Below are 55,763 nucleotides of genomic sequence, written 5' to 3' on the forward strand. Positions count from 1 at the left end.
ATTTTGTCGGCCAAGCCGAATTTCTCAACCGCCGCCGCCGAATCCCCGCCGCCGATGACCGAATAGGTGTCGGGCGCTTCCGCCAATGCTTCAGCGATCGCTCTCGTCCCGTGCGCGAACGCGTCCATTTCAAAGACGCCCATCGGGCCGTTCCAGACAACGAGCTTCGACTCGCGAATGACATCGCGGTACAATTCGCGCGTTTTCGGGCCGATGTCAAGCGCCTCCCAATCGGCTGGAATCGCGTCAATCGGCACGACTTTCGTGTTGGCGTCGTTCGCAAACCGGTCGGCGACGACCACGTCCACCGGCATATAAAAACGGACGCCTTTTTCTTTTGCTTTTTCCATAAACGATTTCGCCAGTTCGATTTTATCTTCTTCAAGCAGCGACTTGCCGACATCATGCCCAAGCGCTTTGACGAACGTGTACGCCAGTCCGCCGCCGATGATCAAGTTGTCGACTTTTTCAAGCAAATTGTCGATGACGCCGATTTTGTCTTTCACTTTCGCCCCGCCGATGATCGCTGTAAACGGGCGGTCCGGATTCGAAAGCGCCTTGCCAAGCACTTCGAGTTCTTTTTCCATCAAAAATCCGGCCACCGCCGGCAAGTAATGGGCGATGCCTTCCGTCGACGCATGGGCGCGATGGGCGGCGCCGAACGCATCGTTGACATATAGATCCGCAAGCTCCGCAAACGCTTTGGCGAGCTCGAGATCATTTTTCTCTTCGCCCGGATAGAAGCGGACGTTCTCAAGCAAGAGCACATCGCCTTCGTTCAAACGGTCGACCGCCGCTTTCACCTCATCGCCGACCGCTTCATTCGTTTTGGCGACCGGCCGTTCAAGCAGCTCGCCGAGCCGCTTCGCAACGGCATCCAAACGCAATTCTTCGACCACTTTTCCTTTCGGGCGGCCGAGGTGGCTCGCCAAAATGACTTTCGCCCCGTGCTCGATCAAATAGCGGATCGTCGGGAGTGCGGCGCGAATGCGTGTGTCATCAGTGATCGCGCCTTCTTCCATCGGCACGTTGAAATCAACGCGGCAGAAGACGCGCTTCCCTTTGACATCAACGTCGCGAACCGTCTTCTTGTTCATCGTTCCAGCCCCCTTCAACGATGGTGTTGGAAAAGGAAAAGGAGTGGGGATCATTTCCCCGCTCCCCTCCATTTTCCTATTATAGACTTGAACAGGCGGAAAACTCAACGCCAAGCTGGTTTTACAGCCCTTTCGAGGCGATGTAGGCGGCCAAGTCGACGACGCGGTGCGAATAGCCCGTTTCGTTGTCATACCACGAAACGACTTTCACCATTTTGCCTTCAATGACCATTGTCGACAACGCGTCGATCGTCGACGAAGCGGTGCTGCCGTTGTAGTCGCGCGACACGAGCGGTTCTTCGCTGTAGGCCAAAATGCCTTTCAGCTCGCCTTCCGCTGCTGCTTTCAACGCGGCATTCACTTCTTCGACCGTCACTTCTTTTTCCAATTCCGCCACCAAGTCGACAACGGATACGTTCGGCGTCGGCACGCGCATCGCCATGCCGTTCAACTTTCCTTTCAATTCCGGCAAAACGAGCGCGACCGCTTTCGCCGCCCCGGTCGTCGTCGGAATGATCGATTCCGCCGCGGCGCGGGCCCGGCGCAAATCTTTGTGCGGCAAGTCCAAAATTTGTTGGTCGTTCGTGTACGAATGAACGGTCGTCATCATGCCGCGGACGATGCCGAATTGTTCATGCAGCACTTTCGCAAACGGCGCCAAGCAGTTCGTCGTGCACGACGCGTTCGAGATAACATGGTGGCTTTTCGGGTCGTATTTGTCTTGGTTGACGCCCATGACGATCGTAATGTCTTCGTTTTTCGCCGGGGCGGAAATGATCACTTTTTTCGCGCCGGCTTCCAAATGCTTCGCCGCATCTTCGCGTTTCGTGAAGCGGCCGGTCGATTCGACGACGATGTCAACGCCGATTTCGCCCCATGCCAAGTTGGCCGGGTCGCGTTCCGCTTTGACGATGATTTCTTTGCCGTTGACGACCAAGTTGTTGCCGTTGACGGACACTTCTGCATCCAGCTGGCCGTGAACGGAGTCATACTTCAACAAATGCGCAAGCGTGTTGGCATCCGTTAAATCGTTCACCGCCACCACTTCAATGTTCGGATTTTTCAATGCCGCGCGGAACACATTGCGCCCAATGCGGCCAAATCCGTTGATCCCAACTTTTACTGCCATCGTGTTTTCCTCCTTAACTTTGCTGCTGAATAGTATCGGCAAGGGAAGTTATTCCCCTACTAACGCTTTGGCGGCACCTTCGTCGGTGACGAGCAGTGAATGCGGCGCCCGCTTCATATAGGCGCGAATGGCTTTCGCCTTCGATGCCCCTCCGGCGACGGCGATGACATGTTCGACATGCGGGAGATGCTCAAGTTGAATGCCGACTGTTTTCACTTTATGGACGACGTCGCCGTACTCGTTGAAATAGTAGCCGAACGCCTCGGCGACCGCATGGCGGGCGATGATGTTCTCCATCTCTACAGGCGGCGTCTTCCGCCGCTTGGCCATCGTCACCGCTTCACCGATGCCATGGACGACCATGCGGCATGATTGGATGAGCTCCAGCACTTCCTTCACGGCTGGCTCTTCGACGAGCGACGCATACGCTTCGTCGCTCAGCTGGTCAGGCACGTGCAGCAACCGATAGCGGCCCATCGCTTTTTCCGCCATTTTCGCACAAATCGTGTTCGCCTGATTCTCGACATCTTCGCCAAGGCCTCCACGCGCCGGCACGAACAACACATCGCGAAGCTTCGAATCCGGCGTCATCATCTCCGCGACCGCCGCCATCGTCGTTCCGCCGGCCACGGCGACGATGTCCCCGGGCTCAAGCAGCTCCTTCATGCAGGCGACGCACGCTCTTCCCATTTCTTTTTTTACCCAAGGAAACCGGTCGCTATCCCCGGCAACGACAATTACGCGCGGAATGCCAAGCTGCTCCTGCAACGCGGCTTCCAGCTCTTTGAGCCCAAGCGCTTCCCGCATCAAATCGTGGAGCGTATACAGCAGCGCTTGGCCTTCTTCCGTCAGCCTCATGCCCGATACATCGGCGGAAAGCAAGTTTTGCCCTTTCAAAAACTCTGTTTCCGACCGCAGCACCCGCTCGCTCATGCCAAGGCTGGCAGCCAGCACCCGCCGCCCGACCGGCGCCATAAGCGAAATGGAGTGCAAAATCTCGTACCGTTTTTGCATAACGTCAAGCAAGTCGGGCGATAATTTTTTTAATGCCTCTACTAACGGTTGCATCGATCCTTCCCCTTAGCAGAACATAGGGACGTTTTTTGTCCCGGTATGACATATTATGTCCCGCCAATCGATAAAAAATTCCTCCCGCGCTATTTTCATTATAGCAGGAGGACGATAGCCGTTCAACTGTTTCGCACTTGCCGCAACCGCTTTCTCACCATTTCTTTTTCAATCATCCCATACCCGATTTCTTCCCCGTCAAGCTCGACGACCGGAATCATCAACTGATATTTCTCGAGAAGCGCGTCGTCTTCATAAATATCGATCTCTTCCATCGTAAACCGATAGTCTACCTGCAGCTCCGTCAAAACCGCTTTCGCTTTGTCGCAAAGCGGACAGTTCGTCTTCGTGTACAACCGGATGTGCATCGCGTTCTTCCTTTCTTTCACCGGTCGCATCAAGCTCCGGTGTATTGCTTTCGTTTCGCCGAAGAAGGAATGCGCAGCTGCTCGCGGTATTTGGCGACCGTGCGGCGCGAAATGGCGATGCCGTATCGGCCATGAAGCAAATCGGCCAGCTGTTGGTCAGAAAGCGGCGCCTGTCGGTCTTCCGCCGCGATCAGCTCTTGGATGATCGATTTCACTTGAGCGGAGGAGGCCACCTCGATCGTTTCCTTGACCGTCGCGGCGTTCGAAAAGAAGCGGCGCAGCTCGATCGTGCCAAACGGCGTTTGCACATATTTATGACGCGCCGCACGGCTTACCGTCGATTCATGGACGCCGAGCTCCTCGGCCACCTCGCGCATCGTCATCGGTTTAAGCGCCGCAAATCCGAACTCCAAACACGGACGCTGGCGATCGACAATGACCGCCATGAGCCGAAGAAGCGTCTGTTTTCGCTGCTCTAGGCTTTTTGCAAGCCATGTAAACTGCCGATATTTTTCTTTGATAAACTGTTCGGCATGCCGATCGCTCGATGCGGCGATGCGCCGCTCGTACTCCCGATTCCATCCGAGCTCCGGATGGATGTCATCGTTGTAGGCGACAATCCAGTCTCCATCCCCTTTGCGGGTGACGATGACATCCGGCACGACCAAAGGCGGGGTTTCGCTCGAATAGTGAATGCCCGGCCGTGGCTCGAGTGTGCGAATGAGCTCGAAGACGCGTTGCAGTTCGCCAAGGCTGACGCCAAGCTGCTTGGCCAGCGTTTTCCACGACTTTTCCGCAAAAGGAACAAAATGATAACGGACGATCGTTTCCGCCAGCTCGTCGCGCTCAGGAAGACGTTCAAGCTGCAGCAAGAGGCATTCCGCCAAATCGCGGGCGCCGACTCCCGGCGGGTCGAGCGACTGCACAAGGCGCAGCCCCCGTTCCATCTCTTGTTCCGATGCGGAAAACCGCGCCGCCAGCTCGGCAAGCGGCACGCGCAAATAGCCATCCTCATCGAGCGAGGCAATGAGATAACGGACGATGCGCTCTTCCCGATCGGCCAGCTTCAACGCAGGCAGCTGAGAAAGCAAATGGCCAACAAGTGTCTCTGCGCGGGCGCCAATGTTCTCGAGCCATTGCTTTTGGTCTCTTTCGGTCCGGCTTGGCCGTTGCCGCACCCGGGTGCGGCGAATTTCCAAAAACGGGTTTTCCAGCGACCGTTCATATAAAAACGCTTCCAAATCCAATGCGGAATATTGCAGCAGTTCAATCGCCTGCACCAGTTCCTTTGTCAGCGACAGCTGCAGCCGCTGCTCTTGCCATAACTCCGCCCTCATCGTCACGCCTCCCTTTCTTTTATTGTACACGACGGCAAGGATGAGGGGTAGGAGAAATTTTTGACGGCGGAAAGCGGCCTTGTCGACCGCCCGAACCGGCGCCTGTTCAGACGAAAAAACCCAATGCCCCGCCCGAGCCCTTGATTTGGGAACCCTCTCGAGGAAAGCGGCGCGTCCGCTGCTGATCTAAAAGAAAAACAGCCTCCTAGGCGGCTGTTTTGCCTCGGCAGGATTATAACCATATACCAAGTATATGTTTTTTAACCTAAGGGTCTTTATTCCTTCCCATTTCCTCCTCACCGCCCCGCGCACTCGTTTATACGTATCGCGCCGGACCCCATGATCTCCATCCAGTCGCCCCAGGTCATTCTGTCCTTTTTCTTCATGTGGTTTAGCTTTTGTTATCGTTCAATACCTCGTGCAACTTCTACACGTGTATCACCTCACCTAAATAAAAAACGCCGCCCAATCGGGTGACGCAACGGAAGGAGGATTCGGTTTGCACCTTTCACTTATTAGTGGCATTTACACGACAAAAAACAAAAAATTGATTAAAAACTGTTTATACGTGTTAAAATACGTGTTATAATGTAATTAAGGAGGGAGGGAAATGAAGAGTTACTCTTCAAAGGAATTAATAAAAATCATACAACAAGATGGGTGGTACATAGTAAGAACAAGTGGCAGTCATCATCAGTTTAAACATCCCAGTAAACCTGGACTAGTAACCATCCCCCATCCAAAGAAAAACTTACCGATCAAAACAGTAAAAAGCATACTCAAACAGGCGGGACTATTATAAGCCCCCTAAAGGAGGTTAACATATATGCACAAAAAAGACCGCTATATTTATCCAGCTATTTTCGATTACAGCAGCGATGGAATATTCTGTTGAGTTTCCTGATCTTCCTGGCTGCTTTACTTGCGGAGATACAGAAGAAGACGCTTTTAAAATGGCTAAAGAGGCGATGGCATTACACTTATACGGCTTGGAACAGGAAAATGAAGAGATTCCTGAGCCTTCAAAAGTATCGGAAATTCAAACAGAAAACAATCAAGTAATCGTGTTCATCGAGGTATGGATGCCACCTTTTAGACATGAAATGGAAAACAGAGCCGTTAAAAAGACGTTGACTATCCCGAAATGGCTTGATGATCTAGCGAAAGAACATAACGTGAACTACTCCCAAATTCTTCAAGAAGCATTAAAGAAGCATCTTGGCGCTACCGACCGATAAATACATTATAAAAAGCCTCTTCACTCGCAAAGGCAGCAGAAGAGGCTTTCGTTTATACGTTTTTTTTATTTTTTCTCCGACCATTCAATCATTGTCTGAACACCACTTGAAGAGGTACACAAATCATTTGCAACTGTAGTCTGGATGAAGAAAGAGCGCTTCCAGATACTCCGTGGCGCCATACGCTTTGTCTGCGGACAAGGTCCGAATCGTGATCGACGGTTGGCGAAACCGAATCGAAGCCAGCTGCTCCAAACTCGTTTCCCGTTCCGCCATATTGTCACTACTCTGCAAACGTACTCGCATATTTTAGATGAGATGGAACAAAAAGAATCCTGGCAGGTCGTCACGCGATGGCGGAACTGGATCGTACCAAATAGCCGTGCAAAATTCGTGCAAAATTTTTTCGGATTCTATCGTTTTTTTCGGGATTCCCCAAAAATGAAAAACGACCGCAAACGCGGTCGTATCAAGGAGTTTAGGAATTCCGATCCGAACGGGTCGGATACAAGTAGCGCCCTCGGCAGGATTCGAACCCACGCTAAGAGAACCGGAATCTCTCGTGCTATCCACTACACTACGAGGGCATATCGATTGATTGTTTTGCTGTTCCGTTCTGTTGCATGTTCTATTATAGCAGGATCGAAAAAAAATGCAAGGGGAAAATGCAATAAAAAAAGAGGAAAAATTAGGATCCCATTCCACACCTTATCGCCTGCACCGACGGCCGCGGTTCTTCGCCCCGGTTGCAGAGGCGGAAAACAGTGGTTTAAAAAATGAAAAAGCGGTTATGATGAAAAGAGGGATGTTCGCCGTCGTTCGCGAATATATATAACTGGCGGGAAGAGGGCATTTTGTTTGACCTTCATTGACCAATCGTGTATGATGAAGGCGTACATACTTTATGAAAGGGAAAAGGAGGCGTTTTGGATGTATTTGATTCCGACGGTCATTGAACAGACGAACCGCGGGGAGCGGGCGTATGACATTTATTCGCGGTTGTTGAAAGACCGGATCATTTTCCTCGGCAGCCCGATCGACGACCAAGTGGCCAACTCGATCGTGTCGCAGCTGCTGTTTTTGGCGGCGGAAGACCCGGACAAAGACATTTCCTTGTACATCAACAGCCCGGGCGGTTCGATCACGGCCGGCTTGGCGATTTACGACACGATGCAGTTCATTAAGCCAGACGTATCGACGATTTGCATCGGCATGGCGGCATCGATGGGGGCGTTTCTGCTGGCGGCTGGCGCCAAAGGAAAACGGTTTGCCCTTCCGAACAGCGAGGTAATGATCCACCAACCGCTCGGCGGCGCCCAAGGGCAGGCGACGGAAATCGAAATCGCCGCGAAGCGCATTTTGTTCTTGCGCGACAAACTGAACCGCATTTTGGCGGAAAACACCGGCCAGCCGATCGAAGTGATCGAACGCGATACGGACCGCGACAACTTCATGACGGCGCAAAAAGCGATGGAATATGGCATTATCGACCGGGTGCTGACGCGTTCGGACGAAAAATAAGCCGAAACAATAAAGGCTGCTTCGGAAACGGAGCAGCCTTGTCTCATATTCGCCCGCGAACGCACCGACGGTCGTTCCGGCGCACCACTCACTTTTCTTTTTGCACATAGGCGGCGAGCTTTTCAATCGCTTCTTGTTCATCCGGACCGTCGGCGATGAGCGTGACCACCGCTCCGTGGCCGACAGCGAGGCTCATCAAGCCCATAATGCTTTTCGCGTTCACCCGTTTCCCGTCTTTTTCTAAAAACACATCAGCGGAAAAACGGTTTGCCTCTTGGACAAACAACGCCGCCGGGCGCGCCTGCAGCCCGGTTTTCAATTTCACTTCGACTTGTCTTTCCACCATTCTCCATCCCCCCTTTACAGCGATTTATGGAAGTCGACCGGCTTTCCCGCCCGCAGCCGCTCCGCGATCTCATCGATTTTGCGCAGTCGATGGTTGATGCCGGATTTGCTGATTTTGCCGCCGGCGACCATCTCGCCAAGCTCTTTCAGCGTCACGTCTTGATGCTCGATGCGAAGCTTCGCGATTTCCCGCAGCTTCGCTGGCAAGGCGTCGAGGCCGATCGTCTCGTCGATGTAGCGGATGTTTTCGACTTGACGGAGTGCAGCGCCGATCGTCTTGTTCAAATTGGCCGTCTCGCAGTTGACAAGCCGGTTGACCGAGTTGCGCATATCGCGGACGATGCGGATGTCTTCAAAGCGGAGCAGCGCCTGGTGAGCGCCGATGATGTTCAAAAACTCGGCAATTTTCTCCGCCTCTTTTAAATACGTAATAAACCCCTTTTTCCGTTCCAACGTTTTCGCATTTAAAAAAAAGTGGCTGTTCATCAGTTCACATAAAGAGCGGTTATGATCCTCGTACAAAGAAAAAATCTCCAAGTGATACGAGGACGTCTCCGGATTGTTGACCGAGCCGCCGGCCAAAAACGCACCGCGCAAATACGAGCGCTTGCAGCACTTTTTCTTGACAAGTTCCGGATCGATGTCATGAATGAACGAAAAATCGCCGTTCCAAATGCAAAGATCACGGAGCAGCGGGGCGGCGCCGTCGGTAATGCGGACGATATACACGTTATTTTTCTTTAAACGCATTTTTTTGCGGACAAACAGCTCAACCGCGACGTCATACCCTTTTTTCAACAGCGTATAAATGCGCCGGGCGATCGCCGCATTTTCCGTTTGGACATCGACCGCCATCCGCCCGCCGGAAAACGCCAGTGAGCCGTTCATGCGCAACAGCGCCGACAGCTCGGCCCGCAAGCAGCAGCGCTTGACCTCTAAATTCGTCAGCTCCTTCTTCGTTTCGGACGCAAAAGACATGATCGTTCCACCTCCATTCGCTCCCGTACCGGCCGGTTGGAGGTGCCCAACTCTCGGCGCGGCCATGCGGCCGCCGCCCCTCGCGCCCCGTCTCCTTGGCCTATGCGTATGCGGACCAAGCACACAGCGTCCGCCGTCTAGCAGCGGGGAAGCAGCCCGAGAAGGAGGGCGGCGACTTTCCCTGTATTATGGCGAATGACCCCTTCATCGTACGTAACAATATCGTCACGGATCACCTGCACGCCGAGCGTGCCGCTGTCATCATGCACCGGCTCGGCCCGCTCCTCTTCATACCGGCGGCGGATGGATTCCGGAATCGCCCCGCTGTTGACGATGACGGCATCCAAAAACGGGACGCCAAGATGGTCATGAAGCGCCTTCACATGGTCGCTCACCGTATAGTGCGGCGTCTCGCCGGCCTGGGTCATAATGTTGCATATATAGACTTTTTTCGCCTTCGCCTTGCACACTTCCTGCCCGATTTTCGGCACGAGCAAGTTCGGCAAAATGCTTGTGTACAGACTCCCCGGGCCGATGACAATCAAGTCGGCGCCGCGGATGGCGGCGGTCGTCTCCGGCAACGGTTCAATATCTTCCGGGGTTAAAAACACCCTCTTAATTTTTTTCCCTGCGCTAGGAATTTTCGACTCGCCCGAAACAATGGTACCATCTTCCATTTCCGCGTGCAACACGACGCTTTTGTTCGCCGCCGGCAACACTTGGCCGCGCACGTTCAACACTTTGCTCATTTCGCGGATCGCCTTCACAAAATCTCCGGTGATCGATGTGAGCGCCGCCAAAATCAAATTGCCGAGCGAGTGTCCCGATAAGCCGTTGCCGTTTTGAAAACGGTGTTGAAACAGCTCAACAATAAGCGGTTCGACATCAGACAGCGCAGCGAGCACGTTGCGCACATCCCCAGGCGGCGGGATGTGCAGTTCATCCCGGAGCCGCCCGGAACTCCCCCCGTCATCGGCGACGGTGACGATAGCCGTCAAGTCAAGATCGTGCTGTTTCAGACCCCGAAGCAGGACGGGAAGCCCAGTGCCGCCGCCGATGACGACGATCTTCACTGCTCGTTTGTCTCTCATCGATGCGCTTCCTTTCTCCTCTCCATGTCCCGGTGCGAGACAACCGTTTTATAATCGGCGGAAAAATGGCGGGCGATATGCTCAGCGAGCGCCACGGAACGATGCTGACCGCCCGTGCAGCCGATGGCGATCACCAGCTGGCTTTTTCCTTCGCGCTGGTAATACGGCAGCATAAACGCCAGCAAATCAATCAGCTTTTCCAAAAACTTTTGCGTTTCTCCCCATTTGAGCACATACGACGCCACTTCCTCATCGAGCCCGGTTTTCGGCCGCATATGCTCAATGTAGTGCGGGTTCGGCAAAAAGCGGACATCAAACACCAAGTCAGCGTCAATCGGGATGCCGTATTTAAATCCAAACGACATAACGTTGACCGTAAAGCCGGACTGGGCGTGCGATGAAAACTGGCGGACGATTTTCTCCCGCAGTTCGCGCGGCTTGAGCCCAGTCGTGTCATAAACGATTTGCGCCCGCCCTTTGAGCTCCTCAAGCAGTTTCCGCTCCAGGCGGATGCCTTCAAGCGGCGGCTCATTCGGCGCGAGCGGATGCGTCCGCCGCGTTTCTTTATAGCGGGCCACAAGCGTCGAGTCTTGCGCATCCAAAAACAAAATTTGCGGCATAATCCACGCCTGCCCGGCCAACTCATCGAGCGCGGCAAACAAGTGGTCGAAAAAGTCGCGGCTGCGCAAATCCATGACGAGCGCGACTTTATTCATTTTATTCCCGGACTCTTTCACAAGCTCCAAAAACTTCGGCAACAGCGTCGGCGGCAAGTTGTCGACGCAAAAAAAGCCGAGGTCTTCAAAGCTTTGGATCGCCACCGTTTTGCCCGCCCCGGACATGCCGGTGATGATGACGAGTTGAATCGGTTGCTGCGCCCCGTGTTTCCCCATTTTTCTGCTCCCCTTCCGCTAACTTGGATCAAGACGATATGAAAGCAGCTCAAACTCCTCCGTATATACAAACGTTCCGTACATGACCCCTTCGCCTTTGACAGCGTATTCTAAAATATGGTAGTCTCCTGGGGCCATCGGCAACGTGGACAGCGCTTCAACCTCATGCCAAGCGAGCGTCCCTTCTTCGGAAGACGGCACGTTTTCGCCGATGAAGTCGTCGGCGAAAAACGTAAACATCATCCACTCCGACACCGTTTCATTCCCGTTTTTCATCACGATCGTAAAAACGCCCTTGAGCCTCGGATTTTTCAAATAAATGCCCGTCTCTTCCCGGTATTCACGAATGCAAGCTTCACGCACCGTTTCACCGGGCTCCATTTTGCCGCCTGGGGCGACCCACCACCCGCGCTTTGGTTTTTGCAAAAGCAACACGCGGCCGTCTTTATATAGTACGCAATTCGTTACCCGTTGCAAGTCGTTCCCCCCAACTGTTGCGCGCATCTCATTATTTTTATTTTACCATAAATGGCTAGGCCGCTCCACCTTCAAACCGTTGGAAAACGCCCGTCTGTCAAAACGCCGGCGGCCTTCCCGCACTCCGCCCGGCCAACGCCTTTCGCGCCCAGCGAGCGCCAGACAAAAAAAGACGCGGACAAACGCCCGCGCCAAAAAGGATCTATATAAAAGGGGGTCAATTACTTACTTATAGCATACGACAAATGTGTTGCGCCCGTGTTACATCTGGGTTAAATAACCATTACGATTTGATTGCGATTTGGTTACCGGATCAGCTGACTCCTTGCTTATGGAGCTTTTCTTTCAGTTCCTCAACGTAATGCTGGGCGCTTTGCGCGGCGATGCTGCCGTCGCCGGTGGCCGTCACGATTTGCCGGAGCGTTTTTTCCCGCACATCGCCGGCAGCGAAAATGCCCGGCACTTTCGTTTCCATTTTCTCGTTCGTCACAATATAGCCGTTTTCATTCGTGATGCCAAGGCTCGCAAACGGCTTCGAGAGCGGCACCATCCCGATGTAAATGAACACGCCGTCGCACGGAAATTCACGTTCTTCGCCCGTTTGCGTATGCACAAGCGTCACGCTGCCGACTTTTCCGTCCTTTTCGTTGATTTGTTTCACCGTATGGTTCCAGATGAAGTCAATTTTTTCATTGGCAAACGCCCGGTCTTGCAAAATTTTTTGCGCCCGCAGCTTGTCGCGGCGGTGAACGATCGTCACTTTGCTGGCAAAGCGCGTCAAATACACCCCTTCTTCGACCGCTGAATCGCCGCCGCCGACGACCACCAGTTCTTTTCCTTTAAAAAACGCCCCGTCGCACACCGCACAGTACGACACGCCGCGGCCGCCTAGCTCCGCTTCACCCGGTACGCCGAGCTTTTTGTATTCCGCCCCGGTGGCGATGATGACGGCGCGCGCCTTGTACTCTTTGTCGCCGACGATGACCGTTTTGTACGCCTCGCCGTCGATGATGTCTTTCACATCGCCGTAAGCGTATTCCGCGCCGAATTTTTTCGCATGCTCAAACATTTTCGTCGCCAATTCCGGGCCTAAAATCGTCTCAAAGCCCGGGTAGTTTTCCACTTCTTCGGTATTCACCATCTGCCCGCCCGGGACGCCGCGCTCGATCATCAAGGTCGACAAATTGGCGCGCGATGTATAGACAGCCGCCGTCAGCCCAGCCGGCCCGGCTCCGGCTATAATGACATCGTAAATTTTTTCCTCTGCCACACCGTCCACTCCTTCGCTCGAGAATCCTTCCATTTTCATCGTATAGAAGTCGGTTCGCCCTGTCTATTGATTTGCTCATGACCATAGTTGGCGCGCTTTTTGCACATATTTTCCCACCGTTGCCGCCGAGACGCCGTATTTGGCCGCCATCTCTTTTTGCGTCACTTTCTCTCCTTGCTGGCGGCGCCACATGTATTCAATCGCCGCCGCCCACGCCGCTCCGTTCGCAAACCGTTCGCCATCGGCCAGCGGATGGACGGCAATCGCAAACGCAAAGCGGCAGAGTGCTTCCTTTTCTTCATTATTTGCCGAAAGCGCATCGACCATGCGGCCGACGTTCCCCGCCCGGGCGGACGGGCCGTCGGTCAAGCCAAATAAAAACGAGTCGATGAATGGACGCAAGCGTGGGTCGGCCGGCAACAAGCGGCAGACCGCCAGCGACATGGCCGTTTCCTCCGCTTGCTTCGAGCGGCTGAACAAATATAAGCCGTACAACTGGTCAGCCAATCCTTCCTGCTCAATCCAGCGGATGATGCGGGCAAACGCTTCGTCGAACGACGGAACAGCCCACGGCTCCTCGCCGCGCTTTTCCGGATGAAACACGAGAAACTCTTCCCACATGTTCCGAGCGAGCGATTCATGCCCCGTATGGTAGGCGGTGCAGGCGAGCCAGTAGTAAAACGGCCCGTCGCCGCGAAAGCCGCTTTTGTACAGGCGGTGCAGCCAGCGGAACGCCAAATCGAACCGTCCGACAAGCGCGAACGTCGCCCCGAGCTTGTATTGATGCTCATGGAAAAACGGATAAAGCCCGGCGAGCGTCCGGCAAAGGGAAGAGACTTGCTCCTGATCATGCAAGTAATACGCGAAAACGAGCGCATTGCAAAGCGCATGCAAGTTGCCGGGGTCGCGCTCAAGCACATTCTCCAGCTTCTCTTTTGCCTTCTCGACCTGGCCGCTGTAAAAATACGCAAGCGCCAGGTTGTTGTGCGCCGCCCACACGTCCGGATAGCGGGCGACAATCGCCTCGAGCGCCTCAATCGCTTCCGCAAACCGCTCCTCCTCAAGCAACCGGCGGGCGCGATCCTCGAGCGCCATAAGGTCTTCCTGCTCCTCCGTCCATTCCGGACCATCGAGCCGAAGCAGCTCAAGCAAGTCGGCGGCATCGTCGGCAAACTCCCCGTCCGGCTCATTCGCCAAGTACTGTTCAGCGTATTGCCGAGCCTCGCGGAACAAGCCGAGGCAGGCGAAATTGTTCGCCAAAAAATACAAACAGTCGTCCATCGTTTCATCGAGATCATGAATAATTTTGAACAGCCATTGGTTTGAAAACTGGTATTCACCAAGTTCGGACAATACTAGCGCCAGCTGCAGAGCAAACGACGCATCGCGCTCATCCAAACGGACGGCGCGCTCGAAATACTTCCTCGCCTTATGCAAATCGCCCCGATCGTATGCTTTCATTCCTTTTTTGAAAAAATACTCTCCGTTCTGGATAAACGGCACAATCGTCGCTTTTCGTGATGACTGCTTCAGTTGTTTTCCCATTCTGTCCTCCGTTGTCCGTAAAATTCGTCGAACAACAGTATATCATATTGGCCGCTGAAACAAACAACAAAACTCAGCTCAAAAACATGGCAGCCGCGCCATCGCCGTCCGCCAAACGGCGGAGACGTCAAAAAGGATGCCCCGCCCTCCGGCTGCCTCCGCGGTTCGCTCACGCGAGCCATGAGCCCGGCAGTCTGAGTGGCGGGCATCCCGTTTTCCCATTCCTCCGTTTCCAATCGTCCCCGTGAACAAGCCTTCGCCAACCATCGGCTTACGATTAGGTTTGTTCCGCTGCTTCCGTTTTTTGTGCGTGCCGCTCGGCAAGCGTTGCCAGCACGGCGTCAAGCGGCAGCTTTTGTTCCCGCAACAGCACAAGCAAATGGTACAACAAATCAGCCGCTTCCCATTTCAGCTCGTCATGACTCCGGTTTTTCGCCGCAATAATCACTTCGGCCGCTTCTTCGCCGACTTTTTTCAAAATTTTATCGACGCCTTTTTCAAACAAATACGTCGTGTACGACCCTTCTGGCCGTTCGGCGTCGCGCTTGGCGATGATCTGTTCGAGCTCGTTCAAAATGGCGAACCGGTCGGCCTGCGGCGCGCGCGCCGCGCCGTCCAGCGAGCGGGAAAAGCACGAATACGCGCCCGTATGGCACGCCGGACCCGCCGGCTCGACGAGCACAAGCAGCGCATCGGCGTCGCAGTCGTAGCGGATGTCGACAACGCGCTGCACGTTCCCGGATGTCGCACCCTTATGCCACAACTCTTGGCGCGAACGGCTGTAAAACCACGTTTCTCCGGTCTCGATCGTTTTTTCGAGCGACTCTTTGTTCATATAGGCGAGCGTGAGCACTTCCTTGCTTTGCGCATCTTGGACGATCGCGGGCACCAGCCCTTTTTCGTCAAAGCGAATGTCCGCCGTCATCGCACGTTCACCCCTCTTTCTTTCAAGTACGCTTTCACTTGCCCAACCGACGTTTCTTTGTAATGGAAAATGGAGGCCGCGAGCGCTGCGTCCGCTTTCCCTTTTTCGAACGCTTCGAGGAAATGCTCGGCCTTGCCGGCGCCGCCGGACGCAATGACCGGAACGCTGACCGCTTCGCTCACCCGCCGCGTCAAGGCAATATCAAAACCGTTTTTGCCGCCATCGGCATCCATGCTCGTCAGCAAAATCTCCCCGGCGCCAAGACGGACCGCTTCCTGCGCCCACGCGACCACTTCCCATTCGGTCGCGTTGCGGCCGCCGTGCGTATAGACGCGCCATGAACCAAGGGCGTCATCGTATTTCGCATCAATCGCAACGACGATGCATTGCGAGCCGAAAAAGTCCGCCCCTTCCGCGATCAAGGCCGGATGGAGCACCGCGGCGGTGTTGAGCGACACTTTGTCGGCCCCGGCGCGCAGCATCCGCTTCATATCGTCAAGCGAATGAATCCCCCCGCCGACCGTAAACGGAATGGCGAGCTCGGCAGCGACGCGCTCGACGACATCGACCATCGTTTTCCGGCCTTCATGGGAAGCGGAGATGTCCAAAAAGACGAGCTCGTCCGCCCCTTGCTCATCGTACGCCTTCGCCAGCTCCACCGGGTCGCCGGCATCGCGCAGCTGGACAAACTGCACTCCTTTGACGACGCGGCCGTCTTTCACATCGAGGCACGGGATGATGCGTTTCGTGATCATCGCTCGCCCACCGCCTTTAACGCTTCCGCAAGCGTAAACTGATTCGTATAAAGCGCCTTGCCGACGATCGCACCGCCGATGCCTTGTCCAGCATATTGGCAGAGCGCGCGCAAATCGTCAAGCGAGCTGACGCCGCCAGAAGCAATCACTTCTTTTCCCGTCGCCTCGGCCAACCGGACCGCGGCGGCGATGTTCGGGCCCGACAGCGTGCCGTCCGTTGCAATGTCCGTAAAGATAAACGTCTCCGCCCCCGCCTCGGCGAGCATCCGCCCGAGTTCTTCCGCTTTCACGTTGGACGTCGCCAGCCACCCTTCCGTCGCCACGAAGCCGTCGCGGGCGTCAATGCCAATCACGATGCGGCGGCCGTATGTTTGGAGCATCTTTTTCACAAACGGCGGATCGGCAATGGCCGCGCTTCCTAAAATGACGCGGGCGACCCCATTTTCTAAATAATGCACGATATCCTCTTCCGTCCGGATGCCGCCGCCGACTTGCACGTTGACGCCCAGGCGGGCCGCTTCAATGACAAACCGGTCGTTGACGCGCCGCCCTTCTTTCGCTCCGTCCAAATCGACCATATGAATCCACTCCGCCCCTTGGGCCGCGAATTGCTCGGCCATCGCGACCGGCGAATCGCCGTACACCGTTTCTTTGCTGTAATCGCCTTGCAGCAGGCGGACGCATTTTCCGCCGCGCATATCGATCGCCGGATACACCGTAAACGCCGCCATCAGCGATTCCCCCTTCCCGTGACGATGCCGACATAATTGTTCAAGATGCGCATGCCGACCGCCCCGCTTTTTTCGGGATGAAACTGCGTGCCCCAGACGTTGCCGCGCCCGACAACCGCCGGAACGTCCACGTCATACTCGCTGCTCGCGAGCACGACGTCCTCATCGCCCGGGACGACGTAATACGAATGGACAAAATACACATGCCCTTCCTCAACGCCATGAAGAAGCGGCGACGGGCGATGGAAACGGAGCCGGTTCCAGCCCATATGCGGCACTTTATACCGTTCACCCGTTTTCGTCACACCCGGAAAGCGGACGACGCGGCCGCGCAAAAGCCCAAGCCCTTTGGTCGGCCCGTTTTCCTCGCTTTCGTCAAACAACAGCTGCATCCCTAAACAAATGCCAAGCAACGGCGTGCCGTTTTCAGCCGCCGCACGGATGAAATCGGCCAACCCGGTTTCACGCAAAATGTGCATCGCATCGCGAAACGAGCCAACCCCAGGCAAAAGGAGCCCGCGCGCCCGCGCCAACTCCTTGATGTCGCCGCTCACGATATACGGGCAGCCGAGCCGCTCGAGCGCTTTACGGACGCTGTATAAGTTGCCCATGCCATAATCGATGATCCCGATCATCGCCATCCCATTCCTTTCTTCGCTGATCCATGCCAATCGATCGTTTTTCTTCATCCACCGAACCACTTGATGACGGCATCCCTTTTCCTCACGGCGCTCCTTTCCCGGGCGCCTCTCCTTGGCGCCCGGCCGCCTTCCTCCGCGGAACTTTTCCCACAGGGAGCGCCGCATGCAATCGGCTACAGCATCCCTTTCGTCGACGGGACGCCTTTGACGCGCGGGTCGATCATCGTCGCTTCATCGAGCGCCCGCCCGAGCGCTTTAAACACCGCTTCGATCATATGGTGCGTATTGCGCCCGTAATGGACGATGACATGCAAGTTCATGCGCGCCTCCAGCGCCAGCTTCCATAAAAACTCATGGACGAGCTCGACATCGAACGCGCCGACTTTCGCTGCCGGAAACTCGCCGCGAAACTCGAAATGCGGGCGGTTGCTCAAGTCAATGACCACTTGGGCCAAGGCGTCATCCATCGGCACAAACGCGTTGCCGTACCGCTTGATTCCTTTTTTGTCGCCAAGCGCTTCTTTGATCGCCTGCCCGAGGCAAATGCCGATGTCTTCCGTCGTATGGTGGTCGTCAATATGCGTGTCGCCTTTGGCGTCAATGCGCAAATCGAACTGGCCGTGTTTCGCAAACAAATCGAGCATATGGGTCAAAAACGGCACGCCCGTTTCCAGTTCGGCTTTTCCTTCGCCGTCAATCGCCAAACGCAGCTCAATGCTCGTCTCGTTCGTCGTTCTCGCGACCGTCGCTTCCCTTGCCATCGTTCATTCCCCCTTCTTCAGCCGCATCTCAACGGCGCGCGCGTGCGCCTCGAGCCCCTCGAGGCGGGCAAAGGCGGCGATTTTTTCTCCATGTTGTTTCAATGCGGCTTCACTGTAAACAATCACGCTTGATTTTTTCACAAACTCATCGACGCCGAGACCGCTTGAAAACCTTGCCGTCCCGTTCGTCGGCAGCACGTGGTTCGGCCCGGCGAAATAGTCGCCGACTGGCTCGGAGCTGAAGCGGCCGAAAAACATCGCCCCTGCATGGCGGAGCTTCCCTAATAGCGCGAGTGGTTCGGCCGTCATCACTTCCAAATGCTCCGGCGCCAGTTCGTTCACGACATCGACCGCTTCCTCAAGCGTCTCCGTGACGTAAATGGCGCCATAGTTCTCAAGCGCCGCTTGGGCGATGCCGCGGCGCGGCAGCGTTTCAATCTGTCGTTCGACTTCACTCGCCACCGCCAGCGCCAATTTCATCGACGGCGTCACCAAAATCGCTGACGCCCGCACGTCATGCTCGGCTTGCGACAACAAATCGGCCGCAATCTCATCCGCATGCGCCGTCTCATCGGCGAGCACGACAATTTCGCTCGGCCCGGCGATCATGTCGATCGCCACATGCCCAAACACTTCCCGCTTCGCCAATGCGACATAAATATTGCCCGGCCCGAAAATTTTGTCAACCGGCCGGATCGTTTCCGTCCCGTACGCGAGCGCGGCGATCGCCTGCGCGCCGCCGACTTTGTAAATTTCCGTCACCCCAAGTTCATAGGCCGCCGCCAGCACGCCAGCCGGAAGCGCGCCGTCTTGGTTTGGCGGCGAGGTGATGACAATCCGCTTCACTCCCGCCACTTGTGCGGGAATGACGTTCATGAGCACAGACGACGGGTAAGCGGCCGTCCCGCCCGGCACGTACAATCCGACCGCATCAAGCGGCGTTACCTTCTGCCCGAGAATCGTGCCGTCTTCGTTCGTCATCCACCATGATGAGCGCTTTTGCCGCTCATGATAGGCGCGAATGTTGGCCGCCGCTTCGCGAATGATCTGAAGCATCTCCGCGTCCATCGCCGCATGCGCCCGCTCCAGTTCCGCTTCCGTCACCTTGAGCGAATCCAAGCGGACGCCGTCAAACCGTTCCGTGTATTCTTTCAGCGCTTCGTCGCCGCGGGCGCGCACAGCGGCGATGATATCGAGCACCGCACGCCGCTGCTCCTCCGTTCCGCTTTCAATCGTCCGCCTTAGCGACACGCCACCTCGGATCCGTTCGATTTTCATCGTTCGCTCCCCTTTCTATGGCATCGATCCGTTTTCCTCCACCAAGCCCCCATCAGCGCCGCGGACGCCGTTCCGCCAACGCCGCGCCGAGCCTCCATCAAGCTCTCTGCGGACAACCGCCCGTTTCCATCTTTTTCTATGGTTGTGGAATCACCGCCGCCAATCGGTCGACCAACCGCTCAATGTCCCCGCCGTTTAGCCGGTAGCTCGCCGGGTTGACAATCAGGCGCGACGTCACCTCGGCGATTCGTTCCAGCTCGACAAGCCCGTTTTCTTTCAACGTCCGTCCGGTCGAAACGATATCGACGATCCGGTCGGCAAGGCCGATCAGCGGGGCGAGCTCGATCGAGCCGTTTAGGCGGATGATCTCAACTTGCTCACCTTGTTCGCGAAAATACGTCGACGCGATGTTTGGATATTTCGTCGCCACCCTTGGCGCGATTTCATTCATCTTGGCACCGGGCAGCCCGGCGACCGCCAAATGGCAGCGGCTGATGTGCAAATCGAGCAGCTCATAGACGTTCCGTTCTTCCTCCATTAAGACATCTTTTCCCGCTATGCCCAAATCCGCCACCCCATGTTCGACATAGGTGACGACATCCATCGGTTTCGCCAAAATAAAGCGCATCTGCTCCTCCGGCACGTCAATGACGAGCTTGCGCGACTCGTCAAATTCCGGCGGCAGCACATAATCCGCCCGCCGCAGCAGCTCGACCGCCTCATCAAAAATGCGCCCTTTTGGCATCGCAATCGTCAGCATCACTCTTCCTCCCTGCTCGTCGTCATGTGCAAACGCGGCGCTTTCCGCCAAACTCTCCCTCTCGCCGAACTAGCGCAGCCGGACACCCTCGTGGCTTTAGCCGTTCCATCTCCCGCCTCATCGACAGCCGTTCCAGTCGTTCCTGTTCGAGACGTTCTCCTCTTTTTGCGGCATTCATTGCCCGCTGCGGCCAAGCAAATAGACGATCGACCGGTAGCGCTGGCTGTAGGCGTCAATATCACGAATGCCGGCAATGTGCTGCAAGACGACGCGCTTGCCTTCCGCCCGTTTCGCCCCGGCGAGCTCCACCGCTTCCGCCAGCCGCTCTTGGCTAAAGACGATGCACTCGATGTCGCCGCGCACATCCGTTTCCCCAATCGCCTCAATCAACCGATCGACGCGCAAGCCAAACCCCGTCGCCGGCGCCGGGCGGGAAAACTTCGCCAGCAAATCATCATACCGGCCGCCGTTGCCGATCGGGAATCCGACTTGCTCGGCGTACACGTCAAATAAAATGCCGGTGTAATAGCTCATATGGCTGACAAGCGCCATATCGAGCTTCACCGCCTCGGCCACCCCATACGTCCGAAGCGCTGCCATGAGCGCCGCCAGCTCGTCGGACGCCCGCCGCCCCTCCTCGCTTGTGACGAGCGTTTTCGCCTGTTCGATCACGTCCGTTCCGCCGCGCAAGGAAAGAAGATCCAACAGCCGCTTTTGATCGATCGACGAAAGCGGCCACGACTTCACATGTTCGCGGTAACCGACGTAATTTTTCTCATATAAAAAACGGCGCAATACACTCGCCCGCTCCTCATTCCCTAAAATCTCCAAAAACAGCGCATTGACATACCCGATATGGCCGATGGCCACCGAAAAGCGGCCCAACCCCACGCGCTTCAACAACGCGACCATTAAGCTGATGACTTCGGCGTCGGCAGCCACCGTGCCGTCGCCGATCAGCTCGACGCCGATCTGCTCAAACTCCGCCGGCCGGCCGCCCTCGCGCTGCTGGGCGCGGAACACGTTGGCGTTGTACGCCAACCGGAGCGGATTGCCGTCGTCATAAAGCCTTGACGCCGCCACCCGGGCGATCGGCGCCGTCATATCGGGCCGCAGCACGAGCGTATGCCCTTGCTGGTCGAGAAGCTTAAACAGCCGATGATCGGCAATCGCCGACGCCGTCCCGACCGTTTCATAATACTCAAGCGTCGGCGTTTCAATAAACTCATACCCCCAACGCTCAATTTCCTCCGCCATCACCGAGCGCACTTGCTTTTTCAACTCATATAAAAACGGCAGCGTATCGCGCATGCCCAACGGTTTTTCAAACATGAACAACTTTTTTGCCATGTCCCCACGCCCTTTATCGAAATACTTTAGGAAATACTTTAGTTTGCTAATATGGTAGAGAAGTGAAGTTATTAGTAGTTTACTCCTTTGCGGCCACAGCGTCAAGGGGAAAACGCTTTGCCAATAACAAAACGGACAAGATCGCTTCAAAAAACTAGAAGCGCTTGTCCGTTTCGTTCCACACGGCATAGGCGGTGATCTGCTTTCTAATAAAAATAGCGGTAGTCCATCTTGTCAAAATCCGCAATTCTCCTTTTTTGTTTCTTTCCTTTTTTCCTATTCCAACATGGAAAACCGCCCCCGTTCAATCGGAAGGCGGTTCACTCCGGCGAACGATGCGCATCGGGCAGCCGGCGACCATCGCCCCGGGCGGGACGTCTTGATGAACGACGGTGCCCGCGGCGACGACGGCGCGGTCGCCGATCACCACGCCGGGCAAAATGGTCGAGTTCGCGCCGATCATCACCTCATCGCCGATCACGACATCGCCGAGGCGGTATTCGTTCACTAAATATTCGTGGGCGAGAATCGTCGTGTTGTAGCCGATGACGCAGTTGCGGCCGATGTAAATTTTTTCTGGGAAGAGAATATCCGGCATGACCATAAAGGCGAGCGCGGTTTGCTCGCCGATGTTCATGCCGAGAAACGTGCGGTACAGCCAGCGTTTCAGCGGCAAAAACGGCGTGTAACGCCCGATTTGAATGATGATGACGTTTTTCAGCACTTTCCAAAACGATACGGTGCGATACAACTGCCAGAGCGAGTTCGCCCCTCGGACAGGGTATTTGGTCGTTCGTCTCACCGGGAGAACGGATCCCCCTTTCATTCGTTGATGCCAACAATGGCCAACAAGTCGCTCATTTTTTCCAGCATATAGTCCGGTTCATATTGTTCCAAATACTCGCGCCCTTTAATCGCCCAAGCGACGCCGGCCGTTTTGACGCCGGCGTTTTTGCCGGCCAACATGTCGTGGTAGTTGTCGCCGACCATGAGCGCTTCGTCCGGTGTTGACTGCAGCACCTCAAGCGCCTTGTAAATCGGCTCGGGGTCCGGCTTTGGCCGCGTGACGTCATCGAGGCCGATGACGCACGAGAAAAACGGCGCCAGCCGCGTTTTTCTTAACCCCATTAGGGCGGTGTCGTGCATTTTCGTCGTCACGACGCCGAGGCGGAAGCCATGGCGGTGGAGCGTTTCGATCGTTTCATACACGGTGTCAAACTCGCGAATCAGTTCGTCATGATGGGCGTGGTTGAACGTGCGGTACGTCTTCACCATCTCCTCGACCCGTTCCGGATCGAGCGAGCCGAACGTTTCATAGAGCGACGGGCCGATGAACGGCAGGACGTCCTCACGTTTGTAACGGCCTGGATAGTACTTCTCCAACGTATGCAAAAACGACTGGATGATGAGCTCGTTCGTATCAATCAATGTGCCGTCAAGATCAAACAAAATGGTGCGAATCGTCATGAAGCGGCTTCCTTTCTAGTCGGTTGTTCAAAGCGGCGCCAAACGAACGCCACCGCCATTGTCAGCAATACGGCCGTCACCAAGCGGATGAAAAGCAGCGGCCAAACAGAGATGCCAAGCGGGACGAAAATGAGCGTATCTTCGACGACCGCATGGCAAGATACGAGAAAAATGAACGCCAGCGTCAAGTCGCGCTTCGAGACGCCGTCTTCTTTCGCCGCCTGAATCATCACCCCCGCCCCGTACGCCAAGCCGAACACAAACCCGGCGGCGAGCGTGAGCGATGTGTTCGCGCTCATGCCCAGCATCTTCGTCGCCGGCGCCATCCAGCGCGAAACGGCTTCGATCCAATGGCGTTCTTTTAAAATTTGAATGACCGTCATGAGCGGAATGACGATCGCGACAAGCTGCACAATGCCGGCGGCCGCTTTTTTCAGCGCCGCCAAGATGATCTCTCCCCAGCCGGACGGCGGGGCGGCTTCATGCGTGACAAACCCGTATTGGGCGATCTCCTGCCCCCCGTCCCAGAAATGGGCGATCAACAAACCTGACACGACAGCGAGCCCGACGCGCACGACGATCATCAGCCAAACGCTCATGCCGGTGCGCGAGGCGACGGATGACTCGACGATCAAGTTATGGGAAAAGGAAAGCATGACCGCGAGAATGAACACTTCCTTCACCGTCAACTCGATCGTCAGCATCGCCCCGATCGCCGCGTACAATCCAAGCAAATTGCCGAGCACAAGCGGCACAGCCGCATCGCCGGATAAGCCGAACCATTTCATCAGCGGCGTAACCCCATCAATGATCCATGAAAAAAGCGGCGTCGGCTGCAGCAACGCCAACAGGAGCGTCACGGGGAAAATGATTTTCCCCAGCGCCCATGACGTCTTCAGTCCGGCGATGACGCCGCGCTGCAATGTTCCTACCATATCTCCTCTCTCCTTCGCTTGTCTTCATGCCGCCGTGTGACCTTTTCACCACACGCCGCCCCTCTTTTTCCATAGTCATCCGTCAACGGATAAGGACGGCTATTCGTCTTGATACCTTGCTTTTGCCCATCCTTTCGCCCGGCGCACGATCCAAAGCGCGACGGACAAAACGATGAGCGTCACGGACACGACTTGCGCCGCGCGCAGGCTGCCGGCGAGCATCAAGCTGTCGGTGCGCATCCCTTCAATCCAAAAGCGGCCGATCGAGTACCAAATCAAATACGACAAAAACAGCTCGCCGCGCCGCAAGTTGATGCGCCGGAGCCAAAGCAAAAGACAAAAGCCGGCCAAATTCCAAAGCGATTCGTACAAAAACGTCGGATGCCAATAGCGGCCGTCAATGTACATTTGGTTGATGATCCAATCCGGCAAATGCAAATTTTCAAGAAACTGGCGCGACACAGGGCCGCCATGCGCTTCTTGGTTCATGAAATTGCCCCAGCGCCCGATCGCCTGGCCTAAAATGATGCTTGGCGCGGCAATGTCGGCGAGCTTCCAAAACGACAGCCCGCGCGCGCGGGCGAACACCGCGCCCGTCGCCACCGCGCCAATCAAACCGCCGTGAATGGCGAGGCCCCCTTGCCAAATTTTCGGAATCTCTGACAAATGCTTTGAATAATAGTGCCATTCAAACAGCACGTAATACGCCCGCGCGCACACAATGGCGATCGGCACGGCAAACAGCACTAAATCGACAAACGTCTCTTTCGGCAAGCCGCGCCGCACCGCTTCGCGCGTCGCTAGCCACAAGCCGATCAAAACGCCTGTGCCGATAATGACTCCGTACCAGTAAATCGTAATCGGACCGAGATGCAAAAACACGCGGTCGAGCGGCTGAATCGTTGCGTCCATCGTTTTTCCCTCCTATGCCCCATAGAAAACCGCGAGCGTTTCCCCTCCATTGCGATCCAATCTTCCCACGCAGCCCTATATCAATCATACTCGTTCGTGCCGTCTTCGATGGCGTCGCTCAATCGCGCCGAAAACTCCTCAGCAGCGTTGACCCCGAGCCGCTTCAGACGGAAATTCATCGCCGCCACTTCGACGATGACCGCCAAGTTGCGCCCTGGGCGGACCGGAATCGTCAATTTCGGCAATTCCGTGTCCAAAATTTTCACTTTCTCTTCTTCCAACCCAAGCCGGTCGTACTGTTTGTCCGGGTCCCACAACTCCAAATCGATGACGAGCGAAATGCGCTTATGCGTCCGCACCGCCCCGGCGCCGAACAGCGTCATCATGTTGATGATGCCAAGTCCGCGAATTTCGAGCAAATGTTCAATCAACTCGGGCGCGCTGCCGACGAGCGTATCTTCATCTTCTTGGCGGATTTCCACACAGTCGTCGGCGACCAACCGATGGCCGCGTTTGACGAGCTCCAGCGCCGTTTCGCTTTTACCGACGCCGCTTTTGCCGGTGATCAACACCCCGACGCCGTACACATCGACCAACACCCCGTGCACCGCGGTCGTGGGGGCGAGCTTGCTTTCCAAATAGTTCGTCAACCGGCTGGACAGGCGGGTCGTTTTCATCGTCGAGCGCATCACGGGCACCGACTGGCGCTCCGACGCTTCGATCAACTCCGGCGGCACCTCCAGTCCGCGCGAGACGATGATGCCTGGCGTAATGTCCGTGCAAAGCCGCTCCATCCGCGACTTTTTTTCTTCCGGCGTCAACGTTTCATAAAACGACAGTTCCGTCCGCCCGAGCAGCTGCAGGCGCTCCGCCGGGTAATAGGCGAAATAGCCGGCCATTTCAATCCCCGGCCGCGACAAGTCGCCCGTCGTAATCGGGCGGTAAATGCCTTCCGCGCCGCTCACAAGCTCGAGCTGGAACTGTTCGATGATGTCTTTCGTCCGCACTTTCGGCATACGCAGCCTTTCTCTCCTTTCCTCATCTTTTTTCATTGTAGCACGTTTCGTTTCGCCATTGAAGAAAACATTCCGCAGAAAACAAAACAAGGACGGTTCCCCCGTCCCGATCAAGCCAAACACATCAAACCGAAACGATCTTCACCGCATCGTTTCTCCCATTGCAACCCCTTGCCGCATTCGCCATCTTTTCACACGATCACGGAAAACCATGGCGCCACCGGCCTTCCAATGGATCACGCCCCGTTACGACCGGTTGCGGAGCGGCTCGATCACCGCTTTTTGCACAAGCAAATGGAAAAACGACAAGACGATCGACGCAAGCAGCGCCGTGCCAAAGCCGCCGATTTGAAACGCATCGCCCATCAGCCCTGCAGTCATCATGAGCGTGATGGCGTTAATGACAAACAAAAACAAACCGAGCGTCAACACGGTCACCGGCAGCGTCAACAAGATGAGCACCGGGCGAACGACGGCGTTGAGCACCGCCAAAATCACGCTCGCCAAAAACGCCGCGCCGATGCCGCTGAAGTGAATATCGTCAAAATAGCCGTCAATCGCCATGAGCAACACCGTATTGATCAACACACCGATCAGCCAATTGAGCATCCCATCACCATCTTTATTCGAGTCTCGCGCCCGCCCGGCCACACCTTGTTACAGTCCCAAAGAAACGGGGCCACGGCATTCACCGGCAAACGGGCGCTTTCTCTTATTTTAACACTTGAATCCCTTTTATGACATTCCAAACAATGACAACAAGATTCACCGCCCCAGCAACGAGGAACCCAAGCCAGACGAGCCCGCCGCCAAAAAGAAGCGATTCCTCGCCCCAATGGCCGAACAGCACCGGCGACGCGGCCAACGCAATGAACAAGAGGATCGTAACGGCCGGAATCAAATGCGACACGAGCGACCGCTTCGCATGGCGTTTGACTTCAAGATCTTCGACAACAAAATAGACGACAATCGGCAAAATGAACGGCGCAAAAAAGACGCTGAAATAACAAAGCGCGGATAACACTTTGTTCGTCGACAATCGGCAATCCCCTTTCCAAGTTTCCTTTACCTGTATATACGACGGCTTCTGGGAAAAGTTTCCTGACAACGGCAAAAAAAGGCGGCGGCCGCCGGTGTCCCAAGCGGCGGACAAAGCCGCAAAGGCCTTTACGCCTTCGCCGCTTCATATTGCGCCTGCATGCGCGCCCGGTCGCGTTCGAGAATCGGTTTTAAGTAGCGGCCGGTGTGCGATGCCTCGACCTCGGCCACCTCTTCCGGCGTGCCGACGGCCACGATTTGCCCGCCGCGGTCGCCGCCCTCTGGACCTAAATCAATAATATAGTCCGCGGTTTTGATGACGTCCAAATTATGCTCGATGACCAGCACGGTATCACCGTTGTCGACGAGCCGATGGAGCACGTCAAGCAGCCGGGCGATGTCATCGACATGAAGCCCGGTCGTCGGCTCGTCCAAAATGTAGAGCGTCCGGCCGTTGGAGCGGCGGTGAAGCTCAGCGGCGAGCTTGACGCGCTGCGCCTCGCCGCCGGAGAGCGTTGTCGCCGGCTGACCGAGCTTCATATACCCAAGCCCGACGTCATAGAGCGTCTCGAGCTTGCGTTTGATTTTCGGGATCGAGGCGAAAAAGTCGAGCGCATCTTCGACCGTCATGTCCAAGACATCGGCGATGTTTTTCCCTTTATACGTCACCTCAAGCGTTTCACGATTGTACCGTTTGCCGTGGCACACTTCGCACGGGACGTACACGTCCGGCAAAAAGTGCATCTCAATTTTGATGATCCCATCGCCATGGCACGCCTCGCAGCGCCCGCCTTTGACATTGAAGCTGAACCGCCCTTTTTTGTAGCCGCGCACTTTCGCTTCGTTCGTTGAGGCAAACACGTCGCGGATGTCGTCAAACACCCCGGTGTACGTCGCCGGGTTCGACCGTGGCGTGCGGCCGATCGGCGACTGGTCGATGTCAATCACTTTGTCGAGATGCTCCAGCCCGCGGATGTCGCGATGCTCGCCCGGCTTGGCTTTCGCCCGGTTGAGCTTTTGCGCCAGCGCCTTATACAACACTTCGTTGACAAGCGTGCTTTTGCCCGAGCCCGACACCCCGGTGACAGCAACAAACGTGCCGAGCGGGATGTTCACCGATACGTTTTTCAAGTTATGCTCGCGCGCGCCGACCACCTCAAGCCAACGTCCGTCCGGACGGCGACGCTCGGCCGGAATCGGGATGAATTTTTTTCCTGACAAATACTGGCCGGTGAGCGAGTTCGGATTGTCCATCACCTCTTCCGGCGTGCCGGCGGCGACGACCTCGCCGCCGTGAATGCCTGCCCCCGGGCCGATGTCAATCAAATAGTCCGCGGCTAGCATCGTATCCTCGTCGTGCTCCACGACAATGAGCGTATTGCCGAGGTCGCGCATGCTTTTCAACGTCGCGATCAAGCGATCGTTGTCGCGCTGATGAAGCCCGATCGACGGCTCGTCGAGGACGTACAGCACCCCCGTCAGCCGCGAGCCGATTTGCGTCGCCAAGCGGATGCGCTGCGCCTCGCCGCCGGAGAGCGTGCCGGCTGAACGGCTGAGCGTCAAATAGTCGAGGCCGACGTTTTGCAAAAAGCCGAGCCGGTCGCGAATTTCACGCAAAATAAGGCGGGCGATTTGCGCCTCTTTTTCGGTCAGTTCGAGCCCGTCAAAAAAGGCGAGCGCCTCGGTCACCGACATGGCGGTTACCTCGCCGATATGCTTGCCGCCGACAAGGACGGCCAGGCTTTCTTTTTTCAGCCGGTAGCCTTGGCATGTCGGACACGGTTGTTCCGCCATATACTTTTCCATCTGCTCGCGAATGTAATCGGAGCTTGTCTCCCGGTAGCGGCGCTCGATGTTGCGAACGACGCCTTCAAATGCGATGTATTGTTCACGCACTTGGCCAAAATCGTTCGTATAGCGGAAATAAATCGGCTCACCGCCGCTGCCGTACAAAATTTTCGCGAGCTGCTCTTTCGGCAACTCCTTCACCGGCACGTCCATCGGGATGCCGTAGTGGCGGCACACAGCTTCGAGCAGCTGCGGGTAGTATTGCGAGCTTTGCGGCTCCCACGGAGCGATGGCGTGTTCTTTTAATGTCAGCTCATCGTTCGGGATGACCAAATCGAGATCCACTTCGAGCTTCACCCCGAGCCCGTCGCAGTCCGGGCAGGCGCCGAACGGACTGTTGAACGAAAAGAGGCGCGGTTCAAGCTCCCCGATCGAAAAGCCGCAGTACGGACAAGCGTGCTTTTCGCTGAACAAGAGCTCCCCCTCGCCGATCACGTCAACGACCACTTTGCCGTCGGCGAGCTTCAGCGCCGTCTCCAACGAATCGGCAAGCCTTGATGCGATGCCGTCCTTGATGACAATCCGGTCGACGACGACATCAATCGAATGTTTTTTGTTTTTTTCAAGCTCAATGTCCTCCGTCAACTCGCGCATCTCACCGTCAATGCGAACGCGCACATACCCTTGTTTGCGAATATCCTCCAATGTCTTGGCGTGCGTCCCTTTTTTTCCCGAGACGATCGGCGCCAAAATTTGCATTTTCGTCCGCTCTGGATAAGCAAGCAGCCGGTCGACCATTTGCTCGATCGTCTGCGATTCGATTTCAATGCCGTGCGTCGGGCAAATGGGGCGGCCGATGCGGGCGAATAGAAGCCGCAAGTAATCGTAAATTTCTGTCACCGTGCCGACGGTTGAGCGCGGGTTGCGGCTCGTCGTTTTTTGATCGATCGAAATGGCCGGCGACAAGCCTTCAATCGCATCGACGTCCGGTTTTTCCATCTGCCCTAAAAACTGGCGAGCGTACGCCGACAGCGATTCGACGTAGCGTCGCTGACCTTCCGCGTAAATCGTATCAAACGCCAGCGACGACTTCCCCGACCCGGACAGCCCGGTCAAGACGACGAGCTTGCCGCGCGGGATTTCAACGTCAATGTTTTTCAAGTTGTGGGCGCGCGCCCCTTTGACAATGATTTTCTCCATTCCGTTCACCCGGCCATCATCCTTCCGCTTTCAATTCGAAAATGACGTCGCGCAGCTGGGCGGCCCGCTCGAAGTCGAGCGCTTTGGCCGCCTCTTTCATCTCCGCCTCGAGCGTTCGAATCAGCTCTTCCCGCTCTTGTTTCGTCATCGCTGCCGCCGGCTTCGCCTCGTACATCTCCGTCTCTTCCGCCGCATACGTCGCGCGGATGACGTCGCGAATCTCCTTTTTCACCGTGCGCGGCACGATGCCGTGCTTTCGGTTGTACTCTTCTTGAATCGCGCGGCGCCGCTTCGTCTCTTGAATAGCGATTTCCATCGATTTCGTCACTGTATCGGCGTACATGATCACATGGCCGTTCGCGTTGCGCGCCGCCCGGCCGATCGTCTGGATGAGCGAGCGCTCCGAACGCAAAAACCCTTCTTTGTCGGCGTCCAAAATGGCGACAAGCGACACTTCCGGAATGTCCAATCCTTCCCGCAGCAAGTTGATGCCGACCAGTACATCGTATTTGCCGAGCCGCAAATCGCGGATGATTTCAATGCGCTCGAGCGTCTTAATTTCCGAATGCAAATACGCCACCTTGATCCCCGCTTCTTTTAAATAATCGGTCAAATCCTCCGCCATTTTTTTCGTCAGCGTCGTCACGAGCGTCCGTTCATTCCGCTCGACGCGCTCATGAATTTCGCCGATCAAATCGTCGATTTGTCCTTTTGTCGGACGGACGTCGATCGTTGGGTCAAGAAGCCCGGTCGGGCGAATGATTTGTTCGACAACGCCCGGGCTGTGCTCGAGCTCGTACGGCCCCGGCGTCGCCGAGACGTAAATAATTTGATGGATTTTTTGCTCGAACTCTTCAAACGTGAGCGGTCGGTTGTCGAGCGCCGACGGCAGACGGAAGCCGTGGTCGACGAGCACTTGCTTGCGCGCCCGGTCGCCGTTGTACATGCCGCGCAGCTGCGGCAAGGTGACGTGTGACTCATCGACGATAATCAAAAAATCGTCCGGAAAATAGTCAAGCAATGTATACGGCGTCGATCCCGGCGGCCGCAGCGCCAAATGGCGCGAGTAGTTTTCGATGCCGGAACAAAAGCCCATCTCGCGCATCATTTCCAAATCATAGCGCGTCCGTTGCTCCAGCCGCTGCGCCTCCAACAGCTTTCCTTGGGCACGCAGTTCGGCGAGCCGCTCCTCAAGCTCTTGTTCGATGTTTTGAATGGCGAGCCGCATTTTCTCCTCGCGCGTGACGAAGTGCGACGCCGGGAAAATGGCGACATGCTCGCGCTCGCCGAGCACTTCGCCCGTCAAGGCGTCCACCTCGCGGATGCGCTCGATTTCATCGCCAAAAAATTCGACGCGAATGCAATGTTCATCGCGCGACGCGGGGAAAATTTCGACCACATCGCCGCGGACGCGGAACGTGCCGCGCCGAAAGTCGATATCATTGCGGTCGTATTGGATGTCAACGAGCCGCCGCAGCAGCACGTTGCGCTCGATTTCCATCCCCACGCGCAATGAAACGACGAGCTCGCGGTATTCTTCCGGCGACCCTAAGCCGTAAATGCATGAGACGCTGGCCACGATGATGACATCCCGGCGCTCAAACAACGCCGACGTTGCCGAGTGCCGCAATTTATCGATTTCATCGTTGATTTTCGCATCTTTTTCAATGTACGTATCCGTCTGCGGCACGTACGCTTCCGGCTGATAATAATCGTAATAGCTGACAAAATATTCGACGGCGTTGTGTGGGAAAAATTCTTTCAGCTCGCTGTACAATTGACCGGCGAGCGTTTTGTTGTGGGCGATGACAAGCGTCGGCTTGTTGACTTGGGCGATCACGTTCGAGATCGTAAACGTTTTGCCCGTCCCCGTCGCCCCAAGGAGCGTTTGATGTTTCACACCCCGCTGCAAGCCGTCCACAAGCTTGGCGATCGCCTGCGGCTGATCGCCTTGCGGTTCGTACGGCGACACTAATTGAAAACGGCCCTCCACCGTTTCGCCTCCTTCTTCAATCCATCTTTCCCCATTGTATCATATCCTCTGCGCAGATGCACAAAAAATGCGAACTGGTATTCGTTCCAACCTGCACAGCGATTTCCATTCCGTCAGGCCGCTTCCAGCTGCATAGATAAAAAAGCGGACCGCTGCAGATGGGTCCGCTTCTCTGTCATTTCTTTAAGTTGTCCAACATTCGCCCCGCCAACAGAAAACCGGCAATCGTCGAGGCGATGTCGGCGACGATTTCGTGCAGCTCGTCCGTATACCCTTTCGCATACGAGGCGACAAGCAAGGCAACGGTCAACAACAACGCAATGTAACGGTTGTACGTCACCCGCGCAAACAGCAGCAACAAAAGGCACGGGATGATAAGGGCCGCGAGAAACCACATACGTCTAGTCTCCTTTACGACACAGCTTCGGACGCCGAAGCGCCTCGTTGATGAACGAACAGCAGACCAAGTTCGTGGTGGCCGTCTTCATACACCGCTCCTTGAACGAAGCGGATCTCGCCGTTATGGCTGATGACTTCCAGCTTGCAAAACGCGCGGTTGCGCTGGAGCGCCTCGTAAAACTCGGCCTCAGTCTGCACTGGAACGCCGTTCGCTTTTACAATCACTTCACCAATGCTTAACCCCATTTGTTCCGCTTTGGAATTCGGGAGCACCCCGACGATCACCACGCCTTGCGGATGGCGGGCAAACCGGGGCGGGCGGGCGCGGTCGGCGCGGTGACCGGAAAAGGCAATCCACTCCCGCCCAATGATGGCTGCAGCTCCTGCGGCAGCCCCTAGCAACGGATGCCATAATCCGAAGACGGCCAGCACGGCGACAAGCCAAGCGAGGCGAAGCACGCGCCGCCCTTCTTCACGAGCTGCTTCCGCCGGCAGCACGTGCTGCCGGCGCTGCGAAAAGCCGAGAAGAAACGGCACAAGCCAAAACGAATAGCCGTCCCCAGCTGGAATGAGCGGCCACCACGAAACCGACGGCAACGCGCCGTCGGATATCGGCAGCACGACCGGCACAAACCAAAACCGTTGCGTCCACTGCATGCCGACAATCATTCCACGTTTGCTTCTCGCAAGCTGCGGCGAGGCCGCCCCATTTCGCGAGCGGAGAATCAGCCATCCTTCCGCCAACAGCAACAACACAAGCAGGGCGGCAAGCGCCCCTCCATCCGCCGCGCCGTCTGACAACAGATGAGCGGCAAGTCCGCTTGACCCCGCCAAGCCGAGCAAGACGAGCGCTCCGCCCACTGTATAAGCCGGTGAAAGGAGGCGCGCCTCCATCGTCAGGCCAAGCAGGATCGTCAACCCCGTCACCGCCCACACCGCATCCGGCGGCAACGCGAGCCCGATGCCGGACGCAATGACAGACAGCACAGCGCCCGCAACCCATCCCCACGTCCAAAGCCCACGCCATTCTTGCCCCAGCCGATAGACGCGCACATGAAAATCGCGGCGCTCCCGCTTCACCCGCCGCCAGCCGGCACCCCAGGCCAACAGCAGGCCGTAATACAAGAGCGGCTGCCGCCACACATCGGCGACGCCTTCCAACCATTCCAATCCCCAAGTTGCCATCCGCCTTTCCCCTCACTTCGTTCCCCATTCTTTATCTTCTATTCTACCAAATGACTGGGACAAATCCCATGCCTGCCGCCATCTTTTTTGCCTGAATGGCGAATTTGCGCTGTTTTCCACTTTCTTTGCCGAATGGACACTAGTTTTGTCGCCCGGGCAGGATTTCTTATGCCAATGAAAAAAGGGATATAGAAGAAGACAAAAAAGGAGGAGTGGAACGATGGAGTTAAAAACACCCGACGTTGCCGCCCGTCTCGGAGTGTCGCCAAAAACGATCCAGCGCTGGGTGCGGAAATACAACATTCCGCTGCAAAAAAATGAAGCCGGCCACTACTTGTTTGACGAAAAAACGATCGCCCTGCTTGAGCGGGTCAAATTTGAACAAGGCGCCGCGCTGGAAACGCAGCCGAAAGCAGAACCGAAAACACCGCCGGCCCCTAGCCGTCCTTCAACATCGCCGCCGAACGTTCCTATTCATGCCCTGTTTCAAGAATATGTCGGACCGGAAATCAGCCGCGTCTCCCTGCGCCTTGATCAACTCGAGCAGCAACTGGAACAAAAAGCGGATGACGTCGTTTCCGTTCAATTGCTGCACCACCGACGGGAGATGGAAGAAATCACCGCCCGCCTGACCGCCTTGGAACAGCTCGTCGCCCGTCTCGAGCAACAGCTGAATCACCAGCCGCCCGCCCCGCACAATCCGTCCGAAGAACCGAAGCGGAAACGGCGCGGCCTCGGGCGGGTGATGAACTTGTTTGTCTAACCGTGCAAAGGCACAATCAGCCCCACCAAACAGGCAACGAGTTTATCGTGCGCTCTGCCTTAGGCAGGGCGTTTTTTCTGCCCTTCCTTATGATCCGTCCTTTTCCTTCTCTTCACTGCTTCTTTACTCTTTTTTCATTCTTTTTTAATCATCGTTCTTTATAATGTCCCGTGTTGCCAATGCTACGCCTGTCCAAAAAGGGGGAGCAACAAGTGAAACAGATTGAACGCAGGGCCATCGCCCAATACAACGGGTTTTATACGCTCGATACGTACAACAATTTTTACCCGTTATCGTATAAGCGGAAGTTCCGCCGCATCATTGCCAAAGAATTAGACAAAAGCCCCGTGCTGAAAGACTATTTCGACCATTGGGGCAACCGCGTCTATTTGTTTTCGGCAGAGCTCGGGAAACATTACATGTTCACGAAACGCTCGCATAAGGTCATCCGTCATTTCGAGATCGACACAAAGGCGTTCAAACAGCTTGGCGGCAAGTACATTTTTTCCTCCGTTCCGATCGAAAACGCCCGCGACATCCATCTCCGCTTCTTGCGGGCGTTCACTGATCGACAGTCAGTCTGGAAAATTTATGTGTACGAAGTGGAGTGAAAGGGAGGCAAGAAACATGGTGGACAAACCATTGTTAGCCATCGTCGTCCCCTGCTACAACGAAGAAGAAGTGCTGCCAGAAACGGCCCGGCGGCTGACCGCTTTGCTTGAGCAGCTGCCGCTTCCATCAGAAAAGGAGAAAACACCAGCCCATTTGTAGGAAGCCAGCGATAGTCCACAGGCAAATCAGTCACAAAGAAAAGGGTGCCTCTGCGTTGTCAGAGGCACCCTTTTCTCTTTACTCGTCATCATTGGCTCGCTCGCGACGGAAACAACACGCCAAGCGCTTTTTTCAACTGCACATCATGCTTCGGATCGCGGACGGCTTCCATGATTTTCGTTTGCAACACATCCGCCGTCGTCTCATCGATTCGCCCCGTAACCGGGAGCTGATTCGCTTTTTGGAACGCTTGGACGGCTTGCTCGGTGTCTTTGCTGAAGTAGCCGTCCGTGCGGCCCGGGTTGAAGCCAAGCCCTTTGAGCATTTTTTGCGCATTGGCGATTTGCTCGTCGTTCATGTCATACTGAAGCGGTTTTTCGACATGAAGCGGAGCGACGTGGAAATAATCCGGCTGCGCCACCGCGACATCCGGCTTGATCCCTTTTTTATGGATCCAATGCCCGTCTGGCGTCAGCCATTTGTACAGCGTCAATTTGATGTTGCTGCCGTCGCCCATCGGAATCGCCTGCTGCACCGTCCCTTTGCCGAACGTTGCCTCGCCGACCAGCTTGTAGCCGCCCGCTTCTTTCATCGCTCCGGCCAAAATCTCTGACGCCGATGCGCTTCCTTTGTCGATGAGCACGACGATCGGGTATGGCTTTTTCGCCGTTAAATCGGAATAAAACTTTTGCCGATCGCCATCGCGTTCTTCAATTTGCACATATGGTTTGCCTTTCGGGATGAGTTGCTTCAAAATTTCCTCAACGCTTTGCAAATAGCCGCCCGGGTTGCCGCGCACATCGATGATCAAGCCATCAATATGTTCGGCCTCAAGCTTCGCCAATTTCTTTTTAAAATCGGCGGCTGTGTTTTCCGAAAACGACGTAATTTGCAAATAGCCCGCCTTTTTGCCGTTGTATGTTTTGATCGAGTCATACACCGTCTGAATCGGAATTTTGTCGCGGACGACTTTGACTTTCATCACGTTTTTGACGCCCGGGCGCAAAATGTCAAGCTCCACTGTCGTCCCTTTTTTGCCGCGGATTTTCAGCACCGCTTCATACAAGTCAAGCCCCTCTAGGCTTTCCCCGTTCACTCGCAAAATTTGGTCGTTCGGCTTCAGCCCCGCTTTTTCCGCCGGCGAGTTTTTGATCGGAGCCACGATCGTCACCTTGCCGTCGATCATGCTCACTTCGGCGCCGATTCCTTCAAACGACGAGTCGAGCGACTCGTTGAACTGCTCCGTCGTTTCCGCATCCATGTAGACGGAATACGGATCATCGAGCGTGTCGATCATCCCTTGAATGGCGCCTTCCGTTAATGTTTCTTCATCCACTTTTTCCACATACCGGTTTTTAATGAGTTCGTACGCCTGGCGGATTTTTTTCATTTCGTCATGATCGCTGGCCGTCTTGGACAGTTCCTCAGAAATGGCCTCCGGCATCGGCCCGTCTTCTGCTCCGCCAGCCAGCTGCAAACCGGCATACGTCCCGCCGGCCCCGATGAGCATTGAGATGGCCATGAGTGCGGCCGTTGTCGTTTTCTTCACGTTGTTTCCTCCTCACCCTAAACCTGCCCTTTCCATTGCCTGCAACGGAAGGGAAAGGGGGTCTCTTCGTTCTCCTTCGGCGAAACAAGCGGATGCCTCTGACGCCAATGAGAAAAGGAAAAGCACCGCCCAAACGCCGTGCCATGCCTTTATCTCCATCATATGTTAGGCTTGTACCGAGTATGCTCATTCGTTGTCTATCCTTTACTAGTTTACACGCTGCGTTTTGATTTCTCAACTCATACGGGCGCGGAAAAAAGAGGCACCCCCCGCCATTTTGGCGAACGATGCCTCTTTTTGATTCGTCTTCTTAGCCGCATCCGAAGTGGCCGTCAAACGAATGAACCGCACAAAAACGAAATGCTCTTACTCCTCTTTGGGCAAATCAATGAGCATGAACTGCGCTCCTTCGTTCGTCACCAAGCGAAGCGCCGGCGTGTCCGTAATACGGGCCGCATCGCGCCGTTCGAGATGGGCCTCGCCGTTTAACGCCAAATCCCCCTCAATGACAAAGACAAAGATGTTCCGCCCTTCCGGCTGGGTAAACGTCAGCTCATGCCCGGCTTCCAAATCGGAAAGATAAACAGTGTACTAAGGTACAGAGTCAAGGGGGGATGTGGTGCAGCCAAACCATTTTCCTTGATGTCCAATCAATCAAAAAAATACGCAACTTGTCCGCCTCATAGACAGACAAGTTGCGCAATGCCACCTACCATTCGAAATTAGAAAGGAATATAGTCAAGCGGATCGACCGCATTCGTTTTTCCTTGGTTCCAGCCGCCGCGGTGCAGTTCAAAATGAAGGTGCGGACCGGTCGAATTCCCAGTATTACCCATATAACCGATAACTTGCCCTTTGCGGACGTGCTGCCCTTCGCCAACAAGACGCGCTTCTAAATGAGCATACACGGTCATATAGGTTTGCCCATTAATCACATGACTGATGAAAATGACGTTGCCATAGCTGCTAGAATAATAGGACCGGAACACGATGCCATCTGCGGCCGCCACAACGGGAACGACAGCAGCCCGCTTGCCGATGTCGACTCCCGGATGGAAGTCCGTGCCGCCAAACCGGTAGCCAAAGCCCGAGGTGATCGGCCCGTTGGCTGGACGGGTGAAGGCCCCGCTCGACACAGGCGGTGTGCTGCCGCCCGATGGCGTTTCTCCTGATGACGCTCCTCCACCGTTTGGCGAGGCATATGTACGTCCTCTCTGTTTCGCTTCTTCTTCGGCCCGTTTTTGCCGCTCAAGTTCGGCAAGCTGTTGTTTCACTGCCGCTTCTTGTTTGGCGATCAGTTCTTTTTCTTCTTCAAGCGCCATCTTATGATCATGCTCTTCTTCCTCTTTTTGCTTCAAATCGGCCATCAGGCGATTTTTTTGTTCGAGCTGGCCAGCCAGTTCGGCCTGCAGCTGCTTCAATTCTTGCAAATCCGCTTGCAGCTTGTTCCGCTTCTCCGTCAATTCGGCTTCCTTTTTCTCTTTTAACGTTTTATCAGCTTCCTGCTCGCGGATGATTTGTTGGTCCGCTTCCATGATCGTCGTCACGGCACTCATCCGGTCAATGAAGTCGCTGAAGCTTTGCGCGCCGAGCAACACTTCCAAGTAGCTGATCGCTCCGCCGCTTTCCTGCAAGGAACGAAGCCGCTCCTTCAAAATTTCATTCCGCTTTTCAATCCGTTCTTGAATTTCGGCAATCTCTTGTTTCAGTGTCTCGATCGCCTGCTCGGTTTCATCAATATCTTTGCTGACGTTGCGGATTTTGCCGCTCGTTTCGTCAATCGCCACGTTGAGTTTTTGAATGTCATTGGCAACTTGGCGCTGTTGCGAGCGAAGCGATTCGATCGTTTTTTGCGCCTCATTGATTTTTTGCTCGACATCGGACCGCTTCGAACGCAGCGAATCCATTTCATCCCGCTTCTGCTCGATGTCGCGCGTACTGACGGCGTTCGCTGCCGGCGGGAGAATGCCCAGCCCAAGCGCCCCGGCAACAGCGAGCGCCAACATGCGTTTCTTTTTCATCTTTCCCCTCTCCCTTTCTATCATTTATACTTTTAAAAACTTGCGCACAGACATAACGCTTCCCCAAATGCCGATGCCCGCGCCAATCGCCAGCAGCAGTGCGCTTAACTGCCACATAAACGGCGAAAACGGAAGAAGTTCAAAAAACGGCAAGGAAACCCACTGTTCATACACCTGATACACGTTGTAGTACACGATCGAAAGCGCCGCGATCGGGAAGAGAGCGCCGAGCATTCCAAGCCATAGCCCTTCCAAAAAGAACGGCCAGCGGATAAACCCGTTCGTCGCGCCCACGAGCCGCATAATTTCAATCTCGCGGCGGCGGGCGAAAATCGTAATTTTGATCGTGTTGGAAATGAGAAACATCGCCGTAAACAACAATCCGAGAATGAGCACGAGCCCGACGTTGCGCGCCACTTTCAGCGCGTCAAACAGCTTCTCGACCGTCCCTTGGCCATAATTGACTTTATGAACGAACGGCAATGTTTCGATTTGTTTGGCGATTTTCACTGTATCTTGCGGATGGGTCGCTTTCACGACGTATACATCGCTTAGTGGGTTGTCCTGTTCAAATAAGCGGAACGACGAGCCTTCGTCCCCCATGCTTTTGATCAGCCGCTTCAGCTCTTCGTCCTTTGATGAATAGCGCACTTCCTTGACGTTTGGAATGGCTTCAATTTGCCGGCGCAAAGCGTTTTTTTGCTGGTTGTCGGCCGTCAGCTCGATATGGACGCGAATTTCGACATCGTTTTCGACTTTCTGGGCAAAATGGTTGATGTTGAACATGACGACAAAAAAGACACCGACAAGCAACAGCGTCACCGTGACGGCGCTCGCGGACGCAAACGTCATCCAACCGTTGCGGCCAAGGCTTTTCATGCTCTCCCGAACGTGGCGCTTGAACGTATTAAGCGTCATAACCGTATTCCCCCTTCGCCTCGTCACGGACAATTTTTCCGTTTTCGATGGCGATGACGCGCCGCCGGGTCGCGTTGACGATCTCTTTGTTGTGGGTCGCCATCACAATTGTTGTGCCCCGGTCGTTGATTTTCTCAAACAACTCCATAATGCCCCATGACGTTTCTGGATCCAAGTTCCCTGTTGGTTCATCGGCAATGACGATTTTGGGGGAATTGACAATCGAGCGGGCAATCGAAACGCGCTGCTGTTCGCCCCCGGACAGTTCGTTCGGGTAAGAGCGGACTTTATGTTTGAGGCCGACTAAGTCGAGTACTTCCATCACTTTTTGGCGGATCGCTTTCGGCGATTCTTCAATGACTTCCAACGCAAACGCCACATTTTCATAGACATTGAGCTTCGGAAGCAGCTTGAAATCTTGAAACACAACGCCGATGTTGCGGCGCAGCAACGGGACTTTGCTGTCTTTGATTTTAGCGAGGTTCACGCCATTGACGATGATTTTGCCGCTCGTCGGCTTTTCCTCGCGGTACATCATCTTAATAAACGTCGACTTCCCAGCTCCGCTGGGTCCAACGACATAGACGAATTCTCCTTGCTTGATGCGAACGTTGATGCCGTTTAGCGCCACAACGCCGTTTGGATACGTTTTGTATACATCTTGCATTTCAATCATCATCATCACCTATTTTCGACTTTCCTGTTGCCATTTCTCGAGCTGTTTCGAATGAATCCTGCAAAATTCCGCAGGGATTATTATAACACGATTTTCTATTGTCGAATTTTACATTTATATTTCAAATGGGGAACAATGGAGAAACTAGGACAAAAGATTCAAAAAAGCAAACACCGCCCTGTTCTTAAGCGAACAAGGCGGTGCACCTTCCTTGAATGAAACGATCTTTTCCTTTCAAAGAGTCAGAAACATCCGTCCATTATTTTTTCGCAGCCAGCCATTCCGCCACTTTGTCGGCGTCTTCCCCTTTAATGATTCCTGCCGGCATCGCGCCGCGGCCGTTGGCGATAATGTCTTTAATCTGATCTTTCGAATACTTGCTTCCAACCTTTTGCAAGTTCGGGCCGACCCCGCCCGACAAGTCTTGTCCATGACAGGACGCACAGTTTTGTTTATAAATTTGCTCGGCGGACGCGGCGGTATCCCCTCCACCATTGTTGCCGTTGTTGTTCCCAGCGTTGTCCCCGCCACCGCCGCACGCGGCAAGCGCGAGCGAAACGCCAAGGAACATCGCAGCCAACTTCCACTTCATGGCGAACTCCCCCCCAGAAAACAAAAATTTCATTCTCTTTTATTATAACCGATTTTTTCCGTTTTATGTACGTTGAAATCCCTCTCCAAGCACTTCGACGGCGTTGGCCACGACGACAAACGCTGTCGGATCAATGGTTCGGACCAATTGTTTCAATTTCGTGAACTCGGATTGCGCGACGACGCACATCAACACCGGCCGTTCGTGTTCGGTGTAACCACCGTACGCCGGCAGCCGCGTCACCCCGCGATCGATTTCGTGCAAAATGGCGCGGCGCACTTTTTCCTCTTCATTGGTAATAATCAAGGCAATTTTCGAATAGCCAAGCCCGACTTGGACGAGGTCGATCGTTTTGCTCGTCACATACAAGGCGATCAGCGCGTAGAGCGCTCGCTCAATGTCAAAGACAAACGCCGCGGTCAACACGATCAAGCCGTCAATCAAAATCACACACATGCCGAGCGACAGCCCGGTATATTTATGGATGATTTGCGCCGCCAAATCGGTGCCACCCGTCGAAGCGCGGCCGCGAAATACAATGCCAAGGCCGAGCCCGACACCGATACCGCCAAAGATCGCGCCAAGAAGCGGATTCGTCGTCGCCGGCTCCATCCCTTTCGTCATGTAGACGACCAACGGCAAAAACACCGTCCCGACAAACGTCTTGACGCCAAACTGCCGGCCTAGCAGCACAACGCCAGCGATAAAGAGCGGAATGTTGAGCGCCCATTGGACGTAGGCAGGCTCAATGCCAAACAGCGCGTGCATAATCGTGCTCACGCCGCTTACCCCGCCCGAGGCGATCCGATTCGGCAGCAAAAACACGTTAAACGCCACCGCGACAACTGCCGCGCCGATCAGAACATACGCATACTCCAAAGCCGCCTCCACCGCCGGAGGCATGGTCTTCTCTCTTCGCTTCCGCATGCTTCCCCACCTTCCTCTGTGAGTATAGCATGCCCGTTTTGGCAAGTAAATGACAGCCGGTTAACGCGATAATGGTCTGCTATGCTAAAGGAAAAAAGGACGATCCGATGATCGCCCTTTACTTCAACTTCGCACGCAAATACGCGTCAATAAACACATCAATTTCCCCATCCATCACCGCTTGCACGTTGCCGACCTCAACGTTCGTCCGATGGTCTTTGACAAGCGAATACGGATGGAAGACGTACGAACGAATTTGGTTGCCCCAGCCGATTTCTTTTTGCTCGCCGCGCAGCTCAGCGAGTTCGGCCTGCTGTTCCTCGAGTTTCTTTTGGTACAACTTCGCCTTCAACATGTTCATTGCTTTTTCGCGGTTTTTAATTTGCGACCGCTCCGACTGACACGTCACGACAATGCCAGTCGGCAAGTGAGTGATGCGCACGGCCGAGTCGGTCGTGTTGACGTGCTGCCCGCCCGCGCCGCTCGAGCGGTACGTGTCGATTTTCAGCTCTTCCGGCCGGATCTCAATTTCAATGTTATCATCCATCTCCGGCACGACTTCGCACGAGACGAACGACGTATGGCGGCGGCCCGAGGCATCAAACGGGGAGATGCGCACAAGGCGGTGCACCCCTTTTTCCGCTTTTAAGTAGCCGTAAGCGTTATGCCCTTTAATGAGCAGCGTGACGCTTTTAATCCCGGCTTCCTCACCCGGGAGGTAATCGAGCGTCTCGACTTTGAACCCTTTTTTCTCCGCCCAGCGCGTGTACATGCGCAACAACATCGACGCCCAGTCTTGCGACTCCGTGCCGCCCGCGCCCGGGTGGAGCTCCAAAATAGCGTTGTTTTGATCGTACGGCTCATTGAGCAGCAGCTGCAACTCAAACTCGCTGAAGTCTTTTGTCAGCTTTTTCGCTTCCTCGACCAGCTCAGCTTGGAGCTCGTCATCCGGCTCCTCCTTGAGCAATTCGTACGTCACTTCCAAGTTGTCAAACCGTTCTTCCAGTGAAGAAAATTCCTCGACGAGATCTTTAAGCGCATTCGCTTCCGAAATAACCGCCTGCGCCGCCTTTTGATCATCCCAAAAGTTGGGCGCGGCCATTTGCTCCTCTAATTCGCGAATGCGCGCCTGCTTCGCTTCGAGGTCAAAGAGACCCCCTAATTTCCGCTAATCGCTTAGCCATTTTCTCAAGCTCTTGCTTAATTTCCACCAAATCGATCATGTTGTCCTCACCTCATCATGAATATAGTATGTCAATGGTTCATATCTGCCATTCAAAAGGGAGGCAGCGCCCCCCTATTATTTATAAACCGTTACACCGTTCTTCCGCAACAATGTTTATATTTCTTCCCGCTCCCGCACGGGCACGGTTCGTTGCGGCCGACGCGCACCGCCTTGCGGACCGGTTTTCGCTTCGGCTCTTCGCCGTCTTCTTTCGGATGCACGGCCTCGCCTTTCGCCACTTCTTGGCGTTCGAGGTTTTGATTGATTTCCGCTTTCATGATGTACGTCGCGACTTCCTCTTCGATCGCGGCAATCATGTTTTCAAACATCGCATAGCCTTCCATTTGGTATTCGCGCAGCGGGTCAACTTGCCCGTACGCACGCAAATGAATGCCTTGGCGGAGCTGCTCCATCGCGTCGATATGGTTCATCCATTTCATATCGACGGCGCGCAAGACGACGACGCGTTCAAACTCGCGCATTTGTTCAGGCGGGATTTGCGCTTCTTTCTCATCATAGCGCGCCTTCACTTTCGACCAAATGAGCTCGATCATCTCTTCGGGCTCTTTGCCGCGCAAATCGCCCTCCGTCACATCGCCATCTGGCAACAGATGGGCATTTACGTAATCGACGAGCCCTTTCAAATTCCACTCTTCCGGCAAGTCCTCTTTCGGCGTATGAGCATGAACGGCGCGCTCAATGACCGAGCGGATCATGTTTTCAATGATGCCGCGCAAGTTGTCGGAATCAAGCACTTCAAAACGCTGGCGGTAAATGATTTCCCGCTGTTCGCGCAGGACATCGTCATATTGAAGCAGTTGCTTGCGGGCGTCGAAGTTGTTGCCTTCGACCCGTTTTTGCGCCGACTCGACCGCTTTCGTCACCATTTTGCTTTGGATCGGCTGCGAATCGTCCATTCCCAAGCGGTCCATCATCGCCATCAAGCTCTCGGAACCGAAGCGGCGCATCAATTCATCCTCAAGCGACAAATAGAACTGCGACACCCCAGGGTCGCCTTGGCGTCCCGAGCGGCCGCGCAGCTGGTTGTCAATCCGCCGGCTTTCATGCCGCTCCGTGCCGATGACGGCCAATCCGCCAAGCTCCTTGACCCCTTCGCCAAGCTTAATGTCCGTCCCGCGCCCGGCCATGTTCGTCGCGATCGTCACCGCGCCTTTTTGTCCTGCTTGGGCGATGATCTCCGCCTCTTTCGCATGGTTTTTCGCGTTTAAGACGTTGTGCGGGATGCCGCGTTTTTTCAACATCTCCGACAACAGCTCCGACGTCTCGATCGCCACCGTGCCGACCAACACCGGCTGCCCTTTCGCATGGCGGGCGGCGATGTCCTCGACCACGGCGCGGAACTTCCCTTCCATCGTCCGATAAATCAAATCCGGACGGTCCTCCCGGATCACCGGGCGGTTCGTCGGAATGACGACGACGCGCATGTTGTAAATATTGCGGAACTCTTCCTCTTCCGTCTTCGCCGTCCCCGTCATCCCCGCGAGTTTTTCATACATGCGGAAATAGTTTTGGAACGTGATCGTGGCTAAGGTCATCGACTCGTTTTGAATCTCGAGCCCCTCTTTCGCCTCAATGGCTTGATGAAGCCCATCGCTGTAGCGGCGGCCGTGCATCAAGCGCCCGGTGAACGGGTCGACGATGATCACTTTTCCGTCTTGCACGACGTAGTCGACATCGCGCTGCATCACAACATGCGCCCGCAGCGCCAGCTGAATATGGTGGTTGAGCGTCACGTGCTTCAAATCAAACAAGTTGTCGATGCCAAACGCGCGCTCCGCTTTGTTGATTCCTTCTTCCGTCAGCTGGACGCTTTTCGTTTTTTCATCGTATGTGTAATCGACATCTTTGCGCAGCGTGCGGACAAACGCGTTCGCCTGCACATACAGCTTGGTCGACTTCTGCGCCGTCCCTGAAATGATGAGCGGCGTCCGCGCTTCATCGATCAAAATCGAGTCGACCTCGTCGATGATCGCATAATAGAGCGGCCGCTGCACAATGTGCTCTTTATAGAGCACCATGTTGTCGCGCAAATAGTCAAAGCCAAACTCGTTGTTCGTTCCGTACGTAATGTCGGCGTTGTACGCCGCCTGCTTCTCCTCGCGCGACATGCCGCTTAAGTTCAACCCGACGGTCATGCCTAAAAACTCATACAGTTTGCCCATTTCCGTCGCATCGCGCGTCGCCAAGTATTCGTTGACCGTCACGACATGCACGCCGCGCCCCGTCAAGGCGTTCAAATAGACAGGCATCGTCGCCGTCAACGTTTTCCCTTCACCCGTTTTCATCTCGGCGATGTCGCCCTCATGCAAAACGACGCCGCCCATAATTTGCACTTTATATGGGTACAAACCGAGGACGCGCTTCGCCCCTTCGCGCACAACGGCAAACGCCTCGACAAGCAAATCATCGAGCGATTCGCCTTGTTGGTAGCGGGCTTTGAATTCCTCAGTTTTTTGCCGCAACTGTTCATCGGACAGTCGGGCCATCTCCGGACCGAGCGCGTCGACTTGATCGGCAATTTTCTCAAGCCTTGCCAACTGACGCTTGTTCGGGTCAAATACTTTTTTTAAGACTCCAAGCATAGGAAACGCTCCTTATTTTTCATGGACTCACTTCTTCATCATATCATTATACAGGGATCAGTGACAACTGTTGCACAGGCTTCAAGAGGGGGCATGTCCAAGAGAGGGGATCACAACTTGGACTGAAGTTGCTCAATCGCCGCTTCCGCATGGTGAAGGCGCCGATTCAGCGCATAAATTTCAAAACTTTTCTCCTCCACTTTTTCATGAATTTTGCGAAGCAAGATTTGCACATCATCCACAAGCTGCGTTTCGACCCGATGAAGCGTCTCTTTCACTTCCTCCAATTCAGTTTCCACACCATTCAACCGCGTTTCCACGCCATCCAATCGGGTCTCTACGCCGCCCAATCGCGTTTCCACGCCGTCCAAGCGGGTCTCTACACCATTCAACCGCGTTTCCACGCCGTCCAAGCGGGTCTCTACACCATTCAACCGCGTTTCCACGCCGTCCAAGCGGGTCTCTACACCATTCAACCGCGTTTCCACGCTGTCCAATCGGGTTTCTACGCCATTCAACCGCGTTTCCACGCCGTCCAATCGGAACTCTACACCATCCAACCGGGTCTCTACGCCGTCCAATCGGGCCTCTACGCCGTCCAACCGCGTTTCCATACGGTCTAACCGCTCTTTCACTGCGCCCATTTCCCGTTCGAGGCCGACGAGGCGTCCGTTCATCTCCGTCAAACGGCCATCCATCTGCTCAAACCGTTGGCGAGTTTCTTCTTGGAACACCAAAAACCCTTTTTCCATGTTGTCCAACTTGGACAAAATTTGACGCAACAATTCCTCCATTGCTCTCCCCCATTTTGATTTTTCTCATGCATATTATAACATCCCCTGCCCAAAAAAGCAGGGGATGCGCACAAGAGGCAACCGTTTAATTCGCCTCGATCAATCCGTATTTTCCGTCTTTGCGGCGGTAGACGATGTTCGTCCGGTTCGTCTCGGCATTCGTAAAAATGAAGAAGTTGTGCCCCAACAAATTCATCTGCAAAATCGCTTCTTCGCTGTCCATCGGCTTCAAGCTGAAGTGTTTCGTGCGCACGATTTCAAATTCCTCGTCGTTCTCCGCCGCAGCAGCGCCGCTTGGCACAGGGGCGGCCAGCTTCGCTTCTTTCTCGCGGTCGCGCAGCTTCCGATTGACTTTCGTTTTATGTTTGCGGATTTGCCGCTCCAGTTTATCCGTCACTAAATCGATCGCCGCATACATATCCTCATGGCGCTCTTCAGCGCGCAGCAACAAATGCGGCATCGGAATGGTCACTTCGATTTTCCCTTGTCCATCGTTGTAGACTTTTAAATTGACATGGACATTCACGTCATCGGTGCGGTCGAAATAGCGCTCCAACTTGCCGATTTTTTTCTCCACGTACTCGCGTAGCGCTGGCGTGACTTCGATGTTTTCCCCGCGAATGTGATACATCATCGCTGACCACTCCTTATTTTCAAACTATAGATCCCTACATTCTTTTATTACCCATCAAACCCCTGCTTCAATCAAAAATATTTTCGAAGATTTTGTGAAAATCATAGGAAAATATGGTAAAATAGGCATGGGCGTTTTTTCTTAATCGGTGTGGAAAGTACGGAGTGTGTGAACAATGCGAAAAATCCATATTTCCCATGCAAAAAGCGGCGACGTGCTCGCTGTCGACTTGTTCGCCGCCAACGGCAGCGTCCTTTTGTCGCGCGGCGTACGGCTGACCAGCGGCTACATCCGCTCGTTGGCGCAAAAAGGGGTTCAATACATTTATCTTAATTAGGCGAGAAGACTCCCACTTCAACGAAGCAAAGCGGAGTAAGTGGGAGATGAATCGCCTTAACTATATTTTGCTGAAAATAGGATAGATTCAGTAAAATATAGTATAATATAGTTAGATGGGAGGTGAAAAAATGTATTTTTGTATCAAACAACAGCTAAATGGTTTGACCAAAGAAGAATACTTGACTCTTCGAGAACTGTGCCATATTGCCAAGAACATGTACAACGTCGGATTGTACAATGTCAGACAATACTATTTTGAACACAAGGAATTTCTTAATTATGAGAAAAATTATCATCTTGCCAAAACTAACGAAAACTATAAGCTGTTAAACAGCAACATGGCACAGCAAATTTTAAAAAAGGTCAATGAAGCCTTTAAATCTTTCTTTGGTTTGATCAGTCTTGCCAAACAAGGAAAATATGACCACAAGGCTATCAGTATTCCAAAATATCTTAAAAAAGATGGCTTTCATTCACTGATCATTGGCCAGATTCGTATAGACGGCAACAAATTCACGATACCGTATTCTCGCCTATTTAAAAAGACTCACAAGCCTATCACGATAACGATTCCGCCTGTGTTACTGGACAAAAAGATTAAGCAGATTGAAATCATTCCTAAGCATCATGCCAGGTTCTTTGAGATTCAGTACAAATATGAAATGCCTGAAGATCAAAGAGAATTAAACGACCAAAAAGCACTGGCAATTGATTTAGGATTAAACAATCTTGCCACTTGTGTCACATCAGACGGCAGATCATTCATCATTGATGGGCGGAGATTAAAAAGTATAAATCAATGGTTTAACAAAGAAAATGCCAGACTTCAAAGCATAAAAGATAAGCAAAAAATCAAAGGCACCACTCGTAAACAGGCTTTGCTTGCTATGAATCGCAATAATAAAGTGAATGATTATATCAACAAGACTTGCCGTTACATCATTAACTACTGTATTGAAAATCAAATTGGCAAACTTGTCATTGGCTATGCGGAAACATGGCAACGCAATATTAATCTAGGAAAAAAGACAAATCAAAACTTTGTCAATATTCCTCTCGGTAACATAAAAGAAAAACTAGAATATCTTTGTGAATTTTACGGCATTGAATTCTTGAAACAGGAAGAATCCTATACGTCTCAAGCCAGCTTTTTTGACGGCGATGAGATTCCTGAATATAATGCCGACAATCCAAAAGAATATAAGTTCAGCGGCAAACGTATTAAGCGCGGCTTGTATCGAACAAAGTCTGGCAAACTAATTAATGCTGATGTCAATGGCGCATTAAACATCTTAAAGAAAAGTAAAGCTGTAGACCTGAGTGTCTTATGCTCTAGCGGCGAAGTGGACACGCCTCAAAGAATAAGGATTGCTTGAAGCAGTCAAACTTCTTTGGAAGCCCCCACTTCAAATTTTCGCTAGAAAATTAAGTGGGGTAGTTCACATTGACGACAAACAAACCTATGACATCCGCCCGCGCCCGCTCATCAGCCCGACCGTGCGCCAACAGGCGGTGAAAAAAGTGTATGAGACAATGACGGCCTTGATCGAGCAAAAAAAGCTGCTCAGCCGCGTGTCTTCCCTCGATTTGGGAAAAGAGTACGAAAACGTGTTCAAAGACATTTTGGATTATTTGCTCAAACAAGAAGATTTGCTCATCAACTTGTCGGATTTGGTCATCTCAAACGGCTACTTTTTCCACCATTCGGTCAACGTCGCCACGACCGTCAAGCTCAACACCGGGGAAGTCGGCGTCGTCTCGCAAGTGTTTCCGGGCTTCCCGCTCCGCCCCACCGTCCGCGTCATCAAAAATCCAGCGGGCGAGGAGCTGAAAAGCCCGTATGAAATCGACTTGCGGAAAGAGATGAACATCACCATTGTCAAGGCCGTTTGACTCTTTTGCCGCTCACGGCAAAAACAGGCGAACGAATGCCGGTTTCATTCGCCCTGCCGCACAAAAGCGGGTGCCCTCGATTCCAGCAAGAGGACACCCGCTTTCGCTTGCACGGCTGGCAAAGCACCGCCGTTCGTTCTTCACTGCACAACATACCGCCGCAGACCGCTCTCCATCGCACTCTTCCACGCCTGAAACGCCGGCGACAACCGTCCACAGACAATGCGCTCTTTCGCCGCCGCATCGGAAAATTGCCCGTCAAGCGCCGCTGCCGCTTCCAGCACATCCGCAAACCGTTCGATATGGCCGATCAAATCGCTCTCGTCAGCGAACAGCTGGCATAAATAAACGTTCGTCTCACCGATTTTCCCAAGCGCCAATAAAAGATCCGCCAGCAACACATCCGCATGCATCCGCCGCGGGTCAGAAAAACTCGCCTCCACATAATCGAGCCCTTCTTCGACTGTCTCGAGCAACGCTGCGTATTGGCGGATGATGTCCAGCGCGTCACTCGTCAATTTTGCCATATCCATTCCACCTATCGCCGTTTGTCGTAAAACATCCCGTCAATCGAAAGCGGCTGCTCGTACGGATGAACGTAGCAGGCGTTCGCCTGCCGCTTCGCCCCCGCCATGCGCAAATCGTTTCGAATCTCATCACCCACGCGGTGAAGCCGCCTCTCAATTTCTTCATTCCAAGCAACGATCTCGCGGCCAAGCCGCTGCTCTTCCTCGCTGTACGGCGGACGTAGCTTCCAAAGGAGCTCCTGGCGCTCCTGAAGCAATCGATCAACCGTCCGAAGCCGCTCTTCCCGATCCTCAGACGGCCACGGCAACGCCGTCGCCTCCAGCAGCTCCTTCGTCACCCGCCACACATCATGCACCACGCCCATTACGCCTGCCCGCCTTCCGCATATTGGCGCTGCCGATGGAGCTGAATCACTTGCTTCCACGTATCGCGAAACTCGACGACATACCCTTCCACTTCATCCAAAATCGCCGCATCGCTTTTCACATTCGCCTCGATCAGACGGCGGTAAATGTAGTCATACATCGTCATCATCGACTTCGCAACCTCATACTCCATCTTCAATGTCTTCATCAGTTCCAAAATGATGTTTTGCGCCTTAATCAAGTTCTCATTGCGCGCCGCCACATCGCCCGCTTCCATCGCCTGGCGCGCAAGCTTGATAAACTTCAAGCACCCGTTATACAGCATCAATGTCAACTCCCCAGGCGACGCCGTCTGCACAGCGTTCGCTTGGTAGTGTTGATACGGATTGTTTGTCGCCATCTTCCATCACTCCTCTTCTATGATGTTCACCCCATCGCAAAGCCATCATCTGATTCAACGGGCCGCGCCGAACGCCCTTCATCTGTTGCCATCCGTGAGCGTGGTCGCTTCTTCCCCCACTGTCACCGCGACAGCGCCTGAGCCTTCAAACCGCTTACCCCTGCATGCCGCCGCCAAAGGCGTTCATCAAGTACATGCTTTGTTGGTTGGCGCGCTGAATCGCCTCTTCCATCGCCGTGAATTGGCGATAGTAGCGGTCTTCAATCTGTTTCAGCCGATCTTGAAACCGGTCAATTTGGTCATTGATTTCGATTAAATCGCGCCCGATCGCAAACTGCTGGTTCGTCCAAATCGTCTTCCCCGCTTTTTGCTCAATCTTCCCGATCGTCGCCTTGATCGTATCACGCAGGCGGCGGGCGATCCCTTTTTCCGCATCCGTCGCCCCGTCTTGGTTAAACAGTTGATAGACGGCATCCGGGTTTTCCTTGATTTTCTCCCGCAGCTTCGTCTCGTCAATGATCAACTTCCCACCGTCAAGGTAATTCGACGACGTCGTAATCCCGATTTGCGCGAGCTGCGAGAACCCGCTTGGAATGTTCGCCCCTTCGACTTTCGTGTACACATTCATCCGCATTTGGCTTAAGGCGCTCGACAAAATCGAATCGCCGCGAAGCATTCCGCTCCGCGCCTTTTCTTCCCACAGCTCGATTTGCTTTTCCGTCATCGCTTCTTTTTGCTCATCGGTGAGCGGCCGATAGTCGCGGTAGCGCTCTTCTTTCAGCTCGGCGTTGATTTTGGCGATTGTGTCGTTGTATTTGTCAACAAACCCTTTAATGGCGTTAAACATCGCGTCCACATCCGTCTCCACCGACACCGTCGCCGTGCCCGTCCCTTTCACCGTATACGTCACACCGTTGATCGTAAATGTATTCGACGAGCGGGTCGTTCGCAAGCCGTTCAACGTCACTTGAGCGTCTTGCCCCGCTGTTTTTCCTGTCAAATCCTGCCCTGCCGCGGCTCCCGTAAACCCAAGCTTTTGCGCAAAAAAGTCAGCCGTCGCCTGATCGGCGAGCACCAGACCCGCTTGCGCTCCCGTGTCTTTTTTCATGATCGAAATCCGCCCGGTTTTTTCATCGTAAAACGCGCTGACGCCAAGATCTAGGTTGCTGTTGAGTTGGGCGATCACCCCATCGAGCGTCGTTCCTTGTTTCACCGTGATCGCCGCCTGCTTCTTCGTCCCATCTCCGTTTGTCACGTTGATCGTCAGCGTGACATCGGCGTCTACCGAGAAACTCGCTTTATCTTTATCCACCCTTTTCGTAGCATCGGACAGCCAGACGGCCGATGTGGCCACCCGATCGACCTGAATCGTCGTCGCCACATTCGCCGCACTCGAGCCCGCCGTCGCTGTGACGACCGATTCGTTCGAACTCGAGACGGTTTTTTTGAACATGCTGCTTTGGAGCGTAATGTTGGAAAACAAGTAGTCGTCAAGCCCCTGAAGCAACGTGTTCATCGACCGGTAATCATCGCGCTGCCACTCGAGCAGCTGCTTTTTCTGCTTCAATTTATCAAGCGGCATCCGTTCCACTTTCATTAAGTCCTTGACGATCTGGTCGATATCCATGCCGCTCGCCAAACCGCCAATGCGCATGTTGCTTGCCAAATTCACTCACCACCGTTAAATTTTTTTATCGACAATTAAACCGACAAACTCCATCATCGCCGCGTACATATCCAACAGCTTCTTCGGCGGAATTTCGCGGATCACCTCATGCGTCTTTTCATCGATTACTTGCACGTAATACTCGTTCAACTCTTTGTGCAGCTCAAACCGAACCGACGTATGGCTCGCCTGCACGAGCTCATTCAAGCCGTTGACCACTTTCTCCACAGCTTCTTCCGAAAGCGGTTGAAAAAGGGAAGAAGCAGAACCCCCCGCTTCTTGAGGCTGCACTGCCGCGCGTTCAACGGTTGGATGCACCTGTTCGCTTCGCGTCGGCTCATATGAAAGGAAAGAAGAAGACACCCGTTCAATCGTCATCCGGATCCGCTCCTTTGGTTTGGACGATTTCTATGGTTTATATCGGATGAAACGTAGGGAGTGTGAAGGGGGAGGGAACAATAAATGCAATCCATATAAAAATCAGGAGATGATGATAATTTCATTTCTTGTGTATAATACTTGTCAATTGTTGAAAATAGCGGGGGTATCATAAGCAAAAACTAACGAGGGGGAAGTAGAAACTTAAAAGGGGAATATAAAAGAGTAAAATCACATTAAAACAAAAAAACAAGATGAGGAATATAAGCACAAAACATTCTTGGCAAAACTCAAACATTGCTTTTATCCATATTTAATAATGAAATTTTTAAAATCAATAATCATTCCCGTTCTCTCCATAAAGTCTACGCCTAAAATTCCGTCAAAACCATATATTTCTTTAGTCATTCCCAGTTGTAATAAAAATGATGCTAGCTCCTTTCCATCAATTATAACGTTGTTTACGATTTGTTCATAACAAATCTCGCTGTATCCGCCTACTCCGTACATTCGTTTTGTTCTTCCATTAATAATATCTAATTCGATACCAATTTGTGCGAGTGCATCCGTATCAAAAATGGTCGTAGCACAACCTGTGTCCAACAACACGTCTGTTAAAAGAACAGTTTTTTCACCACACTTTATTTCGACAGAAACAATAGGTAATCCATTTTCTATTCTTATATTCATACTCTCCCCCGAATCCCTATAAAATATTGTTCTTCTACCTCTATTTGCTCCTTACTTGTGTGAAAAATATATAATTCTTTCTCCGGAAAAGTTTTGTGCTGCTGTTTATAACCATTCCATGCATCAGACACACTATGATACCGATCGATCACTGCCATTTCCTTAATGATACGTTTGCCATTTTGTGAACAAGCCGAAATAGCCTCCACCAACACAAATTGATTCGGATATTGCTTACGTAACTCTGACCATTTCATTTGTTTGCCTCCCTTTTTATTATCATTTTATCAATAATCACCTTACACACATATAAAAAATCGTAGAAAGCAACATCTTTAATTTAAACGATGACTGTAAATTATCATTTTATTTCAGCACAAAACGCCCATTTTTTTGCACATTCTTTCAGAAAGCCCTCTCCCCTTTTCTGAAGGAATGTGCTAAATTTTTTGTGAATTGTTTCGGACAAAGATTTCCATTCGTTTCAATGAGGGGGAGGAAGTGTGATCCAGTTTCACGACTTTGGCATTGACATTCAAACGTATACGGATCGTGGGAAAGGGAACGATTTTCCCGACGTGAACCAATGCCCCCACTGTTCATCCCGCCGCCCCTTGCATCGTCACGGATACTACCAACGCTATGCGTTGACGGCAGAGGGGGAGTATCACCTTTGGATCGCACGATATCGCTGTCAAGAGTGTCGCAAAACCGTGAGTGTGCTGCCTTCTTTCCTCCTCCCGTATGTTCAATATACACGATCGGTTATTTGGCAAGCGGTCAAAGCATGGTTCGAAACGCCAAGGCAAGGAGCGAAGACCAAACAGGTTGTTTTTCCCACCAAGGAGGTCATCTTGTTTTATGTCCGACGATTTTTACGGAATCTCTCTCGCTTGCATCACGCGGCGGCGAGAAGGTGGGGGATCATCGGCCCTGTAGGGAACGCAAGAACAGAACGGGCGGTTTGGTGGATGCAGACCTTGGAGGGACGGGGGGTGGGCTCGATCATCCAAGACCTGTGGACAAACGAGAGGTGGCATCCGTTTGCGGATCAAATTGCTTCCTGATTTTCTACTTAACACCAAAAATGGAGATGGTTGATGTTCCCACAAACCCTTCCTCTCGACGAATCTCGAGCCGTTTCGTAAGATAGGAGGCAGAGGGACCGGGACGGTCCAACATCACAGGGAGACAGGGAGGAGATCCGGATGGATGAATCGATGAGACACGACATCGCGCTGTTTCGGTACGGGCTGATCGCTCCGTTGGTGAATGGCCAGGTGGAGCCCAAGGCGTATTTGAATGAGGTGGGCGGGCGAGTGCATTCGATTCCTCATCAAGGGGACAAACCCATTGCGGCGAAGACGATTCTGGATTGGTGCGCCCGATACAAAAAAGGGGGCTTCGACGCCTTGAAGCCGAAGCGCCGTTCGGACCGCGGCCGCTCCAGACGTCTGTCCCCCGATGATGAGGATCATATTCTAGCATTGAGGAAGGAACATCCCACCATGCCCGTGACCCTATTCTACGAACAACTCACCAAGCAGGGGGACATTCCCACCACCCTCTCATACTTTACTATATACCGATTGTTGAAAAAACACAACCTGGTGGGAAAAGAAATCTTGCCGATGCCGGAGCGAAAGCGTTTTGCGTATGACCAGATCAATGAGCTATGGCAAGGGGACTTATCCCATGGACCCACGATTCGCGTCCATGGGAAAGCCCAGAAAACGTTTTTGATCGCGTATATCGATGACTGCTCGCGGTTAGTGCCATATGCCCAATTTTTCCCTTCGGAGAAGTTTGACGGGCTGCGGATCGTCACGAAGGAAGCGGTGCTTCGTTGCGGGAAGCCGAAACGCATTTACTCGGACAACGGGAAAATTTATCGGTCCGAGGTGCTGCAGTATGCGTGCGCCGAGATGGGAATCACCTTGATCCACACCCAGCCGTATGATCCGCAAAGCAAGGGGAAAATCGAACGGTTCTTCCGCACCGTGCAGACGCGGTTTTATCCGCTGTTGGAGCTGAATCCGCCGAAGTCGCTTGACGAGTTGAACGAGCGTTTTTGGAAGTGGCTTGAAGAAGAGTATCATCGAAAACCTCACGCCTCGCTTGATGGGAAAACGCCGCATGAGGTGTTTCAGTCCCAAGTGGAACGAGTGGTGTGGATCGAAGACATCGATTGGCTGGACGCGATTTTTCTGAAGCGGGAGCACCGCAAGGTCAAAGCCGATGGAACGATCACCTTGAACAAGCAGCTGTATGAAGTGCCGCCCCGGTTCATTGGGCAATCGATTGAACTCCGCTATGACGAACGGGGCGTCTATGTGTACGAAGATGGAAGGAAGGTGGCGGAGGCCGTTCGGGTTCGTTTGGAGGACAACGCCTATGTAAAACGCCATCGGTCCCCGTTTGCGGCGATTCCGGCGAAGGAGGGAGAACACGGTGTATAAATCGTTTTACTCCCTTTCGCGGGAGCCGTTTGCGAAAGAAACCGACCCGTCTGAGGCGTATCAAGGGGCGTCATTTCAGGA

At 54.0% G+C, this 55,763-nt stretch carries 58 protein-coding genes, 1 tRNA gene and 4 pseudogenes (2 of these 63 only partly in view); 12 read left to right on the forward strand and 51 right to left on the reverse strand.

The genetic code is table 11. The annotated features are described in order from the left end of the window. From ACR1UW_RS16285 to rpoN, 5 genes are all read right to left on the reverse strand, one after another. Positions 1 to 1,097, reverse strand: partial view of a phosphoglycerate kinase gene (locus ACR1UW_RS16285; protein ID WP_498934103.1) — the 5' portion only. It extends 88 nt beyond the left edge of the window; the window shows 1,097 of its 1,185 coding nt (coding positions 1-1,097); its start codon is at positions 1,095 to 1,097; its stop codon lies beyond the left edge, outside the window. A gap of 121 nt (positions 1,098 to 1,218) precedes the next feature. Beyond that, a complete protein-coding gene (gene gap / locus ACR1UW_RS16290) occupies positions 1,219 to 2,226 on the reverse strand; it encodes a type I glyceraldehyde-3-phosphate dehydrogenase (protein WP_498934105.1) in 1,008 nt (335 codons plus the stop codon). Positions 2,227 to 2,274: 48 nt separating this feature from the next. Then, positions 2,275 to 3,294, reverse strand: coding sequence for a sugar-binding transcriptional regulator (locus tag ACR1UW_RS16295; protein ID WP_498934107.1), 1,020 nt, complete (start codon positions 3,292 to 3,294; stop codon positions 2,275 to 2,277). 122 nt (positions 3,295 to 3,416) lie between these two features. After that, the gene (locus ACR1UW_RS16300; RefSeq protein WP_095859943.1) at positions 3,417 to 3,662 is read right to left on the reverse strand and encodes a glutaredoxin family protein; all 246 of its coding nucleotides are present in this window, start codon (positions 3,660 to 3,662) and stop codon (positions 3,417 to 3,419) included. 29 nt (positions 3,663 to 3,691) lie between these two features. Further along, on the reverse strand, positions 3,692 to 4,999 hold the full coding sequence (gene rpoN / locus ACR1UW_RS16305; protein ID WP_095859944.1) for an RNA polymerase factor sigma-54: 1,308 nt from the start codon (positions 4,997 to 4,999) through the stop codon (positions 3,692 to 3,694). A 610-nt stretch (positions 5,000 to 5,609) separates the two neighbouring features. Between rpoN and ACR1UW_RS16310 the strand changes: the two genes are divergently transcribed. Together ACR1UW_RS16310 and ACR1UW_RS16315 are read left to right on the forward strand one after the other, a co-directional pair. Then, positions 5,610 to 5,801 carry a type II toxin-antitoxin system HicA family toxin gene (locus ACR1UW_RS16310; protein ID WP_033012080.1) on the forward strand — a complete coding sequence of 64 codons (192 nt, stop codon included), beginning with the start codon at positions 5,610 to 5,612 and terminating at the stop codon, positions 5,799 to 5,801. A 24-nt stretch (positions 5,802 to 5,825) separates the two neighbouring features. After that, a pseudogene (locus tag ACR1UW_RS16315) lies at positions 5,826 to 6,237 on the forward strand (type II toxin-antitoxin system HicB family antitoxin). Between the two features lie 123 nt (positions 6,238 to 6,360). Here ACR1UW_RS16315 and ACR1UW_RS16320 read toward each other — a convergent pair. Together ACR1UW_RS16320 and ACR1UW_RS16325 are read right to left on the reverse strand one after the other, a co-directional pair. Then, complete coding sequence (locus ACR1UW_RS16320) at positions 6,361 to 6,513, reverse strand: hypothetical protein (RefSeq protein WP_033012077.1); 153 nt, start codon at positions 6,511 to 6,513, stop codon at positions 6,361 to 6,363. 239 nt (positions 6,514 to 6,752) lie between these two features. Beyond that, positions 6,753 to 6,824, reverse strand: a tRNA-Arg gene (locus ACR1UW_RS16325). 343 nt (positions 6,825 to 7,167) lie between these two features. Between ACR1UW_RS16325 and clpP the strand changes: the two genes are divergently transcribed. Further along, positions 7,168 to 7,758, forward strand: coding sequence for an ATP-dependent Clp endopeptidase proteolytic subunit ClpP (clpP, locus tag ACR1UW_RS16330; protein ID WP_033012074.1), 591 nt, complete (start codon positions 7,168 to 7,170; stop codon positions 7,756 to 7,758). 88 nt (positions 7,759 to 7,846) lie between these two features. Here the strand turns inward: clpP and ACR1UW_RS16335 are convergent, their stop codons facing one another. The 26 genes from ACR1UW_RS16335 to ACR1UW_RS16460 form a co-directional block, all read right to left on the reverse strand. After that, the gene (locus ACR1UW_RS16335) at positions 7,847 to 8,104 is read right to left on the reverse strand and encodes an HPr family phosphocarrier protein (RefSeq protein WP_047818985.1); all 258 of its coding nucleotides are present in this window, start codon (positions 8,102 to 8,104) and stop codon (positions 7,847 to 7,849) included. 14 nt (positions 8,105 to 8,118) lie between these two features. Beyond that, positions 8,119 to 9,081 carry a DNA-binding protein WhiA gene (gene whiA, locus ACR1UW_RS16340; RefSeq protein ID WP_033012071.1) on the reverse strand — a complete coding sequence of 321 codons (963 nt, stop codon included), beginning with the start codon at positions 9,079 to 9,081 and terminating at the stop codon, positions 8,119 to 8,121. A 137-nt stretch (positions 9,082 to 9,218) separates the two neighbouring features. Next, complete coding sequence (locus ACR1UW_RS16345; RefSeq protein WP_429880561.1) at positions 9,219 to 10,172, reverse strand: gluconeogenesis morphogenetic factor MgfK; 954 nt, start codon at positions 10,170 to 10,172, stop codon at positions 9,219 to 9,221. After that, positions 10,169 to 11,065, reverse strand: coding sequence for an RNase adapter RapZ (gene rapZ, locus ACR1UW_RS16350; RefSeq protein WP_033012069.1), 897 nt, complete (start codon positions 11,063 to 11,065; stop codon positions 10,169 to 10,171). Before rapZ ends, ACR1UW_RS16345 begins: the two co-directional genes overlap by 4 nt. A gap of 18 nt (positions 11,066 to 11,083) precedes the next feature. Then, positions 11,084 to 11,542 (reverse strand): NUDIX hydrolase, encoded by a 459-nt coding sequence (locus tag ACR1UW_RS16355; protein ID WP_033012106.1) that lies wholly within the window; start codon positions 11,540 to 11,542, stop codon positions 11,084 to 11,086. Positions 11,543 to 11,855: 313 nt separating this feature from the next. Continuing rightward, the gene (gene trxB, locus ACR1UW_RS16360) at positions 11,856 to 12,812 is read right to left on the reverse strand and encodes a thioredoxin-disulfide reductase (protein ID WP_033012068.1); all 957 of its coding nucleotides are present in this window, start codon (positions 12,810 to 12,812) and stop codon (positions 11,856 to 11,858) included. A gap of 75 nt (positions 12,813 to 12,887) precedes the next feature. After that, a complete protein-coding gene (locus ACR1UW_RS16365; protein WP_100659551.1) occupies positions 12,888 to 14,357 on the reverse strand; it encodes a tetratricopeptide repeat protein in 1,470 nt (489 codons plus the stop codon). 277 nt (positions 14,358 to 14,634) lie between these two features. Beyond that, positions 14,635 to 15,282: a bifunctional phosphoribosyl-AMP cyclohydrolase/phosphoribosyl-ATP diphosphatase HisIE gene (gene hisIE / locus ACR1UW_RS16370; RefSeq protein ID WP_050367790.1), complete on the reverse strand. Its 648-nt coding sequence runs from the start codon at positions 15,280 to 15,282 to the stop codon at positions 14,635 to 14,637. After that, positions 15,279 to 16,037 (reverse strand): imidazole glycerol phosphate synthase subunit HisF, encoded by a 759-nt coding sequence (gene hisF / locus ACR1UW_RS16375; RefSeq protein ID WP_033015048.1) that lies wholly within the window; start codon positions 16,035 to 16,037, stop codon positions 15,279 to 15,281. Before hisF ends, hisIE begins: the two co-directional genes overlap by 4 nt. Further along, positions 16,034 to 16,768: a 1-(5-phosphoribosyl)-5-[(5-phosphoribosylamino)methylideneamino]imidazole-4-carboxamide isomerase gene (gene hisA, locus ACR1UW_RS16380; protein WP_498934112.1), complete on the reverse strand. Its 735-nt coding sequence runs from the start codon at positions 16,766 to 16,768 to the stop codon at positions 16,034 to 16,036. Before hisA ends, hisF begins: the two co-directional genes overlap by 4 nt. Continuing rightward, positions 16,768 to 17,409, reverse strand: coding sequence for an imidazole glycerol phosphate synthase subunit HisH (hisH, locus tag ACR1UW_RS16385; RefSeq protein ID WP_429878214.1), 642 nt, complete (start codon positions 17,407 to 17,409; stop codon positions 16,768 to 16,770). Before hisH ends, hisA begins: the two co-directional genes overlap by 1 nt. A 173-nt stretch (positions 17,410 to 17,582) precedes the next feature. Next, positions 17,583 to 18,170, reverse strand: a complete 588-nt coding sequence (hisB, locus tag ACR1UW_RS16390; protein ID WP_033012056.1) for an imidazoleglycerol-phosphate dehydratase HisB — start codon at positions 18,168 to 18,170, stop codon at positions 17,583 to 17,585. A 3-nt stretch (positions 18,171 to 18,173) separates the two neighbouring features. Further along, entirely contained in the window at positions 18,174 to 19,448 is a 1,275-nt protein-coding gene (hisD, locus tag ACR1UW_RS16395; RefSeq protein ID WP_498934114.1) for a histidinol dehydrogenase, read from the reverse strand. Positions 19,449 to 19,584: 136 nt separating this feature from the next. Continuing rightward, positions 19,585 to 20,208 carry an ATP phosphoribosyltransferase gene (hisG, locus tag ACR1UW_RS16400; protein WP_033012052.1) on the reverse strand — a complete coding sequence of 208 codons (624 nt, stop codon included), beginning with the start codon at positions 20,206 to 20,208 and terminating at the stop codon, positions 19,585 to 19,587. A 174-nt stretch (positions 20,209 to 20,382) separates the two neighbouring features. Further along, complete coding sequence (locus ACR1UW_RS16405) at positions 20,383 to 21,558, reverse strand: ATP phosphoribosyltransferase regulatory subunit (RefSeq protein WP_498934116.1); 1,176 nt, start codon at positions 21,556 to 21,558, stop codon at positions 20,383 to 20,385. 304 nt (positions 21,559 to 21,862) lie between these two features. Then, positions 21,863 to 22,360: an acyltransferase gene (locus ACR1UW_RS16410; protein WP_237420839.1), complete on the reverse strand. Its 498-nt coding sequence runs from the start codon at positions 22,358 to 22,360 to the stop codon at positions 21,863 to 21,865. Positions 22,361 to 22,380: 20 nt separating this feature from the next. Beyond that, positions 22,381 to 23,025, reverse strand: a complete 645-nt coding sequence (gene ppaX / locus ACR1UW_RS16415) for a pyrophosphatase PpaX (RefSeq protein WP_150825963.1) — start codon at positions 23,023 to 23,025, stop codon at positions 22,381 to 22,383. Continuing rightward, the gene (locus ACR1UW_RS16420) at positions 23,022 to 23,960 is read right to left on the reverse strand and encodes a nucleoside recognition domain-containing protein (protein ID WP_498934119.1); all 939 of its coding nucleotides are present in this window, start codon (positions 23,958 to 23,960) and stop codon (positions 23,022 to 23,024) included. The genes ppaX and ACR1UW_RS16420 overlap by 4 nt, the downstream gene beginning before the upstream one ends. A gap of 99 nt (positions 23,961 to 24,059) precedes the next feature. Then, positions 24,060 to 24,872: a prolipoprotein diacylglyceryl transferase gene (gene lgt / locus ACR1UW_RS16425; RefSeq protein WP_498934121.1), complete on the reverse strand. Its 813-nt coding sequence runs from the start codon at positions 24,870 to 24,872 to the stop codon at positions 24,060 to 24,062. Positions 24,873 to 24,952: 80 nt separating this feature from the next. Continuing rightward, on the reverse strand, positions 24,953 to 25,888 hold the full coding sequence (gene hprK, locus ACR1UW_RS16430) for an HPr(Ser) kinase/phosphatase (protein ID WP_498934123.1): 936 nt from the start codon (positions 25,886 to 25,888) through the stop codon (positions 24,953 to 24,955). Between the two features lie 246 nt (positions 25,889 to 26,134). Then, entirely contained in the window at positions 26,135 to 26,497 is a 363-nt protein-coding gene (locus ACR1UW_RS16435) for a phage holin family protein (protein WP_023633682.1), read from the reverse strand. A gap of 103 nt (positions 26,498 to 26,600) precedes the next feature. Next, a complete protein-coding gene (locus tag ACR1UW_RS16440) occupies positions 26,601 to 26,927 on the reverse strand; it encodes a magnetosome magnetite crystal formation protein family (RefSeq protein WP_011232554.1) in 327 nt (108 codons plus the stop codon). Between the two features lie 128 nt (positions 26,928 to 27,055). Next, complete coding sequence (gene uvrA, locus ACR1UW_RS16445; protein WP_498935342.1) at positions 27,056 to 29,914, reverse strand: excinuclease ABC subunit UvrA; 2,859 nt, start codon at positions 29,912 to 29,914, stop codon at positions 27,056 to 27,058. A gap of 16 nt (positions 29,915 to 29,930) precedes the next feature. Then, a complete protein-coding gene (gene uvrB / locus ACR1UW_RS16450; RefSeq protein WP_049626232.1) occupies positions 29,931 to 31,907 on the reverse strand; it encodes an excinuclease ABC subunit UvrB in 1,977 nt (658 codons plus the stop codon). Between the two features lie 175 nt (positions 31,908 to 32,082). After that, positions 32,083 to 32,304, reverse strand: a complete 222-nt coding sequence (locus ACR1UW_RS16455) for a CsbA family protein (RefSeq protein ID WP_033012047.1) — start codon at positions 32,302 to 32,304, stop codon at positions 32,083 to 32,085. A gap of 14 nt (positions 32,305 to 32,318) precedes the next feature. After that, complete coding sequence (locus ACR1UW_RS16460; RefSeq protein WP_100664243.1) at positions 32,319 to 33,491, reverse strand: PDZ domain-containing protein; 1,173 nt, start codon at positions 33,489 to 33,491, stop codon at positions 32,319 to 32,321. A gap of 220 nt (positions 33,492 to 33,711) precedes the next feature. On the opposite strand from ACR1UW_RS16460, the gene ACR1UW_RS16465 reads away from it, so the two are divergent. The 3 genes and pseudogenes from ACR1UW_RS16465 to ACR1UW_RS16475 form a co-directional block, all read left to right on the forward strand. Then, positions 33,712 to 34,254 carry a MerR family transcriptional regulator gene (locus ACR1UW_RS16465; protein ID WP_033012045.1) on the forward strand — a complete coding sequence of 181 codons (543 nt, stop codon included), beginning with the start codon at positions 33,712 to 33,714 and terminating at the stop codon, positions 34,252 to 34,254. Between the two features lie 233 nt (positions 34,255 to 34,487). After that, positions 34,488 to 34,865, forward strand: a pseudogene (locus ACR1UW_RS16470) (DUF6044 family protein); the annotation flags it as partial. A gap of 16 nt (positions 34,866 to 34,881) precedes the next feature. Further along, positions 34,882 to 34,983 (forward strand): annotated as a pseudogene (locus tag ACR1UW_RS16475) (glycosyltransferase); the annotation flags it as partial. 130 nt (positions 34,984 to 35,113) lie between these two features. Here the strand turns inward: ACR1UW_RS16475 and ACR1UW_RS16480 are convergent. The 11 genes and pseudogenes from ACR1UW_RS16480 to hpf all read right to left on the reverse strand — a co-directional run bounded on the left by ACR1UW_RS16480 (position 35,114) and on the right by hpf (position 46,964). Continuing rightward, entirely contained in the window at positions 35,114 to 36,574 is a 1,461-nt protein-coding gene (locus tag ACR1UW_RS16480; protein WP_498934125.1) for a S41 family peptidase, read from the reverse strand. 366 nt (positions 36,575 to 36,940) lie between these two features. Then, positions 36,941 to 37,162: pseudogene (locus ACR1UW_RS16485) on the reverse strand (pirin family protein); the annotation flags it as partial. A gap of 134 nt (positions 37,163 to 37,296) precedes the next feature. Then, the gene (locus ACR1UW_RS16490) at positions 37,297 to 38,595 is read right to left on the reverse strand and encodes a murein hydrolase activator EnvC family protein (RefSeq protein WP_498934126.1); all 1,299 of its coding nucleotides are present in this window, start codon (positions 38,593 to 38,595) and stop codon (positions 37,297 to 37,299) included. Positions 38,596 to 38,619: 24 nt separating this feature from the next. Continuing rightward, entirely contained in the window at positions 38,620 to 39,513 is an 894-nt protein-coding gene (gene ftsX / locus ACR1UW_RS16495) for a permease-like cell division protein FtsX (RefSeq protein ID WP_498934128.1), read from the reverse strand. After that, entirely contained in the window at positions 39,503 to 40,189 is a 687-nt protein-coding gene (ftsE, locus tag ACR1UW_RS16500) for a cell division ATP-binding protein FtsE (protein ID WP_237420845.1), read from the reverse strand. Before ftsE ends, ftsX begins: the two co-directional genes overlap by 11 nt. 259 nt (positions 40,190 to 40,448) lie before the next feature. Beyond that, positions 40,449 to 40,781, reverse strand: a complete 333-nt coding sequence (cccB, locus tag ACR1UW_RS16505; protein WP_498934130.1) for a cytochrome c551 — start codon at positions 40,779 to 40,781, stop codon at positions 40,449 to 40,451. A 63-nt stretch (positions 40,782 to 40,844) separates the two neighbouring features. Beyond that, a complete protein-coding gene (locus ACR1UW_RS16510) occupies positions 40,845 to 41,708 on the reverse strand; it encodes a YitT family protein (protein ID WP_498934132.1) in 864 nt (287 codons plus the stop codon). Positions 41,709 to 41,826: 118 nt separating this feature from the next. Continuing rightward, a protein-coding gene (gene prfB, locus ACR1UW_RS16515) for a peptide chain release factor 2 (protein WP_145956593.1) occupies positions 41,827 to 42,931 on the reverse strand; the annotation gives its coding sequence in 2 pieces (ribosomal slippage) (positions 41,827 to 42,855 and positions 42,857 to 42,931; 1,104 coding nt in all). Positions 42,932 to 43,022: 91 nt separating this feature from the next. After that, entirely contained in the window at positions 43,023 to 45,536 is a 2,514-nt protein-coding gene (gene secA, locus ACR1UW_RS16520) for a preprotein translocase subunit SecA (RefSeq protein ID WP_498934134.1), read from the reverse strand. Between the two features lie 110 nt (positions 45,537 to 45,646). Continuing rightward, positions 45,647 to 46,330: a hypothetical protein gene (locus tag ACR1UW_RS16525; protein WP_498934136.1), complete on the reverse strand. Its 684-nt coding sequence runs from the start codon at positions 46,328 to 46,330 to the stop codon at positions 45,647 to 45,649. An 85-nt stretch (positions 46,331 to 46,415) separates the two neighbouring features. Next, positions 46,416 to 46,964: a ribosome hibernation-promoting factor, HPF/YfiA family gene (hpf, locus tag ACR1UW_RS16530; protein ID WP_328058503.1), complete on the reverse strand. Its 549-nt coding sequence runs from the start codon at positions 46,962 to 46,964 to the stop codon at positions 46,416 to 46,418. Positions 46,965 to 47,139: 175 nt separating this feature from the next. On the opposite strand from hpf, the gene ACR1UW_RS16535 reads away from it, so the two are divergent. From ACR1UW_RS16535 to ACR1UW_RS16545, 3 genes are all read left to right on the forward strand, one after another. Further along, positions 47,140 to 47,301: a hypothetical protein gene (locus ACR1UW_RS16535; protein WP_235468614.1), complete on the forward strand. Its 162-nt coding sequence runs from the start codon at positions 47,140 to 47,142 to the stop codon at positions 47,299 to 47,301. 130 nt (positions 47,302 to 47,431) lie between these two features. Beyond that, positions 47,432 to 48,679 carry an RNA-guided endonuclease InsQ/TnpB family protein gene (locus ACR1UW_RS16540; protein ID WP_033016485.1) on the forward strand — a complete coding sequence of 416 codons (1,248 nt, stop codon included), beginning with the start codon at positions 47,432 to 47,434 and terminating at the stop codon, positions 48,677 to 48,679. Next, positions 48,672 to 49,196 (forward strand): hypothetical protein, encoded by a 525-nt coding sequence (locus ACR1UW_RS16545; protein WP_498934139.1) that lies wholly within the window; start codon positions 48,672 to 48,674, stop codon positions 49,194 to 49,196. The genes ACR1UW_RS16540 and ACR1UW_RS16545 overlap by 8 nt, the downstream gene beginning before the upstream one ends. 140 nt (positions 49,197 to 49,336) lie before the next feature. On the opposite strand, the gene ACR1UW_RS16550 is transcribed toward ACR1UW_RS16545, so the two are convergent. The 7 genes from ACR1UW_RS16550 to ACR1UW_RS16580 form a co-directional block, all read right to left on the reverse strand. Continuing rightward, the gene (locus tag ACR1UW_RS16550; protein WP_096226162.1) at positions 49,337 to 49,723 is read right to left on the reverse strand and encodes a DUF8042 domain-containing protein; all 387 of its coding nucleotides are present in this window, start codon (positions 49,721 to 49,723) and stop codon (positions 49,337 to 49,339) included. 11 nt (positions 49,724 to 49,734) lie between these two features. Beyond that, the gene (gene fliT / locus ACR1UW_RS16555) at positions 49,735 to 50,088 is read right to left on the reverse strand and encodes a flagellar protein FliT (protein ID WP_498934141.1); all 354 of its coding nucleotides are present in this window, start codon (positions 50,086 to 50,088) and stop codon (positions 49,735 to 49,737) included. Then, on the reverse strand, positions 50,088 to 50,489 hold the full coding sequence (gene fliS / locus ACR1UW_RS16560) for a flagellar export chaperone FliS (protein ID WP_429905136.1): 402 nt from the start codon (positions 50,487 to 50,489) through the stop codon (positions 50,088 to 50,090). The genes fliT and fliS overlap by 1 nt, the downstream gene beginning before the upstream one ends. Positions 50,490 to 50,643: 154 nt before the next feature. Then, positions 50,644 to 52,155: a flagellar hook-associated protein 2 gene (locus tag ACR1UW_RS16565; RefSeq protein ID WP_498934144.1), complete on the reverse strand. Its 1,512-nt coding sequence runs from the start codon at positions 52,153 to 52,155 to the stop codon at positions 50,644 to 50,646. Positions 52,156 to 52,170: 15 nt separating this feature from the next. Continuing rightward, positions 52,171 to 52,533, reverse strand: a complete 363-nt coding sequence (flaG, locus tag ACR1UW_RS16570; protein WP_498934146.1) for a flagellar protein FlaG — start codon at positions 52,531 to 52,533, stop codon at positions 52,171 to 52,173. Positions 52,534 to 52,836: 303 nt separating this feature from the next. After that, the gene (locus ACR1UW_RS16575) at positions 52,837 to 53,223 is read right to left on the reverse strand and encodes a pepsin/retropepsin-like aspartic protease family protein (protein WP_033014989.1); all 387 of its coding nucleotides are present in this window, start codon (positions 53,221 to 53,223) and stop codon (positions 52,837 to 52,839) included. Beyond that, on the reverse strand, positions 53,220 to 53,480 hold the full coding sequence (locus tag ACR1UW_RS16580; RefSeq protein ID WP_033026284.1) for a hypothetical protein: 261 nt from the start codon (positions 53,478 to 53,480) through the stop codon (positions 53,220 to 53,222). Before ACR1UW_RS16580 ends, ACR1UW_RS16575 begins: the two co-directional genes overlap by 4 nt. Before the next feature lie 246 nt (positions 53,481 to 53,726). On the opposite strand from ACR1UW_RS16580, the gene ACR1UW_RS16585 reads away from it, so the two are divergent. From ACR1UW_RS16585 to ACR1UW_RS16595, 3 genes are all read left to right on the forward strand, one after another. Next, the gene (locus ACR1UW_RS16585; RefSeq protein WP_498932906.1) at positions 53,727 to 54,290 is read left to right on the forward strand and encodes a DUF6431 domain-containing protein; all 564 of its coding nucleotides are present in this window, start codon (positions 53,727 to 53,729) and stop codon (positions 54,288 to 54,290) included. 141 nt (positions 54,291 to 54,431) lie between these two features. After that, positions 54,432 to 55,682 (forward strand): IS481 family transposase, encoded by a 1,251-nt coding sequence (locus tag ACR1UW_RS16590; RefSeq protein ID WP_047818978.1) that lies wholly within the window; start codon positions 54,432 to 54,434, stop codon positions 55,680 to 55,682. Beyond that, on the forward strand, positions 55,675 to 55,763 hold the start of the coding sequence (locus ACR1UW_RS16595; RefSeq protein WP_020961374.1) for an ExeA family protein. Its footprint extends 712 nt past the window's final position; the window shows 89 of its 801 coding nt (coding positions 1-89); the start codon lies at positions 55,675 to 55,677; the stop codon falls past the right edge of the window. Before ACR1UW_RS16590 ends, ACR1UW_RS16595 begins: the two co-directional genes overlap by 8 nt.

Origin of the sequence: Geobacillus lituanicus (assembly GCF_050994965.1) — a bacterium.
GTDB lineage: Bacteria > Bacillota > Bacilli > Bacillales > Anoxybacillaceae > Geobacillus > Geobacillus stearothermophilus.

What these genes read in the sequence shown, in the direction of transcription:
- gap (WP_498934105.1), bottom strand. Translation starts at nt 2,226, where the DNA reads ATGGCAGTAAAAGTTGGGATCAACGGATTTGGCCGCATTGGGCGCAAT.
- ACR1UW_RS16295 (WP_498934107.1), bottom strand. Translation starts at nt 3,294, where the DNA reads ATGCAACCGTTAGTAGAGGCATTAAAAAAATTATCGCCCGACTTGCTT.
- ACR1UW_RS16300 (WP_095859943.1), bottom strand. Translation starts at nt 3,662, where the DNA reads ATGCACATCCGGTTGTACACGAAGACGAACTGTCCGCTTTGCGACAAA.
- rpoN (WP_095859944.1), bottom strand. Translation starts at nt 4,999, where the DNA reads ATGAGGGCGGAGTTATGGCAAGAGCAGCGGCTGCAGCTGTCGCTGACA.
- ACR1UW_RS16310 (WP_033012080.1), top strand. Translation starts at nt 5,610, where the DNA reads ATGAAGAGTTACTCTTCAAAGGAATTAATAAAAATCATACAACAAGAT.
- ACR1UW_RS16320 (WP_033012077.1), bottom strand. Translation starts at nt 6,513, where the DNA reads ATGGCGGAACGGGAAACGAGTTTGGAGCAGCTGGCTTCGATTCGGTTT.
- clpP (WP_033012074.1), top strand. Translation starts at nt 7,168, where the DNA reads ATGTATTTGATTCCGACGGTCATTGAACAGACGAACCGCGGGGAGCGG.
- ACR1UW_RS16335 (WP_047818985.1), bottom strand. Translation starts at nt 8,104, where the DNA reads ATGGTGGAAAGACAAGTCGAAGTGAAATTGAAAACCGGGCTGCAGGCG.
- whiA (WP_033012071.1), bottom strand. Translation starts at nt 9,081, where the DNA reads ATGTCTTTTGCGTCCGAAACGAAGAAGGAGCTGACGAATTTAGAGGTC.
- ACR1UW_RS16345 (WP_429880561.1), bottom strand. Translation starts at nt 10,172, where the DNA reads ATGAGAGACAAACGAGCAGTGAAGATCGTCGTCATCGGCGGCGGCACT.
- rapZ (WP_033012069.1), bottom strand. Translation starts at nt 11,065, where the DNA reads ATGGGGAAACACGGGGCGCAGCAACCGATTCAACTCGTCATCATCACC.
- ACR1UW_RS16365 (WP_100659551.1), bottom strand. Translation starts at nt 14,357, where the DNA reads ATGGGAAAACAACTGAAGCAGTCATCACGAAAAGCGACGATTGTGCCG.
- hisIE (WP_050367790.1), bottom strand. Translation starts at nt 15,282, where the DNA reads ATGACGGCGGACATTCGCTTTGACGAAAAAGGGCTGGTGCCCGCGATC.
- hisF (WP_033015048.1), bottom strand. Translation starts at nt 16,037, where the DNA reads ATGATCACGAAACGCATCATCCCGTGCCTCGATGTGAAAGACGGCCGC.
- hisA (WP_498934112.1), bottom strand. Translation starts at nt 16,768, where the DNA reads ATGGCGGCGTTTACGGTGTATCCGGCGATCGATATGCGCGGCGGAAAA.
- hisH (WP_429878214.1), bottom strand. Translation starts at nt 17,409, where the DNA reads ATGGCGATGATCGGGATCATCGATTATGGCATGGGCAACTTATACAGC.
- hisB (WP_033012056.1), bottom strand. Translation starts at nt 18,170, where the DNA reads ATGGCAAGGGAAGCGACGGTCGCGAGAACGACGAACGAGACGAGCATT.
- hisD (WP_498934114.1), bottom strand. Translation starts at nt 19,448, where the DNA reads ATGAAAATCGAACGGATCCGAGGTGGCGTGTCGCTAAGGCGGACGATT.
- hisG (WP_033012052.1), bottom strand. Translation starts at nt 20,208, where the DNA reads ATGCTGACGATTGCGATGCCAAAAGGGCGCATTTTTGATGAGGCGGTC.
- ACR1UW_RS16405 (WP_498934116.1), bottom strand. Translation starts at nt 21,558, where the DNA reads ATGGCAAAAAAGTTGTTCATGTTTGAAAAACCGTTGGGCATGCGCGAT.
- ppaX (WP_150825963.1), bottom strand. Translation starts at nt 23,025, where the DNA reads ATGACGATTCGCACCATTTTGTTTGATCTTGACGGCACATTGATTGAT.
- ACR1UW_RS16420 (WP_498934119.1), bottom strand. Translation starts at nt 23,960, where the DNA reads ATGGTAGGAACATTGCAGCGCGGCGTCATCGCCGGACTGAAGACGTCA.
- lgt (WP_498934121.1), bottom strand. Translation starts at nt 24,872, where the DNA reads ATGGACGCAACGATTCAGCCGCTCGACCGCGTGTTTTTGCATCTCGGT.
- hprK (WP_498934123.1), bottom strand. Translation starts at nt 25,888, where the DNA reads ATGCCGAAAGTGCGGACGAAAGACATCATCGAACAGTTCCAGCTCGAG.
- ACR1UW_RS16435 (WP_023633682.1), bottom strand. Translation starts at nt 26,497, where the DNA reads ATGCTCAATTGGCTGATCGGTGTGTTGATCAATACGGTGTTGCTCATG.
- uvrA (WP_498935342.1), bottom strand. Translation starts at nt 29,914, where the DNA reads ATGGAGAAAATCATTGTCAAAGGGGCGCGCGCCCACAACTTGAAAAAC.
- ACR1UW_RS16455 (WP_033012047.1), bottom strand. Translation starts at nt 32,304, where the DNA reads ATGTGGTTTCTCGCGGCCCTTATCATCCCGTGCCTTTTGTTGCTGCTG.
- ACR1UW_RS16460 (WP_100664243.1), bottom strand. Translation starts at nt 33,491, where the DNA reads ATGGCAACTTGGGGATTGGAATGGTTGGAAGGCGTCGCCGATGTGTGG.
- ACR1UW_RS16465 (WP_033012045.1), top strand. Translation starts at nt 33,712, where the DNA reads ATGGAGTTAAAAACACCCGACGTTGCCGCCCGTCTCGGAGTGTCGCCA.
- ACR1UW_RS16490 (WP_498934126.1), bottom strand. Translation starts at nt 38,595, where the DNA reads ATGAAAAAGAAACGCATGTTGGCGCTCGCTGTTGCCGGGGCGCTTGGG.
- ftsX (WP_498934128.1), bottom strand. Translation starts at nt 39,513, where the DNA reads ATGACGCTTAATACGTTCAAGCGCCACGTTCGGGAGAGCATGAAAAGC.
- ftsE (WP_237420845.1), bottom strand. Translation starts at nt 40,189, where the DNA reads ATGATTGAAATGCAAGATGTATACAAAACGTATCCAAACGGCGTTGTG.
- cccB (WP_498934130.1), bottom strand. Translation starts at nt 40,781, where the DNA reads ATGAAGTGGAAGTTGGCTGCGATGTTCCTTGGCGTTTCGCTCGCGCTT.
- ACR1UW_RS16510 (WP_498934132.1), bottom strand. Translation starts at nt 41,708, where the DNA reads ATGCGGAAGCGAAGAGAGAAGACCATGCCTCCGGCGGTGGAGGCGGCT.
- secA (WP_498934134.1), bottom strand. Translation starts at nt 45,536, where the DNA reads ATGCTTGGAGTCTTAAAAAAAGTATTTGACCCGAACAAGCGTCAGTTG.
- ACR1UW_RS16525 (WP_498934136.1), bottom strand. Translation starts at nt 46,330, where the DNA reads ATGGAGGAATTGTTGCGTCAAATTTTGTCCAAGTTGGACAACATGGAA.
- hpf (WP_328058503.1), bottom strand. Translation starts at nt 46,964, where the DNA reads ATGATGTATCACATTCGCGGGGAAAACATCGAAGTCACGCCAGCGCTA.
- ACR1UW_RS16535 (WP_235468614.1), top strand. Translation starts at nt 47,140, where the DNA reads ATGCGAAAAATCCATATTTCCCATGCAAAAAGCGGCGACGTGCTCGCT.
- ACR1UW_RS16540 (WP_033016485.1), top strand. Translation starts at nt 47,432, where the DNA reads ATGTATTTTTGTATCAAACAACAGCTAAATGGTTTGACCAAAGAAGAA.
- ACR1UW_RS16550 (WP_096226162.1), bottom strand. Translation starts at nt 49,723, where the DNA reads ATGGCAAAATTGACGAGTGACGCGCTGGACATCATCCGCCAATACGCA.
- fliT (WP_498934141.1), bottom strand. Translation starts at nt 50,088, where the DNA reads ATGGGCGTGGTGCATGATGTGTGGCGGGTGACGAAGGAGCTGCTGGAG.
- fliS (WP_429905136.1), bottom strand. Translation starts at nt 50,489, where the DNA reads ATGGCGACAAACAATCCGTATCAACACTACCAAGCGAACGCTGTGCAG.
- flaG (WP_498934146.1), bottom strand. Translation starts at nt 52,533, where the DNA reads ATGACGATTGAACGGGTGTCTTCTTCTTTCCTTTCATATGAGCCGACG.
- ACR1UW_RS16575 (WP_033014989.1), bottom strand. Translation starts at nt 53,223, where the DNA reads ATGAATATAAGAATAGAAAATGGATTACCTATTGTTTCTGTCGAAATA.
- ACR1UW_RS16580 (WP_033026284.1), bottom strand. Translation starts at nt 53,480, where the DNA reads ATGAAATGGTCAGAGTTACGTAAGCAATATCCGAATCAATTTGTGTTG.
- ACR1UW_RS16590 (WP_047818978.1), top strand. Translation starts at nt 54,432, where the DNA reads ATGGATGAATCGATGAGACACGACATCGCGCTGTTTCGGTACGGGCTG.